This is a genomic window from Clostridium sp. YIM B02500, from assembly GCF_022324665.1.
GTDB classification, from domain to species: domain Bacteria; phylum Bacillota; class Clostridia; order Clostridiales; family Clostridiaceae; genus Clostridium; species Clostridium beijerinckii.
The window spans coordinates 1-57,671 of the sequence record NZ_JAKGTE010000003.1 but is presented as its reverse complement, the minus strand read 5'-3'; the positions used below and the strand labels follow the sequence as shown (position 1 = coordinate 57,671).

52 protein-coding genes and 1 other annotated feature (1 of these 53 running past the window's edge) are annotated in these 57,671 nt (G+C 29.8%); of the genes, 1 reads left to right on the top strand and 51 read right to left on the bottom strand.

Annotation, left to right across the window (positions count from 1 at the left end; translation table 11 throughout):
* The 51 genes from spoIVA to L1S46_RS02665 form a co-directional block, all read right to left on the bottom strand.
* On the bottom strand, positions 1-1,091 hold the 5' portion of the coding sequence (gene spoIVA / locus L1S46_RS02915) for a stage IV sporulation protein A (protein WP_238899195.1). It extends 388 nt beyond the left edge of the window; 1,091 of the gene's 1,479 nt are visible here — the first part of the coding sequence; it begins with the start codon at positions 1,089-1,091; the stop codon falls past the left edge of the window.
* A gap of 509 nt (positions 1,092-1,600) precedes the next feature.
* Positions 1,601-2,593, bottom strand: a complete 993-nt coding sequence (locus tag L1S46_RS02910; RefSeq protein WP_011968475.1) for an NAD(P)H-dependent glycerol-3-phosphate dehydrogenase — start codon at positions 2,591-2,593, stop codon at positions 1,601-1,603.
* 2 nt (positions 2,594-2,595) lie between these two features.
* Positions 2,596-3,912 (bottom strand): ribosome biogenesis GTPase Der, encoded by a 1,317-nt coding sequence (der, locus tag L1S46_RS02905; RefSeq protein ID WP_011968474.1) that lies wholly within the window; start codon positions 3,910-3,912, stop codon positions 2,596-2,598.
* A 58-nt stretch (positions 3,913-3,970) separates the two neighbouring features.
* Positions 3,971-5,305, bottom strand: coding sequence for a radical SAM protein (locus L1S46_RS02900; RefSeq protein ID WP_011968473.1), 1,335 nt, complete (start codon positions 5,303-5,305; stop codon positions 3,971-3,973).
* A gap of 239 nt (positions 5,306-5,544) precedes the next feature.
* Positions 5,545-6,207, bottom strand: a complete 663-nt coding sequence (gene phoU, locus L1S46_RS02895; protein WP_238899194.1) for a phosphate signaling complex protein PhoU — start codon at positions 6,205-6,207, stop codon at positions 5,545-5,547.
* Positions 6,208-6,551: 344 nt separating this feature from the next.
* Positions 6,552-7,214: a phosphate signaling complex protein PhoU gene (gene phoU, locus L1S46_RS02890; protein ID WP_011968471.1), complete on the bottom strand. Its 663-nt coding sequence runs from the start codon at positions 7,212-7,214 to the stop codon at positions 6,552-6,554.
* A gap of 18 nt (positions 7,215-7,232) precedes the next feature.
* Positions 7,233-7,982: a phosphate ABC transporter ATP-binding protein PstB gene (pstB, locus tag L1S46_RS02885; RefSeq protein WP_011968470.1), complete on the bottom strand. Its 750-nt coding sequence runs from the start codon at positions 7,980-7,982 to the stop codon at positions 7,233-7,235.
* Between the two features lie 9 nt (positions 7,983-7,991).
* A complete protein-coding gene (pstA, locus tag L1S46_RS02880) occupies positions 7,992-8,876 on the bottom strand; it encodes a phosphate ABC transporter permease PstA (protein ID WP_238858636.1) in 885 nt (294 codons plus the stop codon).
* The gene (pstC, locus tag L1S46_RS02875; protein WP_017210780.1) at positions 8,876-9,769 is read right to left on the bottom strand and encodes a phosphate ABC transporter permease subunit PstC; all 894 of its coding nucleotides are present in this window, start codon (positions 9,767-9,769) and stop codon (positions 8,876-8,878) included. The genes pstA and pstC overlap by 1 nt, the downstream gene beginning before the upstream one ends.
* 23 nt (positions 9,770-9,792) lie before the next feature.
* Entirely contained in the window at positions 9,793-10,701 is a 909-nt protein-coding gene (locus L1S46_RS02870) for a phosphate ABC transporter substrate-binding protein (protein ID WP_238899193.1), read from the bottom strand.
* A 202-nt stretch (positions 10,702-10,903) separates the two neighbouring features.
* Positions 10,904-12,610: an ATP-binding protein gene (locus L1S46_RS02865; protein ID WP_077831186.1), complete on the bottom strand. Its 1,707-nt coding sequence runs from the start codon at positions 12,608-12,610 to the stop codon at positions 10,904-10,906.
* 2 nt (positions 12,611-12,612) lie between these two features.
* Positions 12,613-13,314 carry a response regulator transcription factor gene (locus L1S46_RS02860; protein WP_011968465.1) on the bottom strand — a complete coding sequence of 234 codons (702 nt, stop codon included), beginning with the start codon at positions 13,312-13,314 and terminating at the stop codon, positions 12,613-12,615.
* A 15-nt stretch (positions 13,315-13,329) separates the two neighbouring features.
* Positions 13,330-14,070: a peptidoglycan editing factor PgeF gene (gene pgeF / locus L1S46_RS02855; protein ID WP_171780170.1), complete on the bottom strand. Its 741-nt coding sequence runs from the start codon at positions 14,068-14,070 to the stop codon at positions 13,330-13,332.
* A 264-nt stretch (positions 14,071-14,334) separates the two neighbouring features.
* Positions 14,335-14,784 (bottom strand): transcriptional regulator NrdR, encoded by a 450-nt coding sequence (nrdR, locus tag L1S46_RS02850; RefSeq protein WP_011968463.1) that lies wholly within the window; start codon positions 14,782-14,784, stop codon positions 14,335-14,337.
* Between the two features lie 70 nt (positions 14,785-14,854).
* Positions 14,855-15,124, bottom strand: a complete 270-nt coding sequence (locus L1S46_RS02845) for a YlmC/YmxH family sporulation protein (protein ID WP_011968462.1) — start codon at positions 15,122-15,124, stop codon at positions 14,855-14,857.
* 40 nt (positions 15,125-15,164) lie between these two features.
* Positions 15,165-15,938, bottom strand: coding sequence for an RNA polymerase sporulation sigma factor SigG (sigG, locus tag L1S46_RS02840; protein ID WP_011968461.1), 774 nt, complete (start codon positions 15,936-15,938; stop codon positions 15,165-15,167).
* Between the two features lie 82 nt (positions 15,939-16,020).
* Complete coding sequence (gene sigE / locus L1S46_RS02835; RefSeq protein ID WP_011968460.1) at positions 16,021-16,728, bottom strand: RNA polymerase sporulation sigma factor SigE; 708 nt, start codon at positions 16,726-16,728, stop codon at positions 16,021-16,023.
* Complete coding sequence (locus tag L1S46_RS02830) at positions 16,703-17,545, bottom strand: sigma-E processing peptidase SpoIIGA (RefSeq protein ID WP_192927357.1); 843 nt, start codon at positions 17,543-17,545, stop codon at positions 16,703-16,705. Before L1S46_RS02830 ends, sigE begins: the two co-directional genes overlap by 26 nt.
* Positions 17,546-18,320: 775 nt before the next feature.
* Entirely contained in the window at positions 18,321-19,460 is a 1,140-nt protein-coding gene (gene ftsZ, locus L1S46_RS02825) for a cell division protein FtsZ (protein ID WP_077831623.1), read from the bottom strand.
* 14 nt (positions 19,461-19,474) lie between these two features.
* Positions 19,475-20,728 (bottom strand): cell division protein FtsA, encoded by a 1,254-nt coding sequence (gene ftsA, locus L1S46_RS02820; protein WP_041894903.1) that lies wholly within the window; start codon positions 20,726-20,728, stop codon positions 19,475-19,477.
* A gap of 100 nt (positions 20,729-20,828) precedes the next feature.
* Positions 20,829-21,860, bottom strand: coding sequence for a PilT/PilU family type 4a pilus ATPase (locus tag L1S46_RS02815; RefSeq protein ID WP_011968456.1), 1,032 nt, complete (start codon positions 21,858-21,860; stop codon positions 20,829-20,831).
* 248 nt (positions 21,861-22,108) lie between these two features.
* The gene (sigK, locus tag L1S46_RS02810) at positions 22,109-22,807 is read right to left on the bottom strand and encodes an RNA polymerase sporulation sigma factor SigK (RefSeq protein WP_011968455.1); all 699 of its coding nucleotides are present in this window, start codon (positions 22,805-22,807) and stop codon (positions 22,109-22,111) included.
* Positions 22,808-23,116: 309 nt separating this feature from the next.
* Positions 23,117-24,733: a penicillin-binding transpeptidase domain-containing protein gene (locus tag L1S46_RS02805; protein WP_077310043.1), complete on the bottom strand. Its 1,617-nt coding sequence runs from the start codon at positions 24,731-24,733 to the stop codon at positions 23,117-23,119.
* A 250-nt stretch (positions 24,734-24,983) separates the two neighbouring features.
* Positions 24,984-26,204 carry a U32 family peptidase gene (locus L1S46_RS02800; protein ID WP_238899192.1) on the bottom strand — a complete coding sequence of 407 codons (1,221 nt, stop codon included), beginning with the start codon at positions 26,202-26,204 and terminating at the stop codon, positions 24,984-24,986.
* Positions 26,205-26,210: 6 nt separating this feature from the next.
* Positions 26,211-26,855: an O-methyltransferase gene (locus L1S46_RS02795; RefSeq protein ID WP_011968452.1), complete on the bottom strand. Its 645-nt coding sequence runs from the start codon at positions 26,853-26,855 to the stop codon at positions 26,211-26,213.
* Between the two features lie 273 nt (positions 26,856-27,128).
* On the bottom strand, positions 27,129-28,154 hold the full coding sequence (mltG, locus tag L1S46_RS02790) for an endolytic transglycosylase MltG (protein ID WP_238899191.1): 1,026 nt from the start codon (positions 28,152-28,154) through the stop codon (positions 27,129-27,131).
* 108 nt (positions 28,155-28,262) lie between these two features.
* Entirely contained in the window at positions 28,263-30,089 is a 1,827-nt protein-coding gene (gene typA / locus L1S46_RS02785; protein ID WP_011968450.1) for a translational GTPase TypA, read from the bottom strand.
* 399 nt (positions 30,090-30,488) lie between these two features.
* Positions 30,489-32,156, bottom strand: a complete 1,668-nt coding sequence (locus L1S46_RS02780) for a ribonuclease J (protein WP_011968449.1) — start codon at positions 32,154-32,156, stop codon at positions 30,489-30,491.
* Positions 32,157-32,519: 363 nt separating this feature from the next.
* Positions 32,520-32,984, bottom strand: coding sequence for a Fur family transcriptional regulator (locus tag L1S46_RS02775; RefSeq protein WP_011968448.1), 465 nt, complete (start codon positions 32,982-32,984; stop codon positions 32,520-32,522).
* 85 nt (positions 32,985-33,069) lie between these two features.
* Positions 33,070-33,348 carry a DUF1292 domain-containing protein gene (locus L1S46_RS02770; RefSeq protein WP_017210790.1) on the bottom strand — a complete coding sequence of 93 codons (279 nt, stop codon included), beginning with the start codon at positions 33,346-33,348 and terminating at the stop codon, positions 33,070-33,072.
* A gap of 208 nt (positions 33,349-33,556) precedes the next feature.
* Positions 33,557-33,973 carry a Holliday junction resolvase RuvX gene (ruvX, locus tag L1S46_RS02765; RefSeq protein WP_011968446.1) on the bottom strand — a complete coding sequence of 139 codons (417 nt, stop codon included), beginning with the start codon at positions 33,971-33,973 and terminating at the stop codon, positions 33,557-33,559.
* Positions 33,974-34,081: 108 nt separating this feature from the next.
* Positions 34,082-34,339, bottom strand: a complete 258-nt coding sequence (locus tag L1S46_RS02760) for an IreB family regulatory phosphoprotein (RefSeq protein WP_008424959.1) — start codon at positions 34,337-34,339, stop codon at positions 34,082-34,084.
* 136 nt (positions 34,340-34,475) lie between these two features.
* Positions 34,476-37,115, bottom strand: coding sequence for an alanine--tRNA ligase (gene alaS / locus L1S46_RS02755; RefSeq protein WP_238899190.1), 2,640 nt, complete (start codon positions 37,113-37,115; stop codon positions 34,476-34,478).
* Positions 37,116-37,412: 297 nt separating this feature from the next.
* Positions 37,413-37,591, bottom strand: a binding site (T-box leader).
* 796 nt (positions 37,592-38,387) lie between these two features.
* Positions 38,388-39,416 carry an AI-2E family transporter gene (locus L1S46_RS02750; RefSeq protein ID WP_238899189.1) on the bottom strand — a complete coding sequence of 343 codons (1,029 nt, stop codon included), beginning with the start codon at positions 39,414-39,416 and terminating at the stop codon, positions 38,388-38,390.
* On the bottom strand, positions 39,397-39,897 hold the full coding sequence (locus tag L1S46_RS02745; RefSeq protein WP_238899188.1) for a PRC-barrel domain-containing protein: 501 nt from the start codon (positions 39,895-39,897) through the stop codon (positions 39,397-39,399). The genes L1S46_RS02750 and L1S46_RS02745 overlap by 20 nt, the downstream gene beginning before the upstream one ends.
* A gap of 600 nt (positions 39,898-40,497) precedes the next feature.
* Positions 40,498-40,779, bottom strand: coding sequence for a hypothetical protein (locus L1S46_RS02740; RefSeq protein ID WP_238858645.1), 282 nt, complete (start codon positions 40,777-40,779; stop codon positions 40,498-40,500).
* A 409-nt stretch (positions 40,780-41,188) separates the two neighbouring features.
* Positions 41,189-42,265, bottom strand: a complete 1,077-nt coding sequence (gene mnmA / locus L1S46_RS02735) for a tRNA 2-thiouridine(34) synthase MnmA (protein WP_077868350.1) — start codon at positions 42,263-42,265, stop codon at positions 41,189-41,191.
* 11 nt (positions 42,266-42,276) lie between these two features.
* Complete coding sequence (gene nifU / locus L1S46_RS02730; RefSeq protein ID WP_011968440.1) at positions 42,277-42,714, bottom strand: Fe-S cluster assembly scaffold protein NifU; 438 nt, start codon at positions 42,712-42,714, stop codon at positions 42,277-42,279.
* Between the two features lies 1 nt (position 42,715).
* A complete protein-coding gene (nifS, locus tag L1S46_RS02725) occupies positions 42,716-43,897 on the bottom strand; it encodes a cysteine desulfurase NifS (RefSeq protein ID WP_077305137.1) in 1,182 nt (393 codons plus the stop codon).
* A 2-nt stretch (positions 43,898-43,899) separates the two neighbouring features.
* Positions 43,900-44,352: an Rrf2 family transcriptional regulator gene (locus tag L1S46_RS02720; protein WP_011968438.1), complete on the bottom strand. Its 453-nt coding sequence runs from the start codon at positions 44,350-44,352 to the stop codon at positions 43,900-43,902.
* Positions 44,353-44,474: 122 nt separating this feature from the next.
* Positions 44,475-45,719, bottom strand: coding sequence for a replication-associated recombination protein A (locus tag L1S46_RS02715; RefSeq protein WP_238899187.1), 1,245 nt, complete (start codon positions 45,717-45,719; stop codon positions 44,475-44,477).
* Positions 45,720-46,359: 640 nt separating this feature from the next.
* The gene (locus tag L1S46_RS02710; protein ID WP_238899186.1) at positions 46,360-46,560 is read right to left on the bottom strand and encodes a hypothetical protein; all 201 of its coding nucleotides are present in this window, start codon (positions 46,558-46,560) and stop codon (positions 46,360-46,362) included.
* A gap of 268 nt (positions 46,561-46,828) precedes the next feature.
* Entirely contained in the window at positions 46,829-47,083 is a 255-nt protein-coding gene (locus L1S46_RS02705) for a hypothetical protein (RefSeq protein WP_238899185.1), read from the bottom strand.
* A gap of 164 nt (positions 47,084-47,247) precedes the next feature.
* Complete coding sequence (locus L1S46_RS02700; RefSeq protein ID WP_238899184.1) at positions 47,248-47,427, bottom strand: hypothetical protein; 180 nt, start codon at positions 47,425-47,427, stop codon at positions 47,248-47,250.
* Positions 47,381-47,914 (bottom strand): hypothetical protein, encoded by a 534-nt coding sequence (locus L1S46_RS02695; protein ID WP_238899183.1) that lies wholly within the window; start codon positions 47,912-47,914, stop codon positions 47,381-47,383. Before L1S46_RS02695 ends, L1S46_RS02700 begins: the two co-directional genes overlap by 47 nt.
* Positions 47,915-48,007: 93 nt before the next feature.
* Positions 48,008-48,556 (bottom strand): VanZ family protein, encoded by a 549-nt coding sequence (locus tag L1S46_RS02690; RefSeq protein ID WP_238860558.1) that lies wholly within the window; start codon positions 48,554-48,556, stop codon positions 48,008-48,010.
* Between the two features lie 178 nt (positions 48,557-48,734).
* Positions 48,735-48,962 carry an acyl carrier protein gene (locus tag L1S46_RS02685; protein WP_017210807.1) on the bottom strand — a complete coding sequence of 76 codons (228 nt, stop codon included), beginning with the start codon at positions 48,960-48,962 and terminating at the stop codon, positions 48,735-48,737.
* A gap of 309 nt (positions 48,963-49,271) precedes the next feature.
* The gene (locus L1S46_RS02680; protein ID WP_238899182.1) at positions 49,272-50,783 is read right to left on the bottom strand and encodes an amino acid adenylation domain-containing protein; all 1,512 of its coding nucleotides are present in this window, start codon (positions 50,781-50,783) and stop codon (positions 49,272-49,274) included.
* 42 nt (positions 50,784-50,825) lie between these two features.
* Positions 50,826-52,190 carry a lipolytic protein G-D-S-L family gene (locus tag L1S46_RS02675; RefSeq protein ID WP_238899181.1) on the bottom strand — a complete coding sequence of 455 codons (1,365 nt, stop codon included), beginning with the start codon at positions 52,188-52,190 and terminating at the stop codon, positions 50,826-50,828.
* Positions 52,177-53,775, bottom strand: coding sequence for an MBOAT family O-acyltransferase (locus tag L1S46_RS02670; protein WP_238899180.1), 1,599 nt, complete (start codon positions 53,773-53,775; stop codon positions 52,177-52,179). Before L1S46_RS02670 ends, L1S46_RS02675 begins: the two co-directional genes overlap by 14 nt.
* A gap of 526 nt (positions 53,776-54,301) precedes the next feature.
* Positions 54,302-55,990: a sensor domain-containing diguanylate cyclase gene (locus L1S46_RS02665; protein ID WP_238899179.1), complete on the bottom strand. Its 1,689-nt coding sequence runs from the start codon at positions 55,988-55,990 to the stop codon at positions 54,302-54,304.
* A gap of 1,058 nt (positions 55,991-57,048) precedes the next feature.
* Between L1S46_RS02665 and L1S46_RS02660 the strand changes: the two genes are divergently transcribed.
* Positions 57,049-57,636: a hypothetical protein gene (locus L1S46_RS02660; RefSeq protein ID WP_238899178.1), complete on the top strand. Its 588-nt coding sequence runs from the start codon at positions 57,049-57,051 to the stop codon at positions 57,634-57,636.
* Positions 57,637-57,671 lie beyond the last annotated feature (35 nt).

The following is a 57,671-nucleotide window of genomic DNA, read 5'->3' as shown; positions in this document are numbered from 1 at the left end:
CCACTCTCTCTTACATCTTCTAATGCATCTTTAACCTTATCATATTCACATTTTGCATGACTTAGGTCATTTATTATGCTTAGTAAGTCACTTTCTGAACCAACTTCTAAATTACATATCTCACTAAGAACCTTATAGAAAATTCCATCCTTAGGTTTCATAGATATTTTTGCTGTTCCACTACCCAAATCAACTTCATTTATGGTTGCTTTTCCCATAAAGTCTTCATTTTCAAAATCATTTAAGCAGTATTTTATGTCTCTTACCTTAGAGACATCTTGACTCATGTTCATAATTATGTTGAAAAAGTCTTTTTTTAGCCAATGGTTACATTCCAATTTTTCTAACCATTCAGGCATATCAATATTTATTTCTTTTACAGGGAATTCCTTAAGTACGTGTCTAAATAAATCCTCAATATCTTGTTCTTCCATATTATAAACATCCATAACTTGAACAGTTACATTATATTTATCTTCTAATTCTTTTTTCAATGCCTTAGTTTCTTGAGAATTAGGCTTATTAGTATTAAGAACTACAATAAATGGTTTATTTAGTGACTGTAATTCATATATTACCCTTTCTTCTGGTTCTACATAGTCATTTCTATCTATTCCAGTTATACTTCCATCAGTTGTAATTACTAATCCTATTGTTGAATGGTCTTTTATAACTTTTCTTGTCCCAATTTCTGCTGCATCCTCAAAAGGTATTTCGTAATCATACCATGGTGTATGAACCATTTTAGTTTCCTCACCATCTAGATATCCTAATGCTCCTTTTACAATATATCCTACGCAGTCAACCATCCTTACTTTAAATTTTATTTCATCCCCTAAATTTATTTCTACTGCTTCATTAGGTACAAATTTAGGTTCTGTTGTGTGAATATTTTTTCCTGAGCCACTCTGTGGTAACTCATCTTTTGCTCTTTCCTTTTTATAAGTATTATCAATTTTAGGTATTACCATAAGATCCATGAACTTTTTAATAAATGTAGATTTCCCTGTCCTAACTGGTCCTACGACTCCTACATATATGTCCCCTTGGGTTCTATCGGCTATATCTTTGTATATGTTAAAATTGTCCACATTTTTCCCTCCCATATTCTTTTTTCCAATATATATATATTCATGCTTTATTTAAAATATACAAATATAATAAATAAAAAATTTTAACACAATTCTAATCACTAAATATATGATTAAAATATTATTAAAATTCCTATCTTTAAAATTAAACATTAACATTAGGCATAATTAAAAAAGAATAAAAAAATAGTGGCCAACATATTCAAACATACTTGATCTACTATTTTTATAGCGTGTATAAAATATCACTATATATATAACAATTCTTCATAATAACTCTGAAGACATTGCAAAAATTTTAGCCGTAATTGTGAAATGTGAATTACAACATATATATTTTTTCAAGTAACTTTTCACACAACCTATTGAGGAATTTAATCAGACTATAATTTACTAACATTTGAAAATACAAAACCAGCTATATAAAAAATCAATCTTTTTTATATAACTGGTACAAATAACTTGAAAATAAATTCCTAAAATATACTCATATTCCAATACTATAAATATTAAAATAATTCACTCTTTTTGTCTCTATTCATGAGTTCATCAACAATAGACTTGGCATTCTTTCCTTCAAATAATCCTTTATAGAGTCCATCTGTTATAGGCATTGATATACCTATTCTTTCCTTCAGTTGATAAAATGCTCTACAAGCTTTTACTCCTTCAACAACCATTCCTACTTCTTTTAAAGCGTCTTCAAGAGACATACCTTTACCTATTAGTAAACCAGCTCTTCTATTTCTAGAATGCATAGATGTACAGGTAACTATTAAATCCCCCATACCAGTTAAGCCGTAAAAAGTTTCTGCTCTTCCACCAAGTGCTATTCCAACTCTAGAAATTTCCTTCATACCCCTAGTTAGTAGTGCAGCTTTTGTATTGTCTCCATACCCAAGGCCATCTATAACTCCTGCAGCTAACGCAATTACATTCTTTACAGCGCCACCAACTTCTACTCCTATTATATCGTCATTAGTATAGACTCTAAAATATGGTGTCATAAATAAATCTTGAACATCAGCAGCAAATTTCATTTCTTTAGATGTACTGACTATTGTAGTTGGTATTCTCATCACAACTTCTTCCGCATGACTTGGTCCTGATAAAACTACAACTGGATTATCTAATTCTTCTTCAATTACAACCGATAATCTTTTATCTGTGTCTTCCTCAATACCTTTTGCAATAGATATTATTGGAATATCTCTAGGGATCTTTCCCTTAATCGCTATACACATACTTCTAATTACATGGGAAGGTACTGATAAAACTATATAATCAGCACCATCTATTGCTTCTTCAATACTATTAAATGCAGTTACTCCTTTAGGAATTGCAAAATCTTTCATATACTTTTCGTTTGTTTTCTTAATGTTTATTTCGTTAACAACATTCTTATCTCTATCGTATATATTAACAACATTATTTTTTTCTGCAAGTAAAACAGCTAAGGCACTTCCAAAGCTTCCTCCTCCTAAAAAAGTAATTTTACTCATAACTATTCCTTTCTTTGTCTATATTCAATTTGTATTCCAGTTCCTTTGAAATCAAAACTATCTCTTAATTGATTTTCCAAATACCTTTCATATGAGAAGTGTCTTGCACTTTCATCATTTATAAAGAATACAAATTTAGGCGGTTTAGTTGCAACTTGAGTTGCATAGTAGATTTTCATTCTCTTAATTCCAACGATAGGTGGTTCCTTCATTAGTACAGCTTTACTTATGACATCATTTAATATACCTGTTGAAATTCTCTTATTGTAATTATCATAGCAATATCTTGCTAACTTAAGCACTTTATTAGTTCTTTGTCCTGTTAGTGCAGAGATGAATAAGTATTCAGCATAACTTAAGAACTTTAAATTTGATTGAAGATCCTTTTTAAATTTATCTAAAGTTTTATCATCTTTTTCAACCAAATCCCACTTATTAACAATAACCATAATAGCCTTTCTCAATTCATGAGCATAACCTATTATTTTTTCATCTTGTTCTGTAATTCCTTCTGTTGCATCAATCATAAGTATACACACGTCCGCTCTTTCTATTGCAGCGTAAGTTCTTATAACACTATATCTCTCAATTTCTTCTTTTACCTTGCTCTTTCTTCTAAGACCAGCCGTATCAACTAAAATAAATTTACCTTCTTCTGTTTCTAAATGACTATCTATTGAATCTCTTGTAGTTCCTGGAATATCAGAAACTATTACTCTTTCTTCTCCAAGCAATTTATTAATTAAAGAAGACTTACCTACATTAGGCTTACCAATCATTGCTATTCTAATATATTCATCATCTTCTTCATCATAAATAGATTTATCAAAATGCTTAACTACTTCATCAAGCATATCACCAAGCCCTAATCCTTGCCCTGCTGATATTGCCATAGGATCGCCTATTCCTAAATTATAAAATTCATAAGCATTATTTTCATCTTTTAAATTGTCGACTTTATTAACAACTAAAACTACTGGTTTTTTGCTCTTTCTAAGCATAGTAGCCACTTCATTATCTGCAGCAGTTAATCCTTCTTTACCATCAACTATAAATATTATTACGTCAGCTGTCTCAATTGCAATATTTGCTTGTCTTCTCATTTGTTTTATAATAATATCATTATTCTCTGGTTCAATACCACCTGTATCTATCATAGTAAAATTATATCTCAGCCATTCAGCCTCTGCATACACCCTATCCCTTGTAACCCCTGGTGTATCTTGAACTATTGAAATTCTTTTCCCTGCTAATTTATTAAATAACGTTGATTTTCCAACATTCGGTCTTCCAACTATAGCAACTATCGGTTTACCCATTAAAATTCCTCCTCTTTATATTTAGACATATTCAAAAATAACAAGCCAGCATGCTAGTCTATTTTTCTTCATATGCCTCATTAAGTTTTTCTATTAAATCTTCACCTGTGTAGTCAACTACTATTACCTTGACATCTAAAGCTGATTCAATATCTTTAATTTTAATATCATCCAGCATTATCTGCTCATTAGAATCAGATAATTCGTAGCCTTTTCTAAACATGTTATTAGACATTATTAAATACTTACTATTTATTATTCCCTTCATCTGATTTATTATATCAGTTCCAGTTAAAAGTCCTGCTATAGTAATAGTTTCTCCAAAATAATGATTCACTATTTTGTAGACATCAAGCTGTATCTTAGGATTTTTACATTTAATTTTATTGCTGGCTTCAAGCAATTCATTATACGCCAGCTCTCCTGTAACTATAGAAAAGCTTCCCTTCATATTTAAATCCAAGTCATCTAAAGTGCTATCTATGGCATCTCTAAAACACCTAACCATTCCTATACCATCTTCTATTTGATGATAATCATCATAAAATTCCTGATTTGGAATTTCTTTATCTGCGACTAAATAAAATTCATCAGATAATCTCACAAATGGCTTACCAGTTTCTTTAATATATGTATCTTGCAATTCTTTAATATTATTGATTTCCTCAATAGATTGTTCCTTTGTATACGTATTAACATGTTTAAGTCCTTGCCTAAACTTAGTAATACCTATTGGAACTACTGCTACATCTGAGACTTCTGGATAAAGTTTATACAAATCTTCAATTGTTCTTTTAAGTTCATTTCCATTATTTATCCCTGGAACACAAACTATTTGTGCATTCATTGTAATTCCTGCATCAGCTAGTCTTTGCATTCTTTCAAGAACATTACCTGCAAATCTGTTATTTAGCATCTGAACTCTTAATTCTGGATTTGTTGTATGTACAGAAATATTGATTGGACTTATATGATATTTTATTATCCTATCAATGTCCTCATCTTTCATATTTGTTAATGTCACGAAATTTCCTTGTAAAAATGATAATCTAGAATCATCATCTTTAAAATATAATGTTTCTCTCATTCCTTTAGGCAGCTGATCAATGAAACAAAATATACATTTGTTACTGCATGATTTTGCTTTATCCATAATTCCCCCGCCAAATTCTATCCCTATATCCTCACCATATTCTTTTTCAATTTCAATTTCCCATATTTCACCACTAGGTTTTTCTATCTCTAAAACAATCTCTTCATCTGCAGATAAAAATTTATAATCTATGATATCATTTATTTCCTTATTGTTTATAGATACTAAGATATCATTTTCTTCTATCCCGACTTCCTCTGCAATTCCATTAGAGGTTACTTTTGTTATAATATTTTTCATTTTTTCACCCCTTATTATAACATTCTTATCTTTGTTATATTACATTAAACCCTTAGTTAAGTCAACAATTCATATTGTTAAAACATGTTTAACCTCATTATAATTTCATAAAATAATAATGTTTTTTATTCATACCTTTTAAAAAAATAGCTTCAAAAGATTTCATTTCTCGTATAAATGATTTAACAAAACAAAAAATGTTCTTAATAGCAAAGAACATTTTCCTACATTATATAGTCCTATTCATTCAAATCAACATAAGCTCCTGTTTTTGAAAAGACAGTCCATTCACATATATTAGTCACATGATCCCCTATTCTTTCCAAATATTTTATTACAAACAACAATTGAGTTCCTTCTTGAAGTAAACTTTCATCTTTTTTTATTGCTTTAATAAAAGAAGCAAACAGCGATCTATATATAGTATCTATCTCATCATCCTTTTCGCAAATTCTATATGCCATTTCTTCATCATCATTGACGTGGGAATCTATAGATGCCTTTATCATATACCTTGCTTTTCTTTCCATATCCCATAGATCCTCTGAAACCTTTTTAAGAGAATTCACATTTTTGCCGATTCTTTTTGTTATTTTACAAATATCTACTGCATAATCTGCTATTCTTTCTAAATCTGTCACTATTTTCGAAACAGTGAACACTCTTCTCAAATCTGTTGCCAGAGGCTGCTCTGCTGCAATAAACTTAATACACTGTTCTTCAATTATTTTTTGTAATTCATCAACTTTATCATCAGCTTTAATAATTTCATCTGCTGCTTCTATATCACAATTCTTTAAACACAGCATACTTTCATATATCTGCTTTTCTACTAAGTCTGCCATAATCACTAATTGCCTATTTATATTCTTTACTTTAGTATCTTGTGATCCTCTTGTCATTCTTCCATTGCCCCTTTATACTTAAATTTATCGTTTACACCTAATTACACCTTAGTTACATAAATAAAATCCACATCGCATACTACATGTTTCTGCTACTTTTAAAAATCACCACAGATTTGCCTTGATTATAATTTTCTAAATAATAAAAAATAATTATTAACTAGATTCTTATTAAATTTCCGATTAACTACTATGAATCATTTCATTATATGATATATTTCATTTATGCTTTCAATTTATTTTTTTCATATTACATTAATATAATACCTAAGTCAAGAAATTCATAGCCAAATGATAAAAATGTCCTCAATAAATTAAGGACACTTTATAATACTTATACCTTATTCATTTAAATCAACATAGGAACCTGTTTTTGAAAAAATAGTCCATTCACATATATTAGTTACATGATCTCCTATTCTCTCTAGATATTTTATTGCAAATAGTAATTGAGTTCCTTCTTGAAGCAGCTTTTCATCTACTTTTATTGAGTTAATCAAAGTGGAAAATAAAGATTTATAGAATGCATCTATTTCATCATCCTTTTCGCAAACCTTATATGCCATTTCCTCATCTTCGTTAATATATGAATCTACAGACGCTCTTATCATAGCTCTAACTTTATCGTCCATCTCCCATAATTCTTCTGAGCCTTTTTCAAATGAGCTTATCTTTTTACCAATCCTCTTTGTTATCTTACATATATCTACTGCATAGTCTGCCATTCTCTCTAAATCCGTCACTATTTTAGATGCTGTAAATACTCTCCTTAAATCTGTTGCAAGCGGCTGTTCAGTTGCTATAAATTTGATACATTCCTCTTCTATCATTTTTTGCATATCATCAACAATATCATCATTCTTAATAACTTGCTCAGCCTTTTCTAGATCATATTTTTTTAAACTTAGCAAACTCTCATATATTTGCTTTTCAACTAGACTAGACATTTTTAGCAGCTCTCTATTTATATTTTTTACTCTTGTATCCTGCGATCCCCTTGTCATAATTATCATTGCCCCCTTTTAGCCAAATCTACCTGTAATATAATCTTCTGTTCTCTTATCTCTTGGATTATAAAATATGTCTTCCGTTTTTCCGAACTCTATAACTTCTCCATTTAAAAAGAATGCAGTTTTATCAGCTATTCTTCCTGCTTGCTGCATATTATGAGTTACAATGATAACTGTATATTTCTTCTTTAATTCATCCATAAGTTCTTCCATTTTTCCAGTTGATATTGGATCTAATGCAGATGTTGGTTCATCCATTAAAATTACTTCTGGAGAAACCGCCAATGTTCTAGCAATACATAATCTTTGTTGCTGCCCACCTGACATTCCAAGCGCACTTGATTTTAACCTATCTTTAGTCTCGTCCCAAAGCGCTGCTCCTCTTAAGCTTTTTTCTACTATTTCATCTAAGATCTTCTTATTTTTTGTGCCGTGTATTCTAGGTCCATATGCAATGTTATCATAAATCGACATTGGAAATGGATTTGGTCTTTGGAATACCATTCCGATTCTTTCTCTTAAATATATATCATCATAGTCCTTATATATATCCTTACCTTCAAAAAACACTTCCCCAGTTATTTTTACGATCTCAATCAAATCATTCATTCTATTTAAAGTTCTTAGGAAAGTTGATTTTCCGCAGCCTGAAGGTCCAATGAGTGCTGTAACTTCATTTTTATTTATGGACATATTTATATCTTTAAGAGCCTGATTATCACCATAATATAAGCATAAATCTTTTGTTTCTATAATATTCATAACTATCTCCTACTTCCCACTATAAGCTTTCATCAATCTATTTCCAATTAACCTTGCACAAACATTGAATAAGAGAACTGCTATTATAAGCACAGCTGCCGTTCCGTTAGCTATTTGAGCAGCATCAACCACTGCACCTTCTGAATTTAGCTTCCATATATGGACAGCTAAAGTTTCTGCTGGTCTAAAAAGTGAAAATGCTGAGCTGTTCCCAGCCATACTTATGGCATTGAAATTTAAATTTTTAGAACTTAATCCCGCAGTATATAAAAATGCTGCCGCCTCACCAAAAATTCTTCCTGCTGCTAGTATTATACCCGTTAATATCTCTCCCATAGCTGTCGGAACTGTAAGCTTCGCTAATGTTTGCCATCTAGTTGCTCCAAGCCCCAAAGATGCTTCCTTAACCCTTTTACTTGCTGTATTTATTGCATTTTCTGAAATTCTAGTCATTGAAGGTATATTTAATATACTTACAGATAAAGCACCCGCAAGTATTGAATATCCCCATCCTGCCATATTAACAAAAACCAATAATCCAAACATACCAATAACAATAGATGGAAGTGAAGACATTGTTTCAAGAGACATTCTTATAAATTTAAGAATAGGTCCCTCTTTAGCATACTCTGCCAAATAAATTCCCGCTCCAACACCAATAGGAATTGTTATAACCAAAGAAATAACAAGCATATAAAATGAATTAAATAATTGCGGTGCTATTCCTCCTCCTGCTCCTGTAAGCTTTGGATTACCAAAAAGGAATGACGGTTTTAACATACTTCCACCTTTATATAAAATATATAAAATAAATGCACCAAGTAAAACCACTATGAACATACTTATTATATAAAATATAACTGTCGCAATTTTATCTACTTTTTTTGCATTCATTATACCGCACTCCTTTTCTCAATTACTCTTACTATAACTATAAATATAAAAGAAATCACAAGTAAAATTAATGCTAATGTCCATAATGCATCATTCCATGGCGTTCCGCCGACAGTATTAGCCATATCCATTGTTATTATACTTGTTAATGTTGCCATTGAGGAAGTGATACTATCAGGTATCTTTACAGTGTTACCAATTACCATTTGAACTGCTAACGCTTCTCCAAAAGCCCTTGCAATACCAAGTACTACACCTGTTAATATCCCTGATTTGGCGCCTGGAACTATTATTCTATAAATCGTCTGCCACCTTGTAGCTCCAAGGCCATATGATGCCTCAATATGATCTTGAGGTATTGTTTTTATAGCATCTATAGATAACGTTGCTATAGTTGGTAAAATCATTAATGATAAAACTAAAATCCCTGCGATTAAAGAAAATCCCATTCCTCCAAAACTTCCTTTTATAAATGGTACTAACACAGAAATACCGACCCAACCATAAACAACAGAAGGTATTCCAACTAATACTTCTAATGAAGGTTTAATTATCTTTTTCCCAAATTTGCTTGATATGACATTCACAAATATCGCCAAAGCAATAGCAATAGGTGCACTTATAACTACTGCACCTATTGATACTAAGGTTGACCCTAAGATGAAAGCGAGAGCTCCAAAGGAAGGCTCTCCACCTTTGTTTGGCTTCCAATTATTTGTGAATAAAAATTCTGTGACACTATATCCATCTTTTGTGAATATTCTTATCCCTTTTGAAGCTATAAATACTATGATTGATATTGTTATCACTATTATTAATATTGCACATAGCCCTGCAAAGCCTTGGCCCAAATACTCATTTTTAAGCCTTTCTTTAAAACTTCTTTTTTCCATCTTTACTCATCCCTTAATTGAAATTATTTTACTTTCATTTCACTTCCTGAAACAAATCCTAAATTATCTAAAACTGATTTATCAACTTTATTTGTAACATAATCTATAAAACTCTTAGCTACTCCTGTTGCTTCGCCTTTAGTATACATATGTCCCCATGACCAGAACTTATATGATCCATCAGATATATTTGCTTTTTCAGCTGCAACTCCGTCAAGTTTTACTATTTTTATAGCATCCTTAGCTTCTTGTGTGTTCATATATGCAAGACCTAAATAACTAATTGCACCATCATTTTGTTTCATTGCACTTAAAACTGCTCCATTTGAATCTTGAGTTACTCCTAATGATTCGTTTTCTGCTGATTTATCTCCACCAAGAATTACCTTTTCGAATGTTGCTCTTGTTCCAGAACCTGCTGTTCTATGAACTAATAATATTGGCTTATCAGGTCCTCCAACTTCTTTCCAGTTAGTTATCTTGCCAGAGAATATATCTTTAATTTGAGCTGATGTTAAATTATCTATTCCAAGTGATTTGCTTACCGCAACACCAAAACCTTCTGCTACAACTTTATGATCAACTAACTGACTTGCTTTATCTTTATCTAATTTTTCTTCTGCAAAAATATCTGAATTTCCTATATCTACTGATCCATCTAGTACTTGAGTAAGACCTGTACCTGATCCACCTGCTTGAGCACTAATTTGCGCATCCGGATTTTCCTTATTATATGTTTCAATTGCTTGTTCCATTAATGGAAGCAATGCAGATGAACCACTCATTGTTATTGATCCACTTACTTTATCACTTGATTCAGTCTTTGTACCTGTTTCTGATTTATTTGATGAGCTTCCACACCCAACCATTGCACTTCCTATAACTGTCACTAACAAAGCCCCTACGATTAGCTTTAATGTTCTTTTTTTCATTATAAATTCCCTCCATCAATAAATTCGACATAAATTATGTTGGTTAAATTGTTTCTTATTACATATCTAATAATATACCCATTTAGTTAATCTATTATTAGAGAATTGTTAAGTTATATTAGAGTGGTGTTAAGAAAATTTAACATACCTTTGATAATAATTAAAAAATGCGCAAAGTTTCTACCACTTTGCGCATTATCTGTTATAAATATGGAATTTTTACTTCAAAACAAGTTCCTACTCCAAGCTCACTTTTAACATAAATCTCTCCGTTAAAAATTTTAACAATATGTTTTACAATTGCTAAACCAAGACCTGTTCCACCTTTCTTTCTTGATTTATCAACTCTATAAAATCTTTCGAAGATTCTTGATATATCTTCCTTAGGTATTCCTATTCCATTATCCTTTACTCTTAAACAATAATATCTATCTTCATCATAACTTAACACTTCGACTTTTCCAGAAGCATCCTTAGAGTATTTTATTGCATTTTCTATTAAATTCAAAGCTAGCTGATGGAATTTATCTCTATCTCCAAAGATCTTCTCACTACTATTATCTTTAAATTCTAATTTAATATTTTTATTAATAGCAGTTTTTCTCATTATATTAATTACTTCTTCAATTACTGACCCTGGCACAAATTCATGCATATCAACCGCTAAGTTACTTTCAATATTAGATAACACTAATATATCATTTATAAGTCTTGATAATCTTTCAGCTTCTTTATCTATAATATCTAAAAATTTCTCTCTTGTTTCGTCATCCTTAACAAATTTTAAAGTTTCAGCAAATCCCTTTATAGATGTTAACGGCGTCTTCAATTCATGAGATACATTGGCAACAAACTGGCTTCTCATAAGTTCTACTCTATTTATATCGGTTATGTCTTGAAAAGTTATAACCTTTCCTACGCCTTCCATTCCATCTACCATAGCTGATTTCTTAATTTTGAAATCCCTTTCTATTGGATGACGTATTTTTATTTCTTTATCATTTACATCATCTTGTTCTAAGAATCTGATTATATCATAGTCCTTTATATGGTCTAATAAACATTCGCCTACAATATTTTTTTTAATGCCAAGTAACGATTCTGCACACGGATTAATTGAAATTACCATATTGCAATTATCAACAGCTATAACTCCGCTTTCCATACTTTTTAATATTGATTCTATTTTATTTTGATTATCTATAACTTCACGAATCTTTATTTGTAACTGTTCCGCCATATTATTGAAGCTATTTCCCAAAGTCCCAAGTTCATCATTTGTATTGATATTGGCTCTTATTTTATAGTCCCCATGAGTCATTTTCAAAGTTACACTTTCTAACTCTTTAACTGGATCAACAATTTTTTTAACTAGTCTTAATGATAGAAATAAAGAAAATGGCATAACCACAAGTAATATTCCGAAACAATATTTAATATTTTCTTTAAGTATTATAGTAACAGAATTTATGCTTACAGAACTTCTAATTACAAAGTTATTGTTAAGCCTAGTAGCATAATATATTAAGTCTGACTTAATTGTCTCACTGTACCTCTTTGAATACCCTTCACCAGTTTCCATTGCTTTTTTAACTTCTTCTCTATCCCTATGATTTTCACTACTCTTTTGTTCATTATCGTATAAAACAACTCCACTATCATCTATAAGAGTAAATCGTACGTCTATACCATTTATTTTCGTATTATTTAATGCTTTTAACTCTTCATAATCATTTCTACTAATATCAGTAACATCATTAAGTTCAGACACTAGCAAATTTATGTTTCTAAGCTGTTCTTTTGTATTTTTAATTTGTTCTAAATTTATTATTGTGATAAAAGAAGATGCTACAATTAATAGTGCAAATAGCACAGTTATAATAACTGAAGTTAATATTTTGTTTTTCATTTTTACTCAGCTGGGTTAAATCTATAACCTACTCCTCTTATAGTTTCAATAAATCTCGGATTTTTATCATCTTCCTCTATCTTCTTTCTAAGATATCTTATATGAACATCTACAGTTCTTGTTTCTCCTATATACTCATAACCCCAAATCTTATCTAATAGGGTTTCCCTTTTTAGTATTCTACCTTTATTTTTTATTAGTATTTGTAAAAGTTCAAATTCTTTTAAAGTTAGATCAACCTTTCTGTCATTAACATATACTTCATGACGTTCAAAGTCCACTTTAAGGTTTTCTGAATTATATACATCATCTTCTGCCTCATTAAACGAGCTTGTTCTTCTTAAAACTGCCTTTACTCTGGCAAGTAATTCTCTAACCGAAAATGGTTTTGTTATATAATCGTCAGCTCCAAGTTCTAATCCAAGTATCTTATCCAGTTCTTCACCTTTAGCTGTTAACATTATTATTGATGTTTTTTTCATTTCAGAATCTCTCTTTATTTCTTTACAAACATCAAATCCATCCATACCTGGCAGCATTAAATCAAGCAATAACAAGCTCGGCTTCTCAGCCTTAGCTATTTTCACTGCATCAATACCATTATTAGCACTTAAAACCTCATATCCAGCATTAACTAAATTAAAATGTAATAATTCAACTATATGTTCTTCATCATCTACAATCAAAATTTTTTCATTAGCCATATTTCATCTTCCCCCTTAACGTGAAATAATAAAAGAAAACATTCTACCATAGGAACCCTGAGATTTTCTGTATGAATGCAATTTAATATCACTACTACAATAAGTACACAAATCTAAGCTATTTATATTGCACTCATTTATTCCAGATTTCCTTAGATCGTCTATTATGCACGCTTCAAGATTAAGATTATTTCCATTAAATAGCTCTTTTTCATTTATTGTATCTTTCTTTTCAATAAACTTCTGCTTTAAATCTTCTGAAACTTCATAACAACATTTTCTAATATGTGGTCCTATATAAGCCTTAATATTTCTTACATCAGATCCAAATTCATTTTTCATTTTATCTATTGTCTTCAATGTAATAGACTCGAAGGTACCTCTCCATCCACTGTGTATCGCAGCTGTAACCTCTTTTTCCTCATCTACCAATATAACCGGTACACAATCAGCAGTAAAAACCCCAATAATAACATTTTTTTCATTTGTTATTATTGCATCTCCCTCTTCATCTATAATATCTTTCCCATTACCTTCATATTTTAATATTCTATCACTATGAATTTGCTTTATATATATTATATTATCTGCATTAAATTCTTTTTTTAATGAATTTAATTCTCTAACTCCCTCTTCTGTATTTCTATTAAAACTTCTTCCTTTTTCTGCATTTGTGAATATAATTTCAAATTTTTTACCATTTATTATTGTAAAATCATCTTTAATTTCTAAGTCTTTCAACTCTAACGTATTCACTCTAATCCTCCAATAAATTAATACTTTTTTAATAATGTATATGAAAATAAAAGTCACAAAGCCACCATGAAATCTTCTTATATACAGCTAGATACTTTTTATAAGAATAAAATGCTTGTTCCATTTAATTCATTTTAATTCTTTACTTAATATTAACATTTTATTAGCTGCTTGGCATCTTTATTAACTGAAGTTTAACTTATATATAACATTTTTCATTATAAAAAGGACATTGAAAACTTTTCAACATCCTTAATTATGTGATTATGTTCTAAGATTTTTTATTTCTTCTAGGAAAGTATCTATATCCTTAAATTGTCTATAAACTGACGCGAATCTTACATATGATATTTCATCTAACTCTTTCAATCTAGCCATAACCATTTCCCCTATTTCATTTGATGGGATTTCAGTGAGCATACTATTAGATATTGTTTTTTCTATATCATATGCTATTTCTTCGATTTGCTTTCTAGATATGGGTCTTTTTTGACATGCAATAATTAATCCGTTAATTATTTTTTCTTTGTTGAAATTTTCTCTAGTTAAATCTTTTTTAATTACTAGGATTGGAAAATCCTCTATTTTTTCATATGTAGTATAACGCTTATTACATTTTAAACATTCTCGTCTTCTTCTAATTGTTGTATTGTCATCTGTTGACCTTGAATCAACAACCTTACTTTCTTCAAATCCGCAAAATGGACATTTCATACTTTCATTCACCTCTTTGCTTTCGTATATCAAAACCTATACTTATTATAACTATATTTTTGAAATATGGCTATACATTGTTTGCATTTACTTTTTCTTTATCTTTTGCCTTCACCAATATAACATCTGTTCCTATTTTTACTATATCGCTCCACAAAATCTCTTTTTCATCTTCTTTTGCAAACCATGATTTTATTTCTCCTGGTAATATTAACGCAACTATTTTATTTTCATCGCAGTCTATCTTAAAATCTTTTATAAACCCGATTTTAGTTCCTGTTAATATATCTATAACTTCCATACTTCTCATAGCATTGAGTGAATGTAATTCAAGTTCCATAATTATCCCCCACCATTATAATATTATTAAACTCTCATTCTTATACGTGTTTTCTCATATGCTTTAGTGCTGTTTTTTCTAATCTTGAAACTTGTGCTTGTGAAATTCCAATTTCATCTGCTACTTCCATTTGAGTTCTTCCATTGAAAAATCTTAAATTCAATATAAGCTTCTCTCTATCAGTAAGTTTTTTCATTGCTTCTTTTATTGAAATATTTTCAAGCCAATGTTCATCTGTATTTTTTGCATCACTTATTTGATCCATTACATAAATGGCATCTCCTCCATCATGATAAATCGGTTCAAATAGCGATACGGGATCTTGTATTGCATCTAACGCAAATACAACTTCTTCTCTTGGCAATTCAAGTTCTTTTGCAATTTGCGATATAGTAGGCTCTTTATTATTGTCTTTTATAAATTTTTCTCTCATAATAAGAGCTTTATAAGCTATATCCCTTAAAGATCTACTTACCCTAATAGAATTATTATCTCTTAGGTATCTTCTAATTTCCCCAATTATCATAGGAACTGCATAAGTTGAAAATTTAACATTTTGAGACAAATCAAAATTATCTATTGATTTCATTAAGCCTATGCAGCCCACTTGGAATAAGTCATCGATATTTTCTCCTCTATTATTAAACCGTTGAATAACACTAAGTACTAATCTCAAATTTCCCTTTATAAAAGTTTCTCTTGCGTTCTTATCTCCAGCTTGCATTTGTAAAAAAAGCTGCTTCTTTTCTTTTTCTTTAAGTATAGGGAGTTTTGAAGTATTAACGCCACATATTTCTACTTTGTTAATTATCACAAGTATTCACCCCTTCGAAAGTAATAATCCATTGCATTAAACATTATCTCCGATAGGCAATACTTTTATACTTGAAGACAAGCTAAATCATTCTACTTATTTCTTTTTTCAATCTTTTAATTATTTTTTTCTCCAATCTAGAAATGTAAGATTGTGAGATTCCAAGCATATCCGCGACCTCTTTTTGCGTTTTTTCTCTTGTTCCATTTAAACCAAATCTAAGTCTTACTATTTCTTTTTCTCTATCATTTAAGCTCTTTAATGCCATAACTAATAACTGCTTATCTACTTCATCTTCTATCAAATTATAAACAGTATCGTTTTCAGTTCCTAATATATCTGATAACAGAAGCTCATTTCCATCCCAGTCAATATTAAGAGGCTCATAAAATGATATTTCAGCTTTTATCTTGCTATTTCTCCTTAAATACATAAGTATTTCATTTTCTATACATCTAGACGCATAAGTTGCAAGCTTTATCTTTTTCTCTGGATTAAAAGTATTTACTGCTTTTATTAATCCAATGGTACCAACTGATATTAAATCTTCTACATATACACCTGTGTTTTCAAATTTTCTTGCTATATAAACAACCAATCTTAAATTTCTTTCAATTAAAGTACTTCTTATATTTTCATCTCCACCATTTAATTTATTTACCAAATCTTCTTCTTCATCTTTTGATAATGGTGGTGGTAGAGCATCATTTCCTCCTACATAATATAATTTTTTTCTAAACAACTTGAACTTACATAATAATTTATTAAAAAACAGAACTAACTTTTCCATAAATATCCCCCTTATAAACTATTCCCCTTGATAATAAGGCATTAAATTCGCATTCTTTACTTAATTTTTCTTTACATGGACATATTATTGCATCGACTTCTTCATATAGATGATAATTATTGCTTATTTTTATGTTGTTAACTTTTATACCTTTAAGACTTCCTCCATATCCTATTGAACTGTAAAGCACATGATATGTATTGATACTATTAAAATCCACATCACTTATTAGGTTTTCTTCAATCAAAATACATGGAAGATTTGTAATTGGCTCTCTAAGCTCATTTCCAGTATCCAAAAAGCTTTTAATACTATATTGCTTACCTTCTATATTGAATTCAATCTCAAAAACAAAATTTCTTACAAACAGCTTGTCTCTAATGTATTCCACAAGTCTGCTAAAAATTATATACATAATCATTACTCCTAGCATAATATACTTAATTGAATACTTCTCTATTTTGAATGTAGTTCCTAATAAATATAAATTTTGCTTTAGTGAAAATAGAAAACATACTCCACTTAAAGTAAATGTCATCATTAGAAATATAATAAGAATCTTGATCATATTAAGAATGTTTGTTTTTCCATACACTATTCTAAGCATTATGAAAGCAACAATTAATTCAATAGGTAAACAAGAGAATATGTTTAACTGTGGAATAACTAAAACCAATGTATAAATTCCACCCAATAAACTGGAGCTTAAGAGCGCAATCACCTTACATTTATGCTTTATGCATTTCATAGTTACTGTTAACAAAAAGAAATTTACTATGCAATTTTCCAAAACCAAGGTATCAACATAAATTTCCATCTCAACGCCTCCAGTCTGTCTGGATTTTATTATATACTTCTTTCTCATAAAAATTTGTCACAATCACATTAAATCTTTTTGTTTTTTTAATTGAACTTTTTACATTTATTTACACTATATTTTTTTGTACTCTTTTTTATATTTAAAACTAACTTAATATGTAAAAATAAATTCTTTTATCTTATATAAATTTGCTAAAAATAAGTGGAATAAATTTTAAGTCATTCTATTCTAAATTTAATTATGTAATTTAAATTTATAGATAAACAATATATAACGTAGACTTATGCACTAATCCACCGAAAGTAGAAACATTGTTATTTCACAGGACTATGAAAATTTCACTGAAAGTGCTAAATTGCAGGTTGCACCACTAATGCTTGCTCCCAATTTCATTGTGACAAGCATTAGTTGAACAACCCACAATTAAGAGCTTTTAACAGCTCATTTTCAATGCCTGCTGCATAAAAATGTTTCTACTTTCTAGTATGGTATTTATTGAAAAGTGTAAATAAAATTCTTAAGTTGTTTATCCATAGATAAATAAATGAATTACAAATTATGTTAATCATAATTTAAAGATAATATCTTCATTAGTGACAGGTGGCAAGATACAAATGACAAGTTTCTGAGAAAAATACAACATACTAAAAAATAAAAAAATAGAATGAAAACTTGTATATCAAAGGTCAAAAAACTATTTAATAGTTTTTTGATCCCTAAAACAAATTTTCATTCTATTTAACTTTATTTCTTAATATTATAAATTCCGTTATTAATGTCTCTTTTGTCTTCTTAAGAAAACAGGTATATCTAAATCATCTGGCTCATAATTGTTAGAAGTCATTTCTGGTTCTTTTGCATCTACTGCAACTTCTTGCTGTTCTTTTGCGACTTCCTTAACTTGAGGTTGAACTTTTTTAGGTTCTTCTACTATAGAACCTAATGATAATCTGTTATTTTCACTTTCAAATCCAGTTGCTATAACAGTAATTCTAATTTCTTCATTAAGAGTTTCATCTATAACAGCTCCTACGATTATATTAGCATCTGGATCTACAGCCTCACGAACAACATCCGCAGCATCATATACTTCTAATGCTCCAAGGTCTGCTCCTCCAGTGAAGTTTATAATAACATCTGTAGCTCCATCTATTGATGTTTCTAAAAGTGGAGATGAAATTGCTTGTTTAACAGCATCTTGTGTCCTAGTATCACCTTTACCGAAACCAACTCCCATATGAGCTAGTCCTTTATTAAGCATTACTGCTTTTATATCTGCAAAGTCAGCATTAATTACACCTGTTATTGTGATTAAGTCTGAAATAGCTTGAACACCTTGTCTTAAAACTTCATCAGCTAACTTAAATGAATCCAACAACGTTGTTTTCTTATCAGCCATATTAAGTAGTCTTTCATTAGGGATTATAACTAATGTGTCAACTTTTTCTTTTAATGTTGCTATACCCATTTCAGCATGTCTCATTCTTCTTTTACCTTCAAAAGGGAAAGGTTTAGTTACTACTCCTACAGTTAAAATCTCCATAGATTTAGCAATTTCCGCTACTATTGGTGCAGCACCTGTTCCTGTTCCGCCGCCCATACCAGCAGTAATAAACACCATATTTGCTCCCTTTATAGAAGCTGTTATTTCTTCTCTGCTTTCTTCTGCTGCTTTCTTTCCTATTTCCGGATTAGCTCCAGCTCCTAGTCCTTTGGTTAGCTTTTCACCTATTTGAATTTTTTGATCTGCATTAGAAAGCATAAGTGCTTGCTTATCTGTATTTATTGCAATAAATTCAACATTTTTTAGTCCTTCAACTATCATTCTATTTACGGCATTACTTCCGCCGCCGCCGCAACCAATAACTTTTATATTGGTTAACTCTTGCATATCTGTCTCAAAATCTAACAAAACAATTCCTCCCCTTAAAAAATCTTATCAAAAAAAACTTTAACTTTTTTTAGAATATGATTTTCACCTTCATTATTGTGTAAATGTTCTTTTTCATTAATTACTTTATTATCATTATGTTTATTAGTTAGAATTATATTATCATCCTCTAATAAATTTAATCTATCATATACTTCTTTAGCAATAGCCATAGAAGTTATATTTTCTGAATTTTTTATTCCCAGATCATTTTTTCTTATAACTTTAGTTTTTATTTTGAAAATTTTACGAACGATTTCATCTATATCTTCAAAATAATTAACTCCATCTCCATATAGAATTATACTACAAATTCTATCATAATGACCAGTATTTTTTAATTTTATATTGATATGGCTTAATATTTCTTCAATTCTAGCATTTACCACTTCATAGAATAATTTCCTGGAAACTTTGGTAGTTCCCACCTCAATTTCCTCTTCAAGCGAATTATCTAGATATAAAGCTTTATAATTGCTAGAGTAAATCTTTTTCATATTATCTGCTTTTAAAAACGAAAACTTCCCACAAATTGCTAAATCCTTAGTTATATTTCTTCCACCTATTGGAATAGAATTTATACTTTTAGGAATTCCATCCGTAAATAATGCTATATCAGTAGTCCCAGCTCCAATGTCTGCAATCACTATACTTTCCATAGAATTTTTTTCATTCAAGAACACTTGCTTTCCTACTAATATATTCAATTTTATAGACCCAATATTATACCCTGTTTTTCTAAAAAGTTCATAATATTTTTCTATTTCACTTTTAGCTGCTATTACTAATGTAAGATTTATTTCAAGTTTACTTCCTTTCCAATTTAATATATCTTTACGTATTACTTTGTTATCTAATATATAAAAATTGATAAGCACATCTACTATACATTCATCGTCACTTAAAATAAAATCTCTTTGTGCATTTTTCAGCGCTTTTCTTATATCCGCACTTGTAACTTTTTCTTGAATATTAACTACAGTTGATACTTCAGTAATTCTTACTTTATTAGAAGAAATTCCAATGGATATTCTTTCACTTTTTACTGTCGTCTTTTTTTCTAAATCCTTTAATAAGCTTACTGCAACATCCCTGCATTTATCAATATCTAATAACAAACCTTTCTCTATACCTGCTGATTTGCATGATTGAACTCCTAAAATTTTAAGTTCGTCTTTCTCTCTAATCGCTACAGTAGCAGATAATTTTTGAGTACCAAAATCTAAGGACGTAATTATCTCTTGTTGCATGATTAAATCTTTCCCTTCTCTGCAGAAAAAAATCTACTAATTGCAATATATTCAACACATTTACTCAAATTCCTTTTTTTATTTATGCAATTATTATTTTTTATTTATTATTTCGTATCCATTTTTCATATTCTTCCCTCGATATAGTATTATTACTTACTAATCTTTTCAAATCCATCTCAATAGTCTGCATTCCAAATTTAGAGCCCATTTGAATAAAGCTGTTAATCTGCTCAAAATTTCCTTCTCTTATAAGATTTTTTATACTAGAGGTACATACCATAATTTCCATTGCAGCAGTTCTACCCTTTCCTGAAGCATTTGGCAATAATACTTGCGAAACAACTCCCCTAAGCAATGATGATAGTTGAATTTTCACTTCATTTTGATGGCCAGATTCAAAAGAATTTATAATTCTATATATACTATTTGCTGCTCCCATATTATGCAAAGTAGAAAAAACCAAATGTCCTGTTTGCGCAGCTCTTAAAGCTATTTCAATTGTCTCAGGATCTCTCATCTCTCCAAGCAGTATAACATCTGGATCTTGTCTTAATGCTGCTCTAAGTCCCATTGCATAGCTTTTTGTATCTTGTCCAACTTCCCTTTGATTTACCATTGATTTCTTCGTTTCATAGATATATTCTATTGGTTCTTCTAATGTAATTATATGCTTTTCTTTAGTCATATTTATTTCATTTACCATAGCCGCAAGTGTTGTACTTTTTCCTGATCCTGTTGGTCCAGTAACAAGAACCAATCCATCTTGTAATTCAGTGAAATCCTTTAAAACTGGTGCATCTGATATATCCCTAAGCTTTGGTATAGCTTCCTTTATAACTCTCATACATATAGCATAATTACCTTTGCATTTAAATGCATTAACCCTGAAGTTCCCTAAACCAGGCTTATTATATTTAAAATCTATTTCTCCATTTTCTAAAAACTCTTCATATTTACTTGGCATTAGATCTCTAATATATTCTCCAACAACTTCGTGTGGTACTGCATTTTCATCTGCGATAACCAAATCACCGTCTACTCTTACCATTGGTGGCAATTCTGAAGTTAAGTGAATATCTGATGCGCTAGTTAGATCAATTCTATCTAATAAGTTGTCTATTTTAGCCATAAGTTTTCTCCTCTATCCATAATTTTAAAAAGTATATCTTATAAAAAATAAGGTGCTATATTAAAAATAGCACCCTTGTTTAAAGTATGTCAATATTCTTTATATAAATATAGAATATTTATCCTTCCAACTTCTTTTAACATTACACTAATATGAATGAAAATGGATATTATTAAGTACATATTATATACTAAATAGCAGCGCATCGCTTTATAGTGATAAAGATTTATAATTCTCTATACACTAAATTAATTTTTAGTAAATAACTCTTTTTTTAATTTTTTTAAAGCTTTTTTTTCTATTCTCGATACATATGATCGTGATATTCCTAAATTTACTGCTATTTCTCTTTGTGTTTTGCATTTTCCATCAATTAATCCATATCTCATTATTATAATAGCACTTTCTCTTTTGGTTAATGACTCAATCAACTTTTTATATAGAGCTCTAACTTGTAAATTGCTTTCAACTTTTTCTAAGACGCTATCTTTTTCACTGCTTAGTATATCCATAAGACAAAATTCATTTCCTTCTTTATCGACTCCGATTGGATCTTGGAGATAAACTTCACTTTTTTGCTTTTTACTATTTCTAAACAGCATTAGAATCTCATTTTCTATACATCTAGAAGCATAAGTTGCAAGTCTAGTACCCTTACCTGCATCGAAAGAATCAATCGCTTTTATTAATCCAACAGTACCAATTGAAATTAATTCATCTACATCCTTATTAGGAAACGAATATTTTTTTACTATATGAGCTACTAATCTTAAGTTTCTTTCAATTAAAATACTTTTGGCATTTTTATCTCCTTCTTTAAATTTTTTCAAATACATTTGTTCTTCTGTTTCATCTAAAGGTAGTGGAAATGTATTATTGTTTGTCACATATCCAGTTAAGAATAGTGAATTTAATATTAGGTCTATAAAGCTATTTAATATAAACACCTTTTTCCTCCATAGCAGTGCTTGATATTATAATATGTTGGAGTACCAAAAAAGTTGCTTATACATTTTTATTTTTTATATTTATATTTTACTATATAGGTTCTAAATGATATAATTCACTCTTAATAAAGTTATTTGGTTTGTAGCGACCGATATTCCAATATATGTTCTTATTAATTAATTTTTTTAGAACACTTATATTGCAATTAAATTTCTATATCACAAGCTTAATTTACCACTTAGTTCACTAGAATTCTAAATGTAAATTTATTATCTCACTATATATAATATAGCAGTGATTAAATTTCACTACTTCGCATTTAAAGTTTTAACTATATCTTTAAATATTGGTGCTGCAGTATCGCCACCACCAAGATCTTCATTATTAGCATCCTTATCCATCTGTATGTCTGGAGTAAATACTACCATAGTATAGTTTTTTCCTCCTGCACTAAAATATCCAGCAAACCATCCATGAGTTTTACCTTCACTACCTGTCGCCGAACCAGTTTTACCACCTATATCAAGATCTGATTCATACGCTTTTATTCCTGTTCCTTTCAAAACAACCTGCTTCATTTCATTCTTAACTATTTTTGCTGTTGTTTCACTAAATACTCTCTTTTTATCAGTTTTAAACTCTTTTATTAAATTATCATCTTTATCCAAAATACCTTCGACTAAGTATGGTTTTTCATAAACCCCATTATTAGTTATAGAATTTATAGCTCCCAGCATTTGAATTGGAGTTACATTCATGCATTGTCCTATAGATATATTGTTTATTCCGGACTCCTCTTCTGGTTTCACCCCTTGTGCCTCTTTTACAATTCCACTATTTAAATTTAGTACTCTATCGTATAATCCTAATTTCTGTGAGTAATCCATTAATTTATCATAGCCAACTTTTGCTCCTATATCAGCAAATACATCATTAGAAGACTTTTCAAAGGCCTGCTCAACTGATAATTTACCATATACTTTTCTATCTATCTTACCTGCTCCAACAAAAGTATCATTTATATTTATAAGCCCCATATCTAAAGCTGCTCCGAGTGTTATCACTTTGTAAATAGATCCAGGTTCATATCCAATCTGCTGTATACCTAAATTTACATTAGCAGCGCTTTCGTCCTTTTGAACCATTGCCCTAATTTTACCTGTATCACTTTCCATTATAGTAACCCCTACATTGCTTAAATATGAATATTCCTCTTTATCCAAAATATCTCTTATTTTATTTTCAATATCACTATCAAGAGTTAATTTTAAATTTTTATTATCATCACTTATACTTACTGATTGTTTCGCATAAACAGCTTTATTATCTAAATAAAATTCACTTTTAGGTTTTTCATTATCTTTTAGATAATCATACATATCACCTTCAAGAGTTCCTGCTTCATGTTCCTCATCTAATATTTTAGATAACATACTGCTGACACTCCACGCTTTTTTAGTATCTACTTCATCAGAAATATAAGTATATATTCCTTTTATATTTTTTAGGTTATTAATTTTATTATATGTATCCTCTGATATGTTAAAATATAATTTCCCACTTTGTTTCATTATATCTGAATAACTAAAATCAGGATTTTCAGATTTCATTATGAAATTAAACGCCATTAAATCCTCAAGTGTTTCTTCATAGTTATTTAAACTGAATGGTCTTGTATCAATGACAAGTACGTATTTTTTGTTATACTTCATTAAATCTTTCCCATTAGTGTCTAAAATCATATAATTCATATTGCTAATATTTTCTTCTTGGTGATTTTGATAAGAACTCACAACTCTTTCAGATGGATATATTTGCAATATTGTTAAACGCGCTGTTAACATAACAATTACAGTCATAAGCATAGCTAGAATCTGAATCAATCTCTTATTTCTATCAAATTTTCCAGTAAAAATGAAAAACACCTCCCTCTCTAGCTTAGATTCTAGCCTTAAATAAGGTGTTTTATTCAAAATATCTGGACTTATATATTTATAGATATCCAGCTCTAAAGCTAAATTTATGTGGTAACTTACCGAAATCATAAATATTTTGTTCCGAAAAGCTATGAAAATATCGCTGAAAGCGCTAAAAATAAAAGCTTGCAACAACTTTAGCTTGCTCCGAATTATTCATTCGTACAAGTCAAAGTTGAGCAAGCTCCCATTAAATAAACTATTCTTTGTCTTTAACTATTAAATCTTTTTCTTTTAGAGGAATATCTACTCTTACTTTGTATATCATTTTCGCTCTATTTGCCGACTCTATTGGAGTTCCGTTTTCTTCTGTCATATCATCAAGAACAACTTCGAAATTATCTCCTTCTGGTCTTAAAACTTCTACTGTATCACCATTTAATACTTTATTTTTTTGTTCAATAGTTGCTATTTTTGTTTCTTCATCGTATGCTCTTACTATTCCTATTATATCTGCATGCCTTATATACGCTGAATCTTCGTATACTTGCTCTCCACTCTGGCCATAGTAAAAACCTGTATGATATACTCTGTGACTTACTTTATTTAAATTTTCCATCCACTTTGGATCGAATTTATAATTATCAGGATCTTTCATATATGCATCCACTGCCTGCCTATATGATTTAACTACTGCTGCAACGTAATATAAACTCTTCATTCGTCCTTCGATTTTTAGAGAGTATACTCCAGCCTTTATAACATCGTCTATATGTTGAATCATACATAAGTCTTTTGAATTCATTATGTATGTTCCATTCTCATCTTCAACTACTGGATAAAATTCATTTGGTCTCTTTTCTTCTACCAAATGATATTTAAATCTACATGCTTGCGCACAAGCCCCTCTATTAGCGTCTCTCCCAACCATATAATTAGAAATTAAACATCTTCCTGAGTAACTTATACACATTGAACCATGCACAAATGCTTCGATCTCACATTCCTCTGGTAAGTTATCTCTCATTTCTTTTATCTCAGTTAAGCTAAGCTCTCTAGCCATTACTATTCTCTTAACACCTTGTTCATACCAAAACTTAGCTGCTCTCCAGTTAACATTATTAGCTTGAGTGCTTAAGTGAATCTCTAAATTTGGTGCAACTTCTCTAGCCGCTGAAATTATTGCTGGATCTGATGCTATTATTGCATCAACACCTGTTTCATATAATTCCTTTATATAATCTTCTACTCCGCCTAAATCTGCATTATGAGGGAAAACGTTCATAGTTACATAAACTTTTCGATTTCTATCATGAGCGTATTCCACGCCTTCCTTTAATTGTTCATTAGTAAAATTATCTGCAAATGCTCTTAGATTTAATTTGCTTCCGCCAAGATATACAGCGTCTGCACCAAAATCTATTGCTATTTTAAGTTTATCTAAATTTCCTGCTGGTGCTAAAATTTCTGGTCTTATCATTTTAATTTACCTCCTCTTTGTAACTGCAATTCCATCTCCCATTGGTATAACAGATGTAATTAAGTTTTCATCTTGAGTAACTAATTCCAAATAAGTCCTCATTCTCTTTACTATTGTAATTTTTCTTCTTTTAACTAATTCTTGTGATGCCACCATACCTCTAAATAAAACATTATCAGCAACTATTACTCCATCTGGATTAAGTAGTCTCAAACAGTGTGGCAAAAAGTGGTTGTAATGTCCTTTGCCTGCATCCATAAAAATCAAATCAAAAGGCTCATTTAATTTTTCTAAAATCTCTAAACAATCGCCCTCTTCAATTTTGATCTTATGGTCTAAATTAAATTTCTTTAAATTAATGTTTGCAAGTTCAATCATTTTTTCATCACGTTCTATTGTAACAATTTCTGGTTCTGTCCCCGCAGCTTGATACATTAGTATTGATGAAAACCCTATTGCTGTTCCAAGTTCTAATATTCTTTTTGGTTTCTTCATACTAGTCATGAATTCAAGAAATACACCTGTTTCTTTTTGAACAATAGGCACCCCATTTGCTCTTGCAAAAGCTTCTATTTCCTTTAATGTCCCTTCTCTCTCAGGAATTAAACTTCTAATATATTCTTCCATATAGTCATATGTGATTTCGCTCATGAATTTCCTCCATAAATCTGTATTATAGATAAACAAATCAATAACTTGATTTATAATTTATATCTAATTCTTAAGTTGTTTATCTATAGATAAGCAATTTAAGAATTTTACTTATGCATTTGATTAGTTTTTCAATTTACTTGAGTTAGACTGGGTATATGTCAAGTTCTTGTTTTGGAAATCTATACATATCCAAAATTAAGTCTCTATATTATACTTTAGAACTTAAATTATCAATTCACAACTATCGATTGTGCATTGTGTGCATTACAGTTAGTATCCCAACTCTTTTTTCTTATTTAAAAAATCTTCATAGTTATTGGTAAAATAATGTGATCCATCATCTTTCATAATATAATATAAATAATCTGTCTTTTCAGGAAGCAATGCTGCCTTAATGCAGTCTAAACCTGGATTTGCTATAGGACCAACTGGCAGGCCTTTATACTTATACACATTATATGGAGAATCTACTTCTAGATGCTTGTTTAATACTACATCAACATGATATCCTAATGCATAAATTACGGCTGCGTCTATTTGAAGTTTCATATCTTTCTCTAATCTGTTGTAAATAACTGATGATATTAATGGCCTATCACCAGGCGCTCTTGCTTCTCTTTCTATCATGGAAGCTATAGTAACTATTTTTTCAACATCTTCATCACTTATTTCAACTTTAGTCTCATCTTCTGCCTGCTTCAGCACATCTTCAAATCTATCTAACATAGATTTAATTACATCATTTGCATTTGACCCTTTTTCTATTAAATATGTATCAGGATACAAATATCCTTCCAAATTATATCTCTTCTTATTATTATTTTTCACGAAACTAGGCAATTTATAATCTTTAACGTCTTTAATAAATTCGTCTTTAGAACAAATACCTTTATCTTCTACGCTTTTAGCAATATCTTCTATAGAATAACCTTCTGGTATAGTTAATTTAACCAAATCCTTATCCCCATCCTTATTTTCTAAAGATTTTATCAGTTCTTCTAAGGATGAATTTGTATTTATTTCATATATACCTTCTGTTAAATTTACTTTTCTCTTATCTATAGCCAGATTTACTTTAATAAGAAGTTTATTGGTCAATTTATTTTCTTTGTCTAACTTATCCAATATATCATAAAAACCTTCGCCTTGTTTGACTTCAATTATAATTGAGTCTTCAGTCGACTTTAATGGTTTTCTTATGGTACTACTATAAGATATTACAAACGTCAGAGTTATTACAAATAAAAATAATATAATTAACAGTATTAGCTTTCTAAAAGATTTATATTTATTCATAAACTTTTTCTACTTTCTCCTAGATATAATTAAAAGTAAATAGCCAAATAAAGACCATTTACTTTAATTATATTTATTTTATTTAATAGTTAAAGTATTTTCAGCAAATTATTTTTTGTTTCTGCTAATCATTCTTCTTCTTTCAGCACTATCCAATACTCTTTTTCTCATTCTTATATTCTTTGGTGTAACTTCTACCAATTCATCAGCATTTATAAATTCTAAACATTGTTCAAGAGACATTTCAACTGGTGGAGTTAATTTTAATGCATCATCAGCACCTGATGATCTTGTATTAGTAAGTTTCTTCATTTTACATACATTAATTTCAAGATCCTCTGCTCTTGCAGAAACCCCAACAATCATACCACCGTATACAGGAACACCAGCACCTATGAATAATTGCCCTCTTTCTTGAGCACTATATAATCCATATGCTATTGAATCTCCTGCTTCAAATGAAACTATTGATCCTCTGCTTCTTCCTGGAATATCACCTTTGTATTTTTCATAAGAATGGAATACGTGATTCATAATTCCATTACCTTTTGTATCAGTCATTAATTCACTTCTAAATCCAATAAGTCCTCTAGCTGGAACTGTGAATTCTAATCTTGTATATCCATTTACTGCAGATGTCATATTAACCATTTCTGCTTTTCTTGGTCCAAGCTTTTCCATAACAGGTCCCATAAATTCTTCTGGAACATCAATTGTTAAGTACTCAATTGGTTCTTCCTTGTGGCCATCTACTTCCCTAAATATAACATTTGCCTTTGAAACTTGGAATTCATATCCTTCTCTTCTCATTGTTTCAATAAGAACTGAAAGGTGAAGTTCTCCTCTTCCTGAAACTTCAAAACAATCTGGAGTAAGTTCTTTTACTCTTAAACTTACATTTGTTTCAAGTTCTTTCATTAATCTATCTCTTAAATGTCTTGATGTTACGAATTCACCTTCTTGACCTGCAAATGGTGAATCATTAACCATGAAGTTCATATTTAATGTTGGTTCATCTATTTCAAGGAATGGTAATGCTTCTGGCGATGATGAATCTGCTATAGTATCACCTATATTAGCATCAATAACACCACTTACTGCAACTATATCTCCCATTGAAGCTTCTTCTGCTTCTTCTCTCTTTAATCCTTTGTATGTGAATATACTAGTTATTTTGTAATTAGCGCTTGATCCATCATTCTTCAATAAAGCAACTGTTTGATTTCTCTTTACTGTACCTCGATGTATCTTACCAATTGCAATTTTCCCAACAAATGCATTTGTATCTAGTGTACTAACAAGCATTTGAAGTGGTTCATCAATATATCCTTCTGGTGGTGCAACATATTTTAATATTGTATCAAATATAGGAGTCATATCGTTATTTTGATCATCTACATTATATCTTGCAAATCCTTCTCTAGCTGACGCGTAAATAATTTGGAAATCTAATTGTTCATCATTAGCTCCGAGTTCTACGAATAGATCAAATACTTCATCAATAACGTCTGTTGGTCTAGCATTTGGTTTATCTATTTTGTTGATTATAACTATTGGCTTTAAACCTAATTCTAATGATTTCTTTAAAACGAATTTAGTTTGTGGCATTGGTCCTTCATAAGAGTCAACAACAAGCAAAACTGAATCAACCATCTTAAGTACACGTTCAACTTCTCCACCGAAATCAGCATGCCCTGGTGTATCTACTATATTTATTTTTATGTCATTATAAATTACTGCAGTATTCTTTGAAAGAATTGTAATTCCTCTTTCTTTTTCTAAGTCATTAGAATCCATTACTCTTTCTTCTACTTTTTCATTAGCTCTAAATGTATGGCTTTGTTTTAACAAAGCATCTACTAAAGTTGTCTTACCGTGGTCAACGTGGGCAATTATAGCAATATTTCTTATATCTTCTCTTTTAATTAATTCCATTATTATTCCTCCAAACAGCAAGCAAGCTGCGAATTTTTCTTTTATAGTTTCTCTTTAGTTTGCATATAAATTAGTTAAAATTTAAGTATACACTGTAAATAACTTCATACTGTTAACATATTATTACTATTATTATAAATAAATTGCGATTAAAATTATTCACATATAAATGTAAACCTATAACTGTTTTTCTCCAAAAGAAAATTGGATACTTAAAGTATCCAATTCCTACACAACTATTATAAATTCTACTCTTTTCATCAAAAAAAGTCAACCCTATTCCAAAGAATATATATTTAACAATTTAATATTTAGTTAATTCATAATTTAATTATCAATAACAAAATATATTCTTTGCAGTTTTAGAATCACTATTTTCTTTCACACTTCCAAAAACTTCTAAAACTCCATAATTATTGGCAATATCATAGGTTTTCTCTTAGTCTTTTCGTAAAGATACTCTCTAAGTTGATCCCTCATCTTAGATTTTAATGTAGCCCAGTCAGTAATCTGTTTTTCTTCACAAGTCTTTAATACAGATTTAACAATTTCTCTTGCTTCATCCATAAGACCTTCAGATTCTCTAACATAGACGAATCCCCTTGAAATTATATCTGGACCGGATACAACCCTTCCAGTTTGTTTCTCTATTGTAACTACTATTGTTAATATACCATCTTGTGAAAGATGTTTTCTATCTCTTAAGACAATATTTCCGACATCTCCAACACCGAGACCATCAACAAACACTTGCCCTGAAACAACAGTACCATTCTTTTTAATATAATTTCTTGCTACTTCGATAACATCACCATTCTCAGGTATTAATAAATTCTTTTCTGAAAGTCCAACTTCCATAGCTAATTCACCATGCTTCTTTAAATGTCTATATTCACCATGAACTGGCACAAAGAATTTTGGTTTAACTAAAGCCTGCATTAGTTTAAGTTCTTCTTGACATGCATGACCTGAAACGTGAATCTTTTCCTGAGAATCATATATAACTTGAGCACCCTTTTTAAATAGTTGATTTATAACTTTTGAAACAAATTTTTCATTACCTGGTATAGGTGTTGCTGAAATAATTACTGTATCGCCTGGAATTACATTAATTTTTCTATGCTCCGATGCTGCCATTCTTGCAAGAGCAGACATTGGTTCCCCCTGGCTTCCAGTTGTTATTACAACAATTTTTTCGTTTGGATATTTTGAAATTTGATCCACTGGAACAAGTACATCTTTTCCAACTGTGAGATATCCAAGTTCTATTGCAACTTGAACAATATTCTCCATACTTCTTCCTGAAACTGCTACCTTCTTTTCATAAGCTTCAGCAGCTGTAATTATTTGCTGAATTCTGTGAACATTAGATGCAAATGTTGCAACTATTAACCTACCCTTAGCCTTACCAAAAAGTCTTAGGAAAGTTTCGCCAACAACCTTTTCTGTCATAGTATATCCTGGTCTTTCAACATTTGTTGAATCCGCCATTAATACTAAAACTCCCTTTCTTCCAAGTTCAGCTAATCTTCCAAAATCCATCATTTCTCCATCAATTGGTGTGTAATCAATCTTAAAATCTCCTGTATGAAGTACTACCCCAAGTGGTGTATGAACTGCAATTGCAACTGAATCTGCAATTGAGTGATTAGTCTTTATAAATTCAACTGAAACACTATCAAGTTTAATTATATCCTTTGGCTTTACTCTTACTAACTCTGTTGAAGCTAACAAACCGTGTTCTTTTAGTTTTGTTTCAACTATTCCAAGAGTAAGCTTAGTGCCATAAACAGGAACATTTAGTTGTCTAAGCACATACGGCAACGCTCCTATATGGTCTTCATGTCCGTGAGTTAAAAATATCCCCTTGATTTTCTCTGAATTTTTGATTAGATATGAAACATCTGGTATTACAATATCTATTCCAAACATATCATCATCCGGAAATTTTAGTCCACAGTCTATAATAATAATATCTTCTTTATATTCTATAGCTGTTATATTTTTTCCGATTTCGTTTATACCACCAAGAGGAATTATCTTTATCTTCGCTCTTTCATTTTTCATACTTCCCCTCCTTCTTCTTAATATTATATTTATAAACAAAGGTTCTTTCTTTAGCATTAAAAAATAACAAGTCCTATGTGACAATATATTTCACATTAATATAGGCGACCTTAATCTACATTCCAATCTATAAGCCTACATTGCTTTATTTAGCATATAAGGTTTAGCCATATTAATTCACTTTAAATACATATACCTTAATAACAATTACCATTTGATACCATGCCCTTTTAAGCATGGCACTAAATGCATTTTCTTAGTAAATATATAAACCGTAAAATACATATCCTTACTTCATTCACGGCAAAATATCTGGCACACTTTTGACTTTATTTTATTTTTAATTTTCTATTAAAAGTCCTTTTATTCATCACTTAGCTTCTTTTGGCATTCATCACATACGCCAAAAAATTTTAAACTATGGTCTAAAATCTTAAACTTATATTGCTTTTCAATTCCAGATTCTAAATCCTCTAATAAATCATCCTGAACTTCCAAAACCTTATGACAGATATTACAAATAAGATGATGATGTCTGTGCGTTTCATTTGAATGCACTATTTCATATCTACTACATCCATCATTTAGATCTAATCTTGATATTACTCCTAATTCTTCTAGCAAAAGAATAGTTCTATATACTGTTGCTAATCCAATTTCCGGACAACTTTTTTTTACACTATCATATATTTCTTCCGCTGTTAAATGTTGACCTTCATTTTCAATAATAGTATCAACAATTGATCTTCTTTGTGGTGTTAATTTATAACCCTTTTTTTTCAAGTCTTCCTTCAAGGCATTCATATCAATTAAATTTGATGCATCCATACATGACACCTCACTTTTCATATTAAATGAATTGATTTTTCTCTAAATAAACATTAAAGAAAATATCATATTACTAGATTGTATACTATTCCTCAATTAAGCCATCTTCATTCATAAGAGTTTCATAAGTTTCTAATACCATTTCGAATTCTTCATCGTCATCTTCTAAAGCTATAAATATATCGCTTCCATCCTCATCTTTGAATATCTTAAAAGCATAAGCTTCATCAGTTTCTTCAAATGCAGGAGTTGCAATAATATATTGGCCTTTTAATTTTTCTATTTCAAAGTATATAACAACCTCAAACTTAACGTCATTTCCTTCTTGATCAGGTATATATACATATTTTGCTTCCTTATCCATAAATGTATCCCTTCTGTATTTTATTTTTATTTATGTTGCAATTCACAATGCACATTTCACAATTCACAATCGCGATTAAAATTCTTGCGATATTTTTAGAATTATGATAAGGATTATTTTTGCAATATATATTTATTAATAAAAGCATATTGTATAAGAAATTAATCTTATACATATACTCCTCAAAATTTCCTATTCCATCAGATATTTATTTTCTTGAAATCATATCTAAATATCCTTGAAGTATGTAAGTTGATGCAACTTTATCTACTATCTTCTTCCTCTTATTCCTTGACAAATCAGCTTCAAGCATTGCTTTATGTGCTGCAACAGTAGTTAAACGTTCATCCCAGAATTTCACTTCTACATTAAGTTCTTCTTCTATAACCTTTCCAAAAGCCATCGCAATCTCTCCAGATGGTCCTATTGTTCCGTTCATATTCTTGGGTAATCCAATTACAATAACCTTTGCATCATATTCATCACAAAACTTTTTTATTTCCGCTATATCTTTTTCTTTATTAGTTCTTCTAACTGTAGTCAGGCCTTGAGCAGTGAATCCTAATGGATCACTTACTGCCACTCCAATAGTCTTTGAACCCAAATCTAATCCAAGTATCCTCAAATCACAGCACCTCTCACAACATATAAGCAACAAATATCAAGAAAATCTCGATATCACGCTTTCTTTCATATACTAAAATTAAAAGTGCCCGTTATAAACGGGCACTCTCTACTTTATCTCTAAATAAGATTTTATAACTTCTTCTAGTATGTCATCTCTCTCGAGTTTTCTTACTAAAGCTCTTGCTCCGTTGTAATTAGTGATGTAAGTAGGGTCTCCTGAAATCAAATATCCAACTAATTGATTTATAGGATTATATCCTTTTTCCTGTAATGAATTATAAACCTCTGTTAATATTGTTTTTGTAAGAGCTTCTTTATTCTTACTTAAATCAAATTGCATTGTATGTTCAATATTATTACTCATAAAATTGCTACTTAAAGCAACTCACCCCCTTAATCATTTTATAAGGAAACGATATCCATATTTATTATTAACTTTATTTTTTAAATTTATTCACTAACTATAATTAGATTATAACCTATTTTTTATAAAAAGTATACTACTTTGCTAAAGTTTCCACTATTTTATATGATTCTTCAATCGCCTCTTGTATCTTTTCTGGCATCTTTCCACCTGCTTGAGCCATGTCTGGTCTTCCGCCGCCTCCGCCGCCAAGCATAGAAGATATTTCTTTTATTAACTTTCCGCAATGAGCACCTTTAGCTACTGCATCTTTAGTTGCCATAGCACAAATAATAACTTTTCCAGCATTTGCACTCATAAGTAAAACTATGCTATTTGGAGCTTTATCTCTTACTTTTTCGCATACATCTCTTAAAGTATCACTATCAACGTCTTTTAATTCATAAGAAATTACATTTATATCCTTAACGTTTCTTGAAGAAGATACTATATCATCTATTCCCATTGATGCGAATTTAGATTTTAGAGCTGTTATTTCTTTATCTTTTTCCTTAAGCTCCTTAACTTGTTGATCAAGTTTAGCTAATAATTCTTTTTCTGAGCATTTAAGCTTAGTTGAAATTTCTTTTAATAAATCTTTCTTTTCATTTACTATCTTATAAGCTTCTTTTCCTATTACAGCTTCAATTCTTCTTGTTCCTGCAGCAATACCACTTTCAGATATAATTTTGAATAAACCAATCTTTCCTGTGTTATCTATATGTGTTCCACCACATAATTCTTTAGAGTATTCCCCTGCACTTACAACTCTAACTTTATCAGCATATTTATCATCAAATATACCTATAGCTCCACTATTTTTTGCTTCTTGAAGATCCATAACTTCTGTAACAACTGGTGTAACACTTGTAATTGCTTGATTTACTAAATCTTCAACCCTACTTATTTCTTCCTCCGTCATAGCTTCAAAGTGAGAAAAGTCAAATCTAAGTCTATCATTACTTACATAAGATCCAGCTTGATGAACATGTGATCCAAGAACCTCAGTTAAAGCTTTATCTAAAAGGTGAGTTGCAGTATGATTTTTCTTAATGTTTTCACGTCTAACTTTATCCACCTCAATAGTAACTGTATCTCCTACTTTAAGTTCTCCTGATACAACTTCAACAAAATGAACTATTTTTCCACCTATGTTCTTTTTAGTATCAAGCACATTAGCCTTGAAACTATCATTGAATATTACACCTGTATCTCCTATTTGACCACCCATTTCAGCATATAAAGGAGTAACATCAGTAACTATAATAGCTTTATTTCCTTCTGTTATAGCATCTGTAAAGTCTTCACCTTCAATTAACACTTTAACTTCTGCATTTAAAGTATCATTGTCATATCCATCAAAAACAGTTTCGATTTCTCCTGGTATAATATCTAATGTTTTAACATCAGTTCCCATGTAATTAGAAACTTTTCTTGCACTTCTAGCTCTTTCTCTTTGAACTTTCATTTCTTCGTGGAAAGCATCTTCATCTAATGATAAGCCTTCATCTTCTAATATTTCTTTTGTAAGTTCCATTGGAAAACCAAATGTATCATATAATTTAAATCCATCTACACCACTAAGAACTTTTTCATTCTTTGCTTTTAGTTCACTTATAAATCCATTTAATATTTCCATTCCTGAATCTAAAGTTTCTCTAAATTTATCTTCTTCTATTTTAATTACTTTTTTAATATATTCTTTTTTGCTATTTAGTTCTGGATAAGCTTCACTTGAATCTCTTATAACAGTATCACATAAATTGCAAAGGAATGCTTCTTTAATTCCTAGAGTTTTCCCATGTCTTGCTGCTCTTCTAAGAAGTCTTCTTAAAACATACCCTCTACCTTCATTAGATGGCATAACATCATCTGAAATCATGAAAGTTATCGATCTAATATGGTCAGTTATTAATCTTAAAGATATATCTGTTTTTTGATTTTCTCCATATTTAACATTAGCTAATTTTGCAACTTCACTTAAAATATTTTCTAATGTATCAATTTCAAAAATACTATTCTTCTCTTGCATTATAGTTGCAAGTCTTTCAAGTCCCATACCTGTATCAATATTAGTATTAGCAAGTTTTTCATAGTTTCCTTTTCCATCACCATCAAATTGAGTGAAAACAAGGTTCCAGAATTCTATTATCTTATCTTCATCTGCTAATTTAACAAACTCATCAGCGTTAGTTGGTATTTCTTCTGATCTATTAAAATGAATTTCTGTACAAGGACCGCATGGACCTGCACCATGTTCCCAGAAATTATCTTCTTTGCCTAATCTAAATATATGAGTTTTATCCACATCTGTAAGTGTAGTCCAATATTCATATGCTTCATCATCATCTAAATATATAGTTACATATAATCTATCTTTAGGAAGTTCCAACACTTCTGTGATAAATTCCCAAGCCCAAGGAATTATTTCTTTCTTGAAATAATCTGCAAAAGAAAAGTTTCCAAGCATCTCAAAGAAAGTACCATGTCTACTTGTAATACCTACGTTTTCGATATCCCCTGTTCTAATACATTTTTGACAAGTTGTAATTCTTCTCTTTGGTGGCTCTTGTAATCCAGTAAAATAAGGCTTCAACGGAGCCATTCCTGCATTTATTAATAATAAACTTTTATCGTTCTTTGGAACCAAAGAAAAGCTATCCATTCTTAGATGATCTTTGCTTTCAAAAAATTTCAAATATGCTTCTCTCAAGTCATTGGTTTTCATAAATTTCATAAACTATTCCTCCATTTTTTTAGTTAACAGTTGACGATGATATTCCTTCGGAATATCTTTTATTTTATTTACAATCTTCTTATGAAGATTTAAGATTTCATAATTATTGGTGAAAAAGTCTTAATTTAAACATCGCTGCTCTTTTTAGCAGTGCATAACTACATTTTTCAAATTTGAAAAGATTCGTATTGCAGCATAGCTGCTTTTTTTATAAGTGAAAAGATCCTATTTGCAGCATAGCTGCTCTTTTTATAGGTGTATAATTTACCAAATAAAAAAAGCCCTCTCCCTAATAGATATAGGGACGAAAGCTAGAATTCCGCGGTACCACCCTAATTATGTATGATATAATCATACATCACTTAGTAATTTATAGCTCCTAGGTAGCTTCAAAATATATAGCCAAAAGTTTTCACCAACCACTTTTTCTCTGAAATGACTATGATAAATTTACTTATCCTATTCATCGCTTAATATTTAATTATTTCATCAAAATTATATTTCATATAGATAATTATGTCAATATTCAACTTTATTTGTACTACCCTAATGCATAAGCTTTTTTATAGATAACCCAACTATAATCTATACTTATGCGTATAACTCACTGAAATGAATAATATACTTTTGTTCCAGTTTCTAAGTAATTATGATGGGTGATTCTAAGGCTATAAAGTTACACCCAAAGTGCTAGCCTCAAAGAACAAGCGCTCACAGAGAAAGTTCGAAGAACGAAATATAAAATTTCGATTCTCACTTTTTGAACTAGCACATTTGGAACAACTTATAGCCAAAGTATCACATCCATCAAAATTACCAATGAAACATTCCACAAAAGTATATCACTCATTTCTGGTTGGAAGATATTTCATAGTTTATGTGATAACTTACCTAAATCATAAATATTTTGATTCCGAAAAGCTATAAAAATATCACTGAAGGTTCTAAGCAGCAGGTTTTATCCAATTTAGCATTCTCCAACTTTCCTAGGGAAGCTCAACTTATTACATTCGCTGAGCAAGCGATTCTCACCAAATCAAAGATGCACTGGGTGAAAGTTCTACTAACCAAATATAAAATTTAGAGCATCACTTTTGGTTTCTGGGCTTAAGTACCTTTAACAGCTCATTTTCAAATGTTTTCTTCATATTATTGCCCTTGTGGTTATAAATATATTTATAATTTCTAGTGCAAATACGAACTTAAGGTTTTAGCAACTTTGTAAAATGTTCATCTAATAAATCAAATTCTTAAGTTGTTTATCTATAAAATCTAAAACAGATAATAATTTATATCATCATATAAAACTTTTATAATGACAGCTATTGGCACCACTAAAACCATCCCAACAAATCCGCCAAATTTATCTCCTATAAGTAATAAAATTATTATAACAAATGGATGCATCTCTGTGCTGTCCCCTGTTATTTTCGGAGATAAAATATCGCCCTCAAGCTGTTGAATTATAAACATACCTACAATTACCCAAAATGCCTTTATTGGAGAATCTAAAAGTGCAACTATTACCGCCGGAACTGCACCAAAAATTGGTCCAAAATAAGGTATTATGTTTAAAATTGCATTCAATATAGAAATCCATAAAGGAAATTTTACTTTCAATAATAATAACAATATTAATGTTAATCCGCCTATCAATCCCGAAAGCATCAATTGACTTGTTATATATCTTGTTAACACTCTATCAATATCGCTTAATATTTTTTTAGTTAGCCCTCTTTTAGAAGTTGGCAATAGCAACAGCATTTTACTATATATTTTATTACCATCGCAAAGAAAGTAATAAACCATAATAGGTATTATTGCTAGTGACATTGCATTATCTCCAATGCTCATTAAATTTTCCACTGCATTTTCTGAAAAATTTATCCAAAAAGCATTTCCTTTTTCTAAAATTTCATTATAAATTACATTGGTGGTAGAAAAGTCATCTAAGTTATTTTTTTTCAACATTCCTTCCAGTAAACTTCTTACGTTATCAAATATATTACTGATATTGGATATCTCATTAAATAGCGTAGGAACTATAACAATTACACATGCAGTTATGATACCTATAATTATTAATATAACCACTATTGAGGATATTTTCTTACTTATTCTAAATTTTGCCTCAAACCCATCCCTAATAGGAGTCAAAGTATAAGCTAAAATAAAAGATGCTACAATAATATTTATTATTGAATTTATTGATTTGTTAAAAATGTAAGCTAATATTAAGCTAATAAAGCATAATAGGGTTATACCTAGAAGAATTGCTTTTTTATGCTTTCTTAATTGCATTGTGCCTATCCATATTATGAGGTAAAGTTTTAAACATAACTCTCTCATTTCCTGTATATAATATATATTCCTCTCCGAGGATGCATCTATTTAATAGAATAATTTGCTTACCCTTTATCATTTTATCTACTAACCCTGAGCTTATAACTATTGCTTTAATTGAATAATCTTGTATATCTATTATAATATCCTCTAGAACTCCTTTAACATTCCCCAATGTATCAATAACTTCCATATACTTAATCTCTTTAAATGTAAGTCCCTCACCTTTTTTTATATTTTCTATTATTACATCTTCACCTATATCTATAACATCTTCCATGTCTATATAGTTATTTTTAGAGAACAGATGGCTATTGGATACCTTAAATCCTACAATCTTTCCCCAAAAGAAATCTATGTATAAGTCTTCTATAATGCCAATCTTTTTGCCTTTAATGTTATAAACTTTCTTGAAATAGAAGTCTCTAGTTTTAAACATTGTGCACCTCCAAAATAATTTTTAATAGAAAGTCCTTATGCCTGTTTATGTCTATACACTATATACTGTAGTGCTCCCCCTATATTCTCTAAAATAAGTAATATAGTTAATAAACTAAATCTAGTTCATTTGATATGGTCTCCAACAAGAGGAAAATTATTCATATTAATATGCTCAAATGTATAATTTTACCGCACAATAATTTTGCACTTAAAAAATCGTAGACGAATATGGTTAATTATGAAGGCTTTGCCTCTATGAGCGAGTTCCTACGAAAATACCAATACTTTCATCATACATTGTGGATACTTTGTCTTCATGAGCAGTACTAGAGAATAAAAATAGTACCTACTATTTAGTAAGTACTTAATTTCAGCAATTAAAATTTTTGAGATAAAATCTTAACATCCTTAGAATTTGGGTGAATCTATTCAAGAATATACAACCGTTTTCTTTAACTTTAATAAAAGAGACACTACCATTATCAGTTGTTAGAAAAATTAATGTAAGTATAAAATATTCATTCTAAATGCCAATTTAGAAATGCAGCTTTTTATTCGCTTCATGACATTACCCTCTTATTATTTAGATTTACTCCAATCACTTCCACTTATATCTTACTTCTAAGTATTCACCACCTCTGTCGTATCCTAATATGTTATATCCATTTTTGTTATATCCTTCTTTATCAAAACCTGCACTATTAAATCCATTTCTATCATATCCTTTTTTGTCGTATCCTTCTCTATCATACCCTTCCTCGTTATAATATGTCCCATTTCTATGCATTCCTCTTTTACCAAATCCATACTCGTCATACTTCGTGCCATTTTTATGAAATCCTTTAGAATTAAAGCCATGTTCATCGTATCTTTTTAACACCTTGAAGATATTCAAAAAATCACCTTCCAATTTTTTACTTTCAAAAATATTATATCAAGTATATCTTCATAAGTTAATACTATTATGTAAAATATAGTCAAATATTTTATCTCCTCTAGTTGGTAATTCATATTCACTTCCATTGTTTATTTATCCTAACTTTTTAGTATTATTTCTGTAAATTATCAAATCGGTATAATTACTCACAAAGTTCTTTTTAATTCTAAATCACATAGTTAATCCTCTCACAAAACGCGTGCCTTTCTCTGCACCTATAAAGCTTTTTACTGTCTATAACACTCCTCTGCTACTTGCACATTGAAATATTCTGCAACCTCAAAACAAAAACAAAAAAACGAGAGCACTTACGCACTCTCATTTTTAAAAATATTTAAATTACAATAACTCTTTAGATTATACTTTCTATTATTCCGCCGCCAACTACTATTTCATCATCGTAAAATACAACTGACTGACCTTTAGTTATTGCCCTTTGCTTTTCCTTAAAGATAACTTTCACCCTACCATTTGGAAGTGGTATTAAAGTAGCTTCTGCTGGTTTTGCAGAATATCTGATTTTCGCTGTAACTTCTATTTCTTTTTCGAGTTTATCAAAAGGAATAAAATTCACATCAGTTGCAATTAATTCTGTTTTGAAGATATCATCTTCAGAACCTAGTACAACTTCGTTGGTTTTAGCATTAATATTTGTTACAAATACTGGCCTTCCAAGTGAAAGTCCAAGTCCTTTTCTTTGTCCAATAGTATAATACACAATTCCTTTATGCTTACCTAGTATATTACCACTCTTATCGACAAAGTTACCTGGTTTAACCCTATTTGGTTCTGCTTCTGAAATATATTTTCCATGATTATTATCAGAAATGAAACATATTTCTTCACTATCTTTTTTATTATGAACAGCAAGACCAATTTCTTTCGCTATTTCTCTTATTTTTGTCTTTTCATAATCTCCACAAGGCATTAATGTATGTTCTAACTGATCTTGAGTAAAATTATATAAAGCATACGTTTGATCTTTTCTATCATCATCAGATCTGATTAAAAGATATCTATCATCTCGCTTTTCAATTTTAGCATAATGACCAGTAGCAACATAATCTGCCCCTATACCTCTTGCTCTTCTTAAAAGTTCATCAAACTTCAAATGTTTATTACATTCAATACAAGGGTTTGGAGTTTTTCCGTCTATGTATTCTTGAACAAATTTATCAATAACTTTTTCCTTAAAATAATCTCTAAAATTCAAAACATAAAATGGTATATCAAGTTTGTCGCATACTCTTCTTGCATCATCAACAGCAGAAAGGGAGCAGCAGCCCCCTTCCCTTTCTTCAAATTCCTCATCGTGCTGCCAAATCTGCATTGTAGCACCAATGACGTCATATCCCTGCTGTTTTAATAAATATGCAGCAACAGAACTATCTACACCACCACTCATACCTACTAAAACTTTTTTCTTCATAAATTCACCTATTACTCTTCTCCATGTACAGCAGCATGTAGATCTTCATCACTATGTTCTTCCATAGGTATTACTTCTAATCCATTTTTTGCTCTGTAATCATTTATAGCCTTATGAATTGCTTCTTCTGCAAGAACTGAACAATGCATTTTTACTGGTGGAAGACCATCTAAAGCTTCTGCAACTGCTTTGTTAGTTAATTCCCAAGCTTCATCTAATGTTTTCCCTTTGATTAATTCTGTAGCCATTGATGATGATGCAATAGCTGATCCACATCCAAAAGTCTTAAATTTAACATCTTTAATGATATTATCTTCAACCTTTAAATAGATTTTCATTATGTCTCCACATTTAGCGTTTCCAACTTCACCTACGCCATTTGCATCTACTATTTCTCCAACGTTTCTTGGGTTTTGGAAATGTTCCATTACTTTTTCACTGTATATCATATTAATTTTCCCCTTTCTTTAAAAAGTCATCCCATAATGGTGACATATTTCTTAATCTTTCAATAATTGGTGGTACAACTTCAAGAACATAATCTACATCTTCTTCTGTTGAACCTTCACCCATACTAAGTCTTAATGATCCGTGAGCAATTTCATGAGGAAGCCCGATTGCAAGTAATACATGTGATGGATCTAAAGAACCTGAAGTACAAGCACTACCGCTCGATGCACAAACCCCTTTAAAATCTAATGATAATAAAATTGATTCACCTTCAATAAATCTAAAACATACATTAACATTTCCAGGAAGTCTCTTATCTCCTCTTGGTCCATTTAATTTAGTGTATGGAATTTCAAGTAAACCAGCTATTAATTTTTCTCTTAACGCAGTTAATCTTTTCATATGCTCTTCTAAATTATTAGTAGCAAGTTCAAGAGCTTTACCAAGTCCAACGATAGAAGCAATATTTTCTGTACCTGCTCTTCTATTCTTTTCTTGAGCTCCACCGTGAATTAAATTATCAATTTTAATTCCCTTCTTTATATAAAGAACTCCAATACCTTTTGGTCCATAAATCTTATGGCCTGCAAGTGATAGCATATCTATATTCATTTCTTTAACATCAACAGGAACATTTCCAACAGCCTGAACTGCATCTGTGTGGAAGAAAACTTTCTTTTCTCTACAGATTTCTCCAATTTCTTTTATAGGTTGAATTGTTCCTATTTCATTATTAGCAAACATAATACTTACTAAAATTGTCTTATCAGTTATAGCATTTCTTAAGTCATCTAATTTTATGAAACCTTCTTCATCAACATCTAAATATGTAACATCAAAACCATTCTTCTCTAAGTATTCACAAGTATGAAGAACTGCATGATGCTCAATCTTAGTTGTTATTATATGATTTCCTTTATTCTTATGAGCTGATGCAATACCTTTTATAGCCCAGTTATCAGCCTCTGATCCGCCACCTGTAAAATACACTTCATCAGGTAAACAGTTTAACGCTTCTGCTATCTGTTCTCTTGCCTTATCTATAGCTCTTTTTGTTTCTCTTGATATTCCATAAAATGAAGATGGGTTACCAAACTTTTCAGTAAAATAAGGAAGCATTTCTTCTAATACTTCTGGCTTTACATAAGTTGTAGCTGAATAATCCATATATACGTTCTTCATAATCATTCACTCCTATCCACTATCTTAATATTATTCTTATTGTTTTTAATTGTCTCATAATCATCAAGTATATCTTGTAATGTAATTGAGTTCATAACATCGTCTATGCTTCTTTTGATCTTCTCCCAAACTGCTTTGGTTGCACAGCAATCCGAGCTATCGCACTCAACACCATCAATACAATCTGCTATCTCAACTGGCCCTTCAAGAATAGTCATAATATCGCCAACTGTTATGTCTTTTGGCGCTTTACATAGAACATATCCACCTTGAGCACCTCTTATACTTCTAATCATATTAGCACGTCTAAGTGGGCTAAATAACTGTTCTAAATAGTATTCCGAAAGATTTTCTCTCTTTGATATAGTTTTTATTGAAACTGGGGCACCACCATAATTAGATGCTAAGTCAACCATAGCTCTAACTCCATATCTTCCTTTAGTTGAAAGTTTCATTATTTCTTCACCCCTTTTCGTTTTTTGTTGATATTTCTTTGTTTTTCTAGTATTATAAAAGATATATTAAATTCGCTTATATCTTACCAAAATACTCGGCTTTTGTCAAACGATAATTGCTATTATTTTTTTATTTCTGCCCAGTATTTCCTCAAACTCTCTTCATATTTATTATTTTGTTCATTATAATAAATCTTTCCAAGCAGTTCTTGCGGTAAATAACTCTGTTTTACATAATGATTAGGATAATCATGAGGATATTTATAGCCACCAACACCAAGGTTTGCTGCTCCAGAGTAATGAGCATCCTTTAAATGCATTGGAACATCTCCAAAATTCATGTTTTCTAGATCACTCATAGCAGAATCTATAGCTAAGTATGCACTATTAGATTTAGGAAGCGTTGCTAAATATACAACTATTTCTGAAAGAATTATTCTTGCCTCTGGAAGTCCAACCTTTAACGAAAGTTCTATTCCTGAATTAACAACAGATAATGCATTTGGAAATGCAAGACCAATGTCTTCTGCTGCAATAACAGATATTCTTCTAATTATAGCAGTTAAATTTCCTCCTTTAATCGATCTAGCTAGATAGTGCACTGCTGCATTAGGATCACTGCCCCTTATACTTTTTTGAAGAGCACTTAATAAATTATAAAATTCATCTCCACTAGAATCAGCCCGCATACTTGATTGGCCTAGACTTTCAATATATTCGCTCGAAATAACTCTAACCTGCTTAACCTGAGAGTTTACAGCCAGCTCTAAAATATTATAAGCTTTTCTATAATCACCTTGAGAGATTTCCCCTATATACTCCAGCGCCTCATCTGAATATTCTATTTCTATCCCTTCATCTATAAGCTTTTGTATAGATCTCTTAAGACCAACTATTATGTCACCTGTAGTTAAAGGTTTAAAAGAGAATATATTACATCTGCTTATTATAGCTTTATGTATAACGAAATATGGATTTTCAGTTGTACTTGCAATCAAAGTTATTCTTCCATCTTCTATAAATTCTAACAATGCCTGCTGCTGCTTTTTGTTAAAATGTTGAAGCTCATCAATATATAAAACAACTCCATTATAATTTAATAAGCTATCTATATTATTAGTTATGTCCTGAATATCCTTAACCGATGCAACTGTTGCATTTAATTTATAAAATTTCTTATCTACATAATTAGCCATTATATTAGCTAAAGTTGTTTTTCCAGTTCCTGGTGGTCCGTAAAATATGCAATTACATATGTTTTTTCCAGATATCAAGTTATATAATGGCTTTCCTTGCCCTAATATATGCTGCTGTCCTACAAAATCTTCTAATTTATTAGGTCTCATTAAGTCTGCTAATGGTCTCACCTTTTCCACTCCTTTCTGCAATTATCGTTTTAAGACGTAATTCAAAATAATAATAAATCTCACTTTACGCATTCGCTCTCAGAGTAAAATCTCAGGCGACTACTGAGTCAGATGTTTTTTATAAATCTGACTTTTTAATCCTTTGGATAAAAATCTCAAAGACTAATTTGACATTCTATTTAGCAACAGATATATCCTTAGCAATGCCGCTCTTACTGCTATATTACTTATGTCTAACCCAAAATCTTCTTGGTAGTTTTGGACTTCTCTTTTTCTTTAATGCCTCTTAACTTATATATGTTGCAATTCACAATGCACCCTTCACAATTACGTCTAAAATTCTCACAATATCTTTAGAATTATGACGAAGATTTATTTTTGCAATATATATAATAAACTTTATTTTATATAAAGTAACACTTTCCCCAATATTTTTCTTCGCTAGAAATAAAAATAGCGACAAGTAATATTATAGCAGATATAAAAAAATAAGAAAGCAGTAAGAATTCAAAATTCTTACTGCTTTGCTTCTGCTATTAATGAATAAGTATTACTATTACATTTGATTATAAAACTCTTAGTTTAATACAAATATAATTAATAATTCTCAAATCTTTATATTCGTCTATAAATTCAGCTATTAAGCTTGGAATGTTGTAGCTGAAGAACTTACATAATATAACTGTCCTGTTTTAGTATTTAATAAAGAAATAACGGCTGTTACTGTTCCTTTAGTACCTGGTTCAATTATATATTCTCCTAATCCAGCTTGTGTTATACCTGCATCAGTTCCATCATTTGTATTTATATCTTTCTTAACAAGACAAGTATCTGAATTCATCGTTATAGTTTAATCTGTCAGCCAGCCTTTCTCGTGAGCGGAATTGTATAAAATAGTTGTAAATTCAAAATTTCATATACTAAGTATATACCTTAATAAGAAAAAATATTCAATCTTTATTTAAAACTATAATAGTGCAGTTTTGCTTGAATAATTTTACAGTTGAATAAAAAAACAGATTATTAAGCTATTTTTAATTACTCAAAAATTTTTTCTATCGGCGTACCGCTTGCGGCAGCTTTGTAAATATATATTACTTTGGAATTCTCTAAATTTTTTTAGCAACTTTATATCCAGTATTAAAGTAAAGAAAATCAGTACAGTATATTTTGCAATAAGTATAATTTACTAACATTATGATTAGATATATATTAATGCTTTTCCCACTTCTTACTTGATATCCATCTAGTCCTAAGTACGTTTTGCAATCTCTAAAAAATGGTTCGATTGCCCATCGGTCAGTATATTGAGTTAAAATATCTAACTGTGCTAATGATTTCTCTAAAGAAATAAAAGTTTTCAATGCTCCATCTTTTTGGAAATCATCTTTAGGATAACTTAAAACAGCAGAAACAATCTTTCTATCTTTTAAGTTGCCAACATAATTGTAAATGTGGTATTCCTTATCTTTGACGGTGACGAGGTCAAAGTCTTCAATCTTTAATAATGTAGCAAACTTATGAAGTTTTATCCTAGTCTTTCATGGCCATACGGAAAAATAACCTTATTAGTTTTTAAAGCACCAATATAGCTATAGCCGGCTTTTTCAGAAACATTAAAAATATCCTTACAACTATCTGCTAACACATAGTCTTTATTTTCAGGCTTTGGAAGTGTTGTAATTAATTTTTGAGTTATCTTTATCATAGATATCAATTGAGTATGGCAGCACTAATCCGTCACACAATAGTAAAGAAACTACCATTTGATGACCATATACATTCTTACCTTTTAAATGAGAATTATGAAACGAATACTTTTCAATTGGATTTTTAGCCTTTGACGATGGCTTTGTCTTTTCAGAAATAGTGTCATAAATGATAAAGTATATTGGCTGTTTGGATTCTCTTGATTTAGCCCAAATAAGTTCTATGATATATGCTTTTAATGCTCTTTCTAAAAATTTTTCATTCCAATTACTATTTGAAAAAAATCTAGTAATACTAGTTCGATGTTTCGAATGAGCAAGCTCCGCTATGTCAGAAATTTTACAGTTATAAACTTTTGATATCATAGCATTCATTATATTTTCTAGATGTTTTAATTGAGGCTTAGTTAAGTAAAAATCAAAATTTAGTTGTTTTAAAAAATTGTATATTGATAACTCATCTGATATAATTGTGTTCTGAAACATTTATGTATAGCTCCTTGCTGTCATTGTTGTGTGGTAACTCAATTATAACAAGGATTTATCATAGATGTTTTTTTATTTTATTTAGTTGTAAAATTATTCAAGTATTTTTGCACTATTATAGTCAAAACTATTTCTTTTATAAATCTTATAATAACAAAAGTAAAATAATCCCAATCCAATCATCGCTCCCATAAAATCAACTAAAATATCACTAACTAATGAAGTCCTTCCTGGTATAAAATATTGATGAAACTCATCAGTTACGGCATAAAATAAACAAATAAACAATATATAAATTATCATACCTTTTCCGCTTTTATTATAAGAAAAAAGTGCACCGCAAACTAGAATTGCTAGTACCATATACATAAATGCATGAGCATTTTTTCTTACTATATGATCTAAATTACTTGCTTCTTCCTGCTTAACATTAATGCTATTCTTATTTACCTGTGAACTATCACTACTGCTTACTGCCTTATCTTTATTTTCAGCTTGTGATTTTTCTTGATTTCTTTGAGCATTTTCAATTATATTAACCACTTTAGTGCTTTGTTCATGAGAAATTGTTCCGTTATTTCCTGACATATAAAATATAAATCCCATCCAGAACAAACATAAAAGTATAACGATTTTTTTCAAGTGACCACCTCTTTTTAATTAGACCGTTTGTGAATTTCATTTCAATACTGTTAATAGTTATCTTATATTATACCCCATAAATCACTTGCTTAAAACAAAAGTTGCACTAAACATAATTTAGTGCAATAACTTTATATAATTATAATTTTTAATCTCGCCATTTAACTTATAATAAAATCTATTCCTCTAAAAGACGTTGTATCAAGTTAAAAATTGCTTCTGCACTGTTAAAATTTTCAGGAATTATTTCAATTGCAGGAACTTCAATATCATATTCATCATCAATTACATTAACGATTTCAACAATATCAAATGAATCTAAAATCCCTTCATCAACTAAAGTTGTACATGTACCAAAATCAACATCATCTCTAACACCTTGTAATAATTCAATTAACTTTTCCATAATATCTCTCCTTGATTGTATGATTTTACATATTATATAAACATATTTGTAAATTTACTAAAACTTTAAGTTCATATCTTCACTAGAAATTATAAATATATTTGTGTAGAAAACATTTGAAAATGAGTTGTTAAAGGTTCTTAGCGGTAGGTTGTTCCATTTTAGCTTGTCAAACTGAAAGTTGGAGCATGCTAAAGTGGATGCAACCTGTTGCTTAGAACCTTCAGCGATATTTTCATAGTTTTTCGGAATCAAAATATTTATAATTTCGGTAAGTTACAACATAAATCTAAATTTAATGTTGTTTATTTATTTTATATATTCTTCTATTAGCTTTTTACGATCTATTTTTCCATTCATATTGAGTGGCATAGTGCTTCTGTTATAGCAGACATTAGGCAACATATAACGAGGCAGCTTTTTCTTTAAATTCTGAGATAGTTTTTTAGTCTCAAGGCTTCCTGAATATACAGCAACAATTTGATCACTTTCTTTATTATATAAGCAGCAGCACATATCTAGACCTTCTAAGGCGCTCATTGCATTTTCTATTTCACCTAACTCTATTCTATTTCCCATATGTTTAATTTGAAAGTCTTTACGCGAAACATATACTAATTCTCTATTCTCATTCCAGTAAACTAAATCTCCTGTACAATAAACAGTTTCAGGATAGCTCTTATTTAGTGGGTTTTGAATAAATGCTTCTCTTGTTTTTTCTGGATTATTATAATATCCACAAGCCAAGAAAGATCCACGAATTAGTAATTCTCCAACTTTTCCACATTCTTTAACAAGTTGTCCATCTTCATCCACAATCAAAGCATCTACATTATCACATGGCACCCCTATTGGGATAGGTTCATCATCATTAAACTCTCTGTCAACTATATAGTATATTCCTATATCTGTGATCTCAGTTGGTCCAAACAAATTTGCATATACTGCATCAGGAACATGTCTACGCCATATATTAAGCTGTTTAGTAGGCATTGTCTCTCCTGCAAATAAAATCTTCTTTAAATCAGGCAGCTTAATGACATCTAAAGCTCCTAAATTAGCCACTATACTTAATGCAGATGGAACCCAATAAATCATGTTAATTCCTTTTTCATTTAAAAATTCAAGTAACTTTACTGGAAATGAAAATAACATTTTAGGAATAATATATAATGTCGCTCCACTTCTAATGGTTGCAAATATATCTAATACAGACATACTGAAATAAAATGGTGTCTGATTTCCAAAAGTAGTATTTTCATTCAACTCAAAAGTTTTAACTACCCAGTCTGCATAATCAATTACAGATCTATGGCATACAATAACACCTTTTGGAATCCCTGTTGACCCGCTTGTAAAAAGAATGTACAAAGGATCAGTATCAATCATTTGCCTTCTTGCAGTCTCTAGTTTTTCTTCATTTTTTGGTAACATATGAATTTCATCATACAATACCTTTATGCAATCTGTTTCTATAAGGGAAAGATATTTTTCTGTTTTATCGTCGTAAATTATAGCAGCTGGCTTCAATGTATCTAATATTATGTTAATACGCTCTACAGGCATTTGAGCATCCAGTGGCACATAAAAGCAACCTGCATATGCTGCCCCCATAAATGCTGAAATATTTCGCGCGCCTTTTTCCATATAGACAACAACAGCTTTACGCATACCTATGTTTTCTATCAAAAAACTACCAATACTTTTAGATTCTTCAACTAATTCATGATAAGTTAATTCATGTTTACCATCAGAAAAAGCAACTTTATTATGAAATTTTTTTTCTGATTTTTCAAGATAAGATAAAATGCTTTTTTCCATAATATTTCCTCCATAATCTATTTTTTCATAGCTTACTTTATATTATCTTTTATATAACTCTTCTTTGGAGACATCTTCATCATAATGACGAATAGCTTCATTATTATTAGATCCTTTTGCCCTAGCATTTACTCGTATTTTAAACTTCTTATAAGACTTGGAATCAAAAACGAAATCCGGATTTTTATCATAATCTCGTATGATATGCTGCTGTCCAGTTTCTGAATCTAGTAATACAAATTGGTATTCTGGTGTAACTTTAGATCCATGCAAGGAATCGGCTTTTAATGTTATAGTAGTATCACTCTTTTTCCAATTAAACCACGCAGATGAAACATAATCTATTGATGCATAATATTCATCTTGTTTATAAAAATATTTGCTCATATCATCACCATTTTCGCGCATTTTCAGGAAAGCTGCTAGAGATTTAGAGAAAGCCTCTGCTCCCTTAGTATTCAAATGCTCTGTATCACAAAGATAGTCATTTTTAAGCTTAAACAATTCTGGCTTTATTAAGTTATAATTGTAATATTCAATATCTAGATTCTTTGCTATCTCCTCCACCTTATTATCAAATTCAAAGTAATTTTTTACTCTGAGAATTTGAAATGTAGGAAATGGTGTTGTTAAAAGAATTAACTCACAATTATTTTCCTTGCATAATTGAGATATCTTCTTTAAATATTCAGTATCTTTTGAGTTTATATCACCTATATTTTTATTAGCCGGAGGTAATTTCAAATTATCGTAATTTAGAGTTCCTTTTTGCTCACTAGGATCGACCTTGTTGAATCCTTTTCCAACATAGCCATTCTTATTGTTTTCCATAGCTTCTACCTGTCCTGGTTTTGGATAATCTGTGTAAAAAGAATCAAACTTCCCATAAATATTTTCCACCACATCAAGAGGTGATTTCACATCATATCCACGCCACGGAAATAGCCTGTCTAAATAAGAACCATCTTGAGACGATGCAAAATAATATTCAAGCTTATTTAAAAATGATTTCATATATAAAGAAACTGAAAGAAATACTATTGGCTTTTCTTCCTTGCTAGTAAAAGTATCTGGATCAACTGTCAAAACAATTAGTTTAGGTTTATGGTAAGAAAATAGTTCTTTCAGTGAATAATAAGTACCAACAAACATTTGCTGAGAAAATGCATAATTGAAAGTATTTTCTCCTAATTCCTTATCCATAATATACGGATTAATGTCTCTTTGAGATAGTGATGCACCTGCAAATACCACATCAAAATCTTTCTTCTCAGAATACATTTCACGCATGGTCATTCGCGAATAATTGCCTTTTGGTACAAGTGCAAATGCTAAGCCATAACTTAAAATAATAAAGACCATTATAAATATAATTCCACTAAACCATTTATATTTAAAATTGCGCATACATAAATCCTCCTAGGAGATTTCCAGAACTAGCATCAAAACTTATGACAGCAAAAATTAATGCATAAAATACTGCCCATCTAAAAACTAAATTTTGCTTAGATAAAAATTCACGTATTTTTACTCCTCTTTCTTGCAATACACTTACTGCAAATAAAATAACCGTTGCCCAAAATAAAATTCTAAAATCCTGTTCTTTAAGCCCAAGTTTATAAATTGTACCATCAAGTAATTGAGTGATTTTAAAATTTGCTACGGTATTATGTAACATGTAAAGTGAAGAGTTCAGATTACTTGCTCTATCAAAATACCATCCTAAATTTACAATAAAAAACGTTCTTAATATCCTAAATAAATGATATGAGAAGCATTCAGTATTTACTTTAGTCACTCTTTTTAACCACTCATAAAACGGCTCTACAATAGTGCTAAAGGCAATAACAATTCCGTTATATAATCCCCACGCTACGTAATGCCAATAAGCTCCATGCCAGATACCAACAACTAAAAATACCACTAAGTTAGAAAAGGCAACTGGAATGATTCTTCCTGCTTTTCTTCCAAGATGTTTATTTGCTAGTTTTAATACTTTAGACATTTTTTTTGAAAGAGCTAGAGGATAAAATATATAATCACGCATCCAAGCACCTAAAGAAATATGCCATCTGCGCCAGAATTCTGATAGTGAGGTTGAAAAATACGGTCTTCTAAAATTCACAGCCATATTTATTCCTAGTAATTCAGAGATACCCATAGCCACATCAATTCCACCTGAAAAATCTGCATATTGCTGTAATGAATAGAATAAAACTCCTACTACTGTAATTGCACCACCATAATTATCATAGTTCTTAAATGTTTCATTAACTAATGTGATTGCTCTATCTGCAATTACCATCTTCTTAAAAAGTCCCCATAAGATCAATTGGAGCCCATATTTAAATTTCTGCCAATCAAACCTGTGAGTTTTATATAGTTGTTCTGATAATTTATCAAATCTATTAATAGGGCCTTGTACAATTTGAGGAAAAAATGAAATAAACAGTGCAAATTTAAATAAGTTTTTTTCTGCTTTATATTTTCCATTATATACATCAATTAGGTATCCCATAGACTGAAACGTATAAAAAGATATTCCTAATGGCAACAGTAAATCCAACTTCATTGGAACTGTTCCATGATGCGTTACCATGTTAAACAATCCAACAATGTTTTTTGATAAAAAATCAAAATATTTTAAAAACGCTAAAATTCCAAAATTACTTAATAAAACACACCAAAAAATTATTCTCTGCTTCTTCTTTGCCAGAGCCTTTATTTGTTTCTTACTTTCAGGTGTCAGTGTTTCTTTTTTTTCAGTTAATTCAATTTTCATATTTTCGCTAATTTTACTTATAATAATTGTTCCAACCCAGACTGTCAAAGTCGTAAAAATTATATATCCAACAGTCTTTACACCAGCAGATATATAAAAAATGTAACTTCCAATAAGTAAGCATATCCATTGAACCTTCTTAGGTAAAATATAGTATGCCAAAATCAATATAACAAAAAAAATACAAAAATTAAATTGCAAAAACGACATTATTCCACATCCTTATAAAGAGCTTAATATACATGTTTCAAAAAGTTTAATTCATAAAAATTTATCTTAAACTATATACTACAATTCACAATTATGGCCAAAATTCTTGCAATATTTTTAGAATTATGATGAAGAATCATTTTTTCAATATATAGTTTTATAAAGAATGAATTATACTATTTAAACTTATATATGGCAAAAAATATTTAATATCCAAACATTTTTTATTATAGCACTTTATAACATTTGTTCCATATGTAAAATAACAAATATAAGAATTTTTTAATACTTTTGTATAGATAACCCAACTAAGACCTGAACTTATGCATATAACTCGCCGAAATCATAAATTGTTTATCTATAGTCCACATATTATTCCACAAAAAATGCGTTGTATCGACGGTAAGTGATATTCCCGTCGGTACAACGCATTGCTATTTCATATGTATATTGAAAATATTTTTATTTATGTAATATCCTGATCTAAATTTCAGTGTGAAACTATATATTAATTTTGGATTATTTTTTAATCCATATTTAATTCTGGCTTCCATATGGTTACTTGATTCTTTCCATTTCGTTTTGATTTTAATGATGCTTTATCTGCATTTTTTATTAACATTTCCTTATCATAATTAACATCAACTAAAGAGCTAATTCCTACACTAATAGTAATATTAAAAGTATTAGATATAGACTTAGATTTGCTTAGTCCAACTTTTTCAGAAATCCACTTCTTAAAGATATTAGAATTAAATAATTTTTCCGATTTGAACATGCTTTCTTTTATCACTTCTACATCTAATGCTGTTTCTTCTGTTTCTTCTTCTTTATCACCAATTTCAAATTTATAATCACTAATAATATTTTTTATTTGTTCCATAATAGCCCCTGCATCTTCACTATTAGTATAAGGCAAAATTATCGTGAATTCATCTCCACCATATCTAAATATGACATCTTCATCACGCAAAATGCTTCTCATAACTTCTACAACCTTTTTTAAAAGAAGATCCCCTACTGGATGTCCATAAGTATCATTATATTTTTTAAAATTATCTATATCAATCATTGCCATAGATAGATCATTCTCATCCTTTTGAACTTTTATAATATATTCATCAAGCATATCTTGAAAATAACGATGATTATAGACTCCTGTAAGTCCATCTCTTGTAGCTAATCTTTCTACATTTTTGTATAAAAAGGCATTTTCTAGCGCACTTGTCAAAGGTGTTATGGTTCCATTTATAAGTTCAATTTCTTCTATTGTCAATTTATTTTTTGTGTTTATATGTAAAATACCCATACAACTTTCTTTTGATAATAGTGGAATAGAATATATGTATCCTTTATCTGTTTTTATTTCAGCCATATGTTTCTTTTTAAAAGCTTCTTCCACAGTTCCACTAAACTCCAAACCTTTTTTATCATCCCCATAAGATGAAATAACACTAATCTTATTTTCATCTACTTTATCAAATATACCTAAAGTACATGAATGAACTTCTATAATCTCAGTTACTATCTTAATACCCATATTAGATACCTCTTCCAAATCCATAGATGAGGTTATTCTTTTAGTTAGCTCAAACAGTCTTTGATTATTTTGATTTTCTTTTTGAAGCTTAGCAGTTAATTTGGCATTATTTATAGCAAGTCCAATTTCTCCAGATATAGTATTAATCAATTTAAAATCTGATTCTCCAAAATCTGAAGCTTTTTTACTTCCTAAAACTAATACACCCAATATTTTTTCATGCATTTTTATAGGAATTGTAATCTGAGCTCTTGTATCACTTATGCACCGTATATATCTAAAATCCTTTTGAACATCATCCGTGAGTAACCCCTGTTCTTTATAAAATGTCCATCCAACAAGACCTTCACCTATTCTGAAAGTTGTCTTCTCTAACTCTTCATATAAAACATTAGAATGTGATTTCAGTTTAAGTTCATCTTTTTCTAACAAAAATATTAATCCAAAATCTGCATTTGTGTGAGTTACAAGACGAGCTAATATAGTATCTAATAACTCTTGGATAGATGCCATATTATATATAGCAAATGCTGTATCATATAAAATACTATTTTCAAATTTTAATATTCTTATACTTCTATTTATTTTATCTATTTCATTGAATAGAGATTCTCCATCTATTAATTTAACATCATTAGAATATTTCCTATCTCCAATATTTAAATTACTTTTCATTTGTTTTAATTTTATATATACTCTTATAATTTTATTTACAATAATGGCTAATAATAAAATAATAGTAAACATGAAATAAATAAAATTGCTAATTTCCCATTTTTCAAAGGATATAATTATTTTTTGCTGCACTAAAATAATAAATAATGTAGGCATTAATATAGCAATAGTACTAAAGATTAGATACAGTTTAAATGTAAAGCTTTTACTCACTATTAAATCTCCCTTTTCGATATAATATATGTTTCAATGCACAATGCACAATTCAAAACACAAGCCACAGTTCATAATTTTCAATGCATAGTTCACAATTACTGCTAGAATTCTTGCAGTACATATTCAATTTAATAAATATTAATCAAATTTTTATCTTTCACTTTTAACTATTTCTGATTGCATACTTCATAAACTTTGGCTAAGCAAACACATCCACAACTCCATATATTTAAAATCAATGCTTCTCATAAATAATTATCCCCTCTTGCTCTAGATCCAAAGAGAATAACTTTATTAATACTTTCGTACTTATAGCATATGCGCAATATATCATCAACAATTTTCTGTTCTAAATTCAAACTTATCTCTCCTTTGGCTTGTCACACTTAACATACATAATATTATAACCTATAAATTATTTACTTAAAACAATAAATGTACTAAATGTACTAAGTACTCTTTTATGGCTGTCACTATTAACTTCTGCCATAATATATTTTATATAAATTTTCATTCATCTATCTCAAACCCTCATGTTTCCTATAAATATTTACATATTTAAATATTTTCCTAGGTAAATATTTTTCTATAAACATACTTACCTAGAAAAATATATTCCCATAAACCTATTTTCCTAGAAACATTTAAACCTATTTTTATTCTAAAATATGAACCTAGAAACCTATGAATATATAAAAAAATTTAAATTTTTTCATATTAAAGTATTTATATATTTTAATATTTGCATATATCCTATATGAGGGGGTAATTAATTCTGCATATGACAAGGCTTATATAATATATTATTTCTTCATATTTTAATACATAGGGAGGAATTATAAATGAACATGTCTGTAAAAAGATCTAAGGTAAAAGGCGAAATCAAGGATGATTTTTCCATTGAGGAAAATGAATCTTCAGATATATTTACCTTCTCAGAAGGAGAGCTTAAATTAGATGGGACTCTTATAAAATCATTTTCTTTTGATTCTGGTGAAGAACTTATTGAACATCCTGCGCCACCCACTATTCACGATACCAACAACAACAACAACAACAACAATAATAATAATAATAATAATAGCAATAATAATAATGATTACAGTAACAATGATAGCACTAATACTACACCTAATTTAAATTCTCATGATATTCCATATAATCCTGATGTCAAAAATGAAATTTTGGACCACAGAACTTTAAAAGTTAATCCAAATGGAAGAACACCATCTGTTGATGGCGAAGCTTTTGATATGGTAAGAAGCTATACTTTAAGACGTTCTACTGTAAGAATCTTAAGTAAAATTAAAGCCATTCATATTGATGATAATGTTTATTTAAATACCATTGTTGATGAAGCTATTCGTTACTATTATGAATACCTTAAAACTCGAGTCTGTCAAGACTTTCGTGTAAACTTCAAAAAGTAATATGTTTATTTTATAAGGTTGGAGGTAGAATAAAA

What these genes read in the sequence shown, in the direction of transcription:
- L1S46_RS02910 (WP_011968475.1), bottom strand. Translation starts at nt 2,593, where the DNA reads ATGAGTAAAATTACTTTTTTAGGAGGAGGAAGCTTTGGAAGTGCCTTA.
- der (WP_011968474.1), bottom strand. Translation starts at nt 3,912, where the DNA reads ATGGGTAAACCGATAGTTGCTATAGTTGGAAGACCGAATGTTGGAAAA.
- L1S46_RS02900 (WP_011968473.1), bottom strand. Translation starts at nt 5,305, where the DNA reads ATGAAAAATATTATAACAAAAGTAACCTCTAATGGAATTGCAGAGGAA.
- phoU (WP_238899194.1), bottom strand. Translation starts at nt 6,207, where the DNA reads ATGACAAGAGGATCACAAGATACTAAAGTAAAGAATATAAATAGGCAA.
- phoU (WP_011968471.1), bottom strand. Translation starts at nt 7,214, where the DNA reads ATGACAAGGGGATCGCAGGATACAAGAGTAAAAAATATAAATAGAGAG.
- pstB (WP_011968470.1), bottom strand. Translation starts at nt 7,982, where the DNA reads ATGAATATTATAGAAACAAAAGATTTATGCTTATATTATGGTGATAAT.
- pstA (WP_238858636.1), bottom strand. Translation starts at nt 8,876, where the DNA reads ATGAATGCAAAAAAAGTAGATAAAATTGCGACAGTTATATTTTATATA.
- pstC (WP_017210780.1), bottom strand. Translation starts at nt 9,769, where the DNA reads ATGGAAAAAAGAAGTTTTAAAGAAAGGCTTAAAAATGAGTATTTGGGC.
- L1S46_RS02870 (WP_238899193.1), bottom strand. Translation starts at nt 10,701, where the DNA reads ATGAAAAAAAGAACATTAAAGCTAATCGTAGGGGCTTTGTTAGTGACA.
- L1S46_RS02865 (WP_077831186.1), bottom strand. Translation starts at nt 12,610, where the DNA reads ATGAAAAACAAAATATTAACTTCAGTTATTATAACTGTGCTATTTGCA.
- L1S46_RS02860 (WP_011968465.1), bottom strand. Translation starts at nt 13,314, where the DNA reads ATGGCTAATGAAAAAATTTTGATTGTAGATGATGAAGAACATATAGTT.
- nrdR (WP_011968463.1), bottom strand. Translation starts at nt 14,784, where the DNA reads ATGAAATGTCCATTTTGCGGATTTGAAGAAAGTAAGGTTGTTGATTCA.
- L1S46_RS02845 (WP_011968462.1), bottom strand. Translation starts at nt 15,124, where the DNA reads ATGGAACTTGAATTACATTCACTCAATGCTATGAGAAGTATGGAAGTT.
- sigE (WP_011968460.1), bottom strand. Translation starts at nt 16,728, where the DNA reads ATGGAAAAGTTAGTTCTGTTTTTTAATAAATTATTATGTAAGTTCAAG.
- L1S46_RS02830 (WP_192927357.1), bottom strand. Translation starts at nt 17,545, where the DNA reads ATGGAAATTTATGTTGATACCTTGGTTTTGGAAAATTGCATAGTAAAT.
- ftsA (WP_041894903.1), bottom strand. Translation starts at nt 20,728, where the DNA reads ATGCAACAAGAGATAATTACGTCCTTAGATTTTGGTACTCAAAAATTA.
- L1S46_RS02815 (WP_011968456.1), bottom strand. Translation starts at nt 21,860, where the DNA reads ATGGCTAAAATAGACAACTTATTAGATAGAATTGATCTAACTAGCGCA.
- L1S46_RS02800 (WP_238899192.1), bottom strand. Translation starts at nt 26,204, where the DNA reads ATGATAAGACCAGAAATTTTAGCACCAGCAGGAAATTTAGATAAACTT.
- L1S46_RS02795 (WP_011968452.1), bottom strand. Translation starts at nt 26,855, where the DNA reads ATGAGCGAAATCACATATGACTATATGGAAGAATATATTAGAAGTTTA.
- mltG (WP_238899191.1), bottom strand. Translation starts at nt 28,154, where the DNA reads ATGAATAAATATAAATCTTTTAGAAAGCTAATACTGTTAATTATATTA.
- typA (WP_011968450.1), bottom strand. Translation starts at nt 30,089, where the DNA reads ATGGAATTAATTAAAAGAGAAGATATAAGAAATATTGCTATAATTGCC.
- L1S46_RS02780 (WP_011968449.1), bottom strand. Translation starts at nt 32,156, where the DNA reads ATGAAAAATGAAAGAGCGAAGATAAAGATAATTCCTCTTGGTGGTATA.
- L1S46_RS02775 (WP_011968448.1), bottom strand. Translation starts at nt 32,984, where the DNA reads ATGGATGCATCAAATTTAATTGATATGAATGCCTTGAAGGAAGACTTG.
- L1S46_RS02770 (WP_017210790.1), bottom strand. Translation starts at nt 33,348, where the DNA reads ATGGATAAGGAAGCAAAATATGTATATATACCTGATCAAGAAGGAAAT.
- L1S46_RS02760 (WP_008424959.1), bottom strand. Translation starts at nt 34,339, where the DNA reads ATGAGTAATAATATTGAACATACAATGCAATTTGATTTAAGTAAGAAT.
- alaS (WP_238899190.1), bottom strand. Translation starts at nt 37,115, where the DNA reads ATGAAATTTATGAAAACCAATGACTTGAGAGAAGCATATTTGAAATTT.
- L1S46_RS02750 (WP_238899189.1), bottom strand. Translation starts at nt 39,416, where the DNA reads ATGCAATTAAGAAAGCATAAAAAAGCAATTCTTCTAGGTATAACCCTA.
- L1S46_RS02745 (WP_238899188.1), bottom strand. Translation starts at nt 39,897, where the DNA reads ATGTTTAAAACTAGAGACTTCTATTTCAAGAAAGTTTATAACATTAAA.
- mnmA (WP_077868350.1), bottom strand. Translation starts at nt 42,265, where the DNA reads ATGAAGAAAAAAGTTTTAGTAGGTATGAGTGGTGGTGTAGATAGTTCT.
- nifU (WP_011968440.1), bottom strand. Translation starts at nt 42,714, where the DNA reads ATGATATACAGTGAAAAAGTAATGGAACATTTCCAAAACCCAAGAAAC.
- nifS (WP_077305137.1), bottom strand. Translation starts at nt 43,897, where the DNA reads ATGAAGAACGTATATATGGATTATTCAGCTACAACTTATGTAAAGCCA.
- L1S46_RS02720 (WP_011968438.1), bottom strand. Translation starts at nt 44,352, where the DNA reads ATGAAACTTTCAACTAAAGGAAGATATGGAGTTAGAGCTATGGTTGAC.
- L1S46_RS02710 (WP_238899186.1), bottom strand. Translation starts at nt 46,560, where the DNA reads ATGAATTCAGATACTTGTCTTGTTAAGAAAGATATAAATACAAATGAT.
- L1S46_RS02700 (WP_238899184.1), bottom strand. Translation starts at nt 47,427, where the DNA reads ATGATAAAGATAACTCAAAAATTAATTACAACACTTCCAAAGCCTGAA.
- L1S46_RS02695 (WP_238899183.1), bottom strand. Translation starts at nt 47,914, where the DNA reads ATGTTTCAGAACACAATTATATCAGATGAGTTATCAATATACAATTTT.
- L1S46_RS02685 (WP_017210807.1), bottom strand. Translation starts at nt 48,962, where the DNA reads ATGGAAAAGTTAATTGAATTATTACAAGGTGTTAGAGATGATGTTGAT.
- L1S46_RS02680 (WP_238899182.1), bottom strand. Translation starts at nt 50,783, where the DNA reads ATGGAAAAAAGCATTTTATCTTATCTTGAAAAATCAGAAAAAAAATTT.
- L1S46_RS02675 (WP_238899181.1), bottom strand. Translation starts at nt 52,190, where the DNA reads ATGCGCAATTTTAAATATAAATGGTTTAGTGGAATTATATTTATAATG.
- L1S46_RS02670 (WP_238899180.1), bottom strand. Translation starts at nt 53,775, where the DNA reads ATGTCGTTTTTGCAATTTAATTTTTGTATTTTTTTTGTTATATTGATT.
- L1S46_RS02665 (WP_238899179.1), bottom strand. Translation starts at nt 55,990, where the DNA reads ATGAAAAGTAATTTAAATATTGGAGATAGGAAATATTCTAATGATGTT.
- L1S46_RS02660 (WP_238899178.1), top strand. Translation starts at nt 57,049, where the DNA reads ATGAACATGTCTGTAAAAAGATCTAAGGTAAAAGGCGAAATCAAGGAT.